Consider the following 57671-nt stretch of genomic DNA (forward strand, 5'->3'; position numbering starts at 1 on the left):
ACAAGTAATTCAAATTATTTTAAACTTTCTTTCTAAAACCTAATCTCAACACTTCGTGCTAAGTTGCTGTTTTATCAGAAGTTTTAATCTTCATCACCGCCGATGGATGTGCATTCTACAGCATTTCGCTCCCCTTGCAACACCTTTTTCAAAACTTTTATTTTGTATGGTCACTTAATAATCTTTAAAAATAATAAATACCTGTTTTATATAACTTATTTATTTTAATCATTTAAAAAATAAATATAAAACCACCCCAAAACAACCATAAATCATTGTTTTTAATAATTTTAAAAAACAAAGCAACAAAAAAAAGCAGGTTATTCCCTGCTTTTTTGTTTAGATTTAAATCAAATTAGAACTTGATACTCATTCGAGCCCAATAATTACGACCAATATTATTAAATAGATGACTGATAACATCATTACCAAGAACCAATCAACACAACCCAGGCACCATAGTATTGAAGTATTGAAGTATTGAAGTATTGAAGTATTGAAGTATTGAAGTATTGAAGTATTGAAGTATTGAAGTATTGAAGTATTGAAGTATTGAAGTATTGAAGTATTGAAGTATTGAAGTATTGAAGTAGACTCTTTTTCGAACGCTTTATATCTTGTCAAATTTCAGGCATAAAAAAACCGCTTAATGCGGTATCTTTTATTTCGACCAACTTAAAGTTGGTCGGAGCAGTAGGATTCGAACCTACGACCCCCTGGTCCCAAACCAGGTGCACTACCAGGCTGTGCTATGCTCCGAATTGGGGTGAATGAAGGGGCTCGAACCCTCGACAACCGGAATCACAATCCGGGGCTCTACCAACTGAGCTACAATCACCATTACAACAAGCTTTCAGATTCTACAATCAAACGAACCAAATGGCGCGCCTGACAGGATTCGAACCTGTGACCATCCGCTTAGAAGGCGGATGCTCTATCCAACTGAGCTACAGGCGCATTACCGCTGATATAAAATATCAAGCTTCTTTGCCTTGAAGAATTGGTCGGAGCAGTAGGATTCGAACCTACGACCCCCTGGTCCCAAACCAGGTGCACTACCAGGCTGTGCTATGCTCCGATTCATCTCAGCTTGTATCGAACATGTCGTTCGGTACGGTGTGCATTCTAGGCGTGACGCTCTGCAACGTCAACACCTATATTTAAAAAAATTCAAAAAAATGCTTCAACCGTTTATTTATCAAGCATTTTAGATATTTTTCAATCAATTTTGAGCTTTTAATGCTGCACTAAAGCTCAACATTCGATCTAAAGGTAGTTTTGCACGTATTGCTAAAGCAGAATCAACAAAGATTTCTTGATGCTTTTTTTGTAATACTTCTAAAATTCCATCTAATTCATTCATTGCCATCCATGGACAATGTGCACAAGAGCGACAAGTTGCCCCCTCTCCTGCTGTTGGCGCTTCAATAAGTATCTTATTTGGAACTGCTTGTTGCATTTTGTAGAAAATCCCACGGTCAGTTGCAACAATCAATCTTTCATGCGGCAGTGTCTCTGCTGCCTTAATAAGCTGAGATGTACTTCCTACAGCATCTGCTATATCAATAACAGACTCAGGCGACTCAGGGTGCACCAAAACAGCAGCATCTGGGTACAAAGCTTTCATCTGTTCGATACCACGTGCTCGAAATTCTTCATGTACAATGCATGAACCATCCCACAGCAACATATCAGCGCCTGTTTTCTTTTGAATATATCGTCCTAAATGCTGATCTGGCGCCCAAATAATCTTTTCACCCAAACTATCTAAATGTTCAATAATCTCTACCGCACAACTTGATGTAACAACCCAATCGGCTCGCGCTTTTACAGCAGCAGAAGTATTCGCATATACCACAACCGTATAATCAGGGTGTTCATCGCAAAATTTAGTGAACTCATCTACTGGACAGCCCAAATCTAGAGAGCATGTTGCTTCAAGTGTTGGCATAAGTACTGTTTTTTCAGGAGATAAAATTTTAGATGTCTCTCCCATAAATTTAACCCCTGCAACTACTAATGTTTTTGCAGGATGATCTCGACCAAAACGTGCCATTTCCAATGAGTCTGAAACACACCCCCCTGTAAGCTCTGCTAATTCTTGTACTTCAGGATCACAGTAATAATGCGCAACCAATACCGCATTTTGCTTTTCTAACTCTGCTTTTATTTGGGCAAATTTTTCTTGTTTAACATCATCTGTTAAATAAGAATCTTTAGATTCACCTAAGCGATCTAAATGCGCCTGCACAATAGATTTAGCATCATTGGCAATTAAGTTGGTCGCATTATTCATAACAACGTCTTCTCTATCCTTATGGCTTACACGAAGTAAGCGATCCTAACATCTAGTCAATTTTTATTTTTTGACCAGTAAGTAAAAAGTAATGCTTATAAAAAAGCCTCACAACGGAGGCTTTTTAAAATTAAGTTTTATGAACGATAATCCGCATTAATTTTGACATAGTCATAAGATAAGTCACAGGTATATACCGTATCTTTCTCTTGCCCCCGACCTAAGTCAACTCGAATCGTCATTTCTGTCTGAGACATAACACGTGCACCCGCCTCTTCCGTATAGTCTTCAGCAGCCCCGCCATCTTTACAGATTTGTACATCATCTAACCAAACTTGAATTTTTTCAACATTTAAATTTGGTACACCAGCATAACCAATTGCAGCTAAAATACGCCCCCAGTTTGGATCTGATGCGAAAATTGCAGTTTTAACAAGTGGTGAATGAGCAATGCTATATGCAATATCACAACATTCTTGGGTATTTTCACCACCTTCAACGGCAACAGTAATAAATTTAGTTGCACCCTCGCCATCACGTACAATCAGCTGTGCTAAACGCTTCATGACACGTGTAAGTACTTCAAGAACTATTGCATAACGAGTATCTGTAGCTGATGTAATTTCCGCACCACCTGCTTGACCTGTTGCAACAAAAATACATGAGTCATTTGTTGAGGTATCGCCATCTACAGTAATACGGTTGAAAGAAACATTAACTGTTTCATTTAAAAGTTGCTGTACCAATTCACGACTAATAGGTGCATCTGTTGCGACATAGCTCAACATAGTTGCCATATTCGGGCGAATCATACCCGCACCTTTTGAAATACCTGTCATGGTATAAGTCACACCATCAAGCTCAAACTGCTCAGATGCGCCTTTAGGTGTTGTATCTGTAGTCATAATGCCTGTTGCAGCATCTAACCAAGAATTTTCATTCAAACTATCTAGAGCAGGTTGCAAACCATTTACCAATCGATCGATTGGAAGCTGCTCACCAATAACACCAGTAGAAAATGGCAGTACTTCAGATGCAGACACACCTGTAAGTTCTGCTAACTTAGCACACGTTTTTTCAGCATTCGCCATACCTGTTTTACCTGTACCCGCATTGGCATTTCCTGTATTAATAACAAGGTAACGAGGGTTGGTAATTTTAAGATGCGCTTTAGAAATATGAACAGGTGCTGCACAAAATGCATTTTGTGTAAAAACACCTGCAATATTTGAACCTTCTGCAAATTCAAAAATAACAAGGTCACGTCGGTTCTGGTAACGCACATATGCTTCAGCCGAACCAATTTTTACACCTTTCACCGCATGCATTTGCGGCATAGATACGTCACCTACAGCCATTTTAAAACTTCCAATTTAGTTTTATATAGAAAACCACAGCTTAGTAGAAATTTATCGAAAAATCGAGCAAAAGTACCTGTAGAATGTAACTTTATTCTGTTTTCTATCAATAAAAAAAACCAGCACAAAAGCTGGTTTTAAATTTTTAGTATTTGGAATTATTGCGCAGCCAATAAAGCCTTTTTCGCATTTTTTTGACTTTCTTCAGATAAAGCAGGATTTGACGCCACAATTCGATCTACGGTTGCAAATGTTGCAGGTGCAATAGCTTCTGTTTGAATTAATACAGGTCGTTCATTTGGATTATCTACACTATATTGAATTCCAGTACGGGGACTCACCACCATCACTTTTCCATTTACAACTTGCGCTTGTGTTATCTGTTGTGTCGTATTTGCAAATGAAAGTGCTGGAGCTGCTAATAAAGCAATCATTAATGTTTTTAATACTTTTTTCACTGGACACCCAATATCTAAATTTAATCTGCCATTAAATATCACTTAATGAGCAGAACATCAATTACTAATCGAGATTACTCATTTAATTTCATGTGATACATAAGAAAAAAAGCAGAACAATTTGTTCTGCTTTTTTTCACTTAGGCTGAATAAAAACTAAATTTTACCGTGACACTGCTTGTACTTCATGCCTGAACCACATGGGCATGGGGCATTACGACTTGCAGGCGCAACTACCTCTTGACTTTCAACAGGAGCTGTTTCAGTTTCTAATGCCGTGAAATCAAACTCAGCCACATCAGAATGAGAAAGGTTTAATTTCATTGCTTCAGCTTGCGCTTGTTGCTGTGCTTCCAAAGCTGCTAACTCCTCAGCTGTTGGCACATGAACTCTAGACAAGTCCATTACAACATCAGATTTAATAATACCCAACATATTTACAAATAAGTTAAATGCTTCTTTTTTGTATTCTTGTTCAGGATTTTTTTGCGCATATCCACGTAAGTGAATACCTTGACGTAAATAATCCATTGCAGCCAAATGATCTTTCCAATGACGATCTAATGAACCCAACATAAAGTGGCGTTCAAGCATTGCAGCAGATTCATCACCCATTTGCTCACGACGGCTACGGTAGCGTTGTAAAATTTCATCGTAAATACGTTCAACTAAAGCTTCTTCATCTAAACGACGATCTTCTTCAAGCCAACGAGAAACTTCCAATTCAACACCAAAATCTTCACGTAATGCAACTTCCAAACCTGGAATATCCCACTGATCATGAATAGACTCAGGTGGAATATAGTTTGCAATTAAACCTTTCACAACTTCTTGATGCATTTCTTCAACATATTCTTGAAGTGTGCTTTCAGCTAAAATTTCATCACGCTGTGAGTAAATAATTTTACGTTGCTCATTATTTACATCATCGTATTTCAATAAGTTTTTACGAATATCGAAGTTACGTGCCTCTACTTTGCGTTGAGCATTTTCAATAGAACGAGAAACCATTTTATGTTCAATTGCTTCATCTTCTTTAAGACCCATTGCACGCATCATGCCGACAATACGGTCACCTGCGAAAATACGCATCAAGTCATCTTCAAGAGATAAATAGAATCGAGAAACACCTGGGTCACCTTGACGACCTGCACGACCACGCAATTGGTTATCAATACGACGAGATTCATGGCGTTCTGAACCAATAATATGTAAACCACCCGATGCAAGTACAGCATCATGGCTTTTTTCCCATTCTGCTTTTAAACGAGCTTCATCTTCAGCTGTCGGATTTTCAATTTTGGCAAGTAGTGCTTTCCAATTACCGCCCAAAAGAATATCCGTACCACGACCTGCCATATTTGTTGCAATTGTTACTGCACGCGGAGCACCTGCTTGCGCAATAATATCTGCTTCACGCTCATGTTGTTTTGCATTAAGTACTTCGTGTGCAACACCTGCTTCGCGCAACTTATCAGATAAAATTTCAGATGCTTCAATAGTTGCTGTACCAATCAAAATTGGTGCAACGCCCGCTTCGTGAACACGTTGAATCTCTTGAATAATTGCAGAATATTTACCATTACGGTTTAAATAAATTAAATCGTTTTCATCCTTACGAACCATTGGACGATGCGTAGGAATAAGCACAACATCTAAACCATAAATTTCTTTCATTTCCGCAGCTTCTGTATCTGCTGTACCTGTCATACCAGATAATTTTTTATATAAACGGAAATAGTTTTGGAATGTTGTTGTTGCTAAAGTTTGGTTTTCAGGTTGAATTTCCAAACTTTCTTTCGCTTCTACTGCTTGGTGTAAACCTTCAGACCAACGACGGCCCGGCATAGTACGACCTGTATTTTCATCAACAATAATAACTTCACCATCATTAATAATATAGTGAACATTACGTTGATATAAATAATGTGCGCGAATTGCAGCAGTGACATGGTGTACAAGATTTAAGTTTGCAGAAGAATACAAGCTCTCGCCTTCTGCCAACAAGCCCATTGCAATAAGTTCACTTTCTACTGTTTCAAAACCAATTTCAGTCATTTCAACTGAACGTTGTTTTTCATCAATCCAGAAATGACCACCATCTGCAACTTTTTCTTCTTTTTGTGCATGTAACTTAGGTGGAATCGCATTAATAGCCGCATAAAGCTGTGAAGAGTCTTCACTTTGACCCGAAATGATCAGAGGAGTACGCGCTTCATCAATTAAGATTGAGTCAACTTCATCGATAATTGCATAAATTAAACCACGCTGTTTCTTTTCACCTAAAGAAAACACCATGTTGTCACGTAGGTAATCGAAACCAAATTCGTTATTTGTCCCGTAGGTAATATCTGCTTTATATGCTTCAGATTTTTCCATTGGATCTTGCATTGAGTAAATTACACCAATGCTTAAACCCAAGAATTCAAATAATGGACGGTTTAACTCAGCATCACGTTGTGCCAAGTAATCATTCACAGTAATTACATGAACACCTTGACCACTAATTGCATTTAAATAGCAGGCAAGCGTCCCCATAAGTGTTTTACCTTCACCGGTACGCATTTCTGCAATTTTACCTTCATGAAGTGTAATACCACCTACAATCTGAACATCATAATGACGCATCCCCATAATACGTTTTGCCGCTTCACGGCAAACTGCAAATGCTTCTGGTAAAAGCTTATCTAAACTTTCACCTTTATTATAACGTTGTTTAAATTCTTCGGTTTTTGCAGATAAGTCCGCATCACTTAAAGCTGATATCGTCGGCTCGAGCGCATTAACTTTTTCAACAATTTTGCGCATGCGTTTAAGTTCGCGCTCATTTTTAGTACCGAAGATTCCTCCGATTAGACTTGCCAACATGAATAGACTCTCTAAATCTTGCTTATCAAAATAAGTTTTTCTTAGTCGTTATTATGGTGCTAGAAATTTGAAGTACAAGGGTTTTGCACAAAACCAATATAAAAATAATCTTCTCTTTGCTAAACACTGAAACCTAAGGGGAAATAATGTATCAAATTTTAATCTTTCTATATATAGATAAGTCTTGATTTTATCGGTTGTTTTTTATTTATAGATGGACTTATATATTCAATAAAAAGATAAACAACACACAAAAATATATTTTATTTTGCTAAAGAATTCATCCATATTATTTTTCAACGAATAAAACATTAAATATACCGAGGACAAAATGAGTTTACGTTTAGGCGATATCGCACCGAATTTCACACAAGATTCTAGCTTAGGGCAAATTAACTTTTATGACTTTTTAGGCGATAGTTGGGGGATTTTATTCTCTCATCCTGCCGATTACACACCCGTTTGCACAACAGAGCTTGGTTTTACAGCAAAACTCAAAGATGAGTTTTCAAAACGTGATGTAAAAGCCATTGCTTTATCAGTAGATTCTGTTGAATCACATTATGGTTGGATTCAAGATATTAATGAAACTCAGAATACCACTGTAAACTTTCCAATTATTGCCGACCAAGACCGCAAGGTTTCTACGCTTTATGATTTCATTCATCCTAATGCAAGTGAAACACTAACAGTACGCTCTTTAGTCATTATTGATCCAAATAAGAAAGTACGTTTAATTATTACTTACCCTGCTTCAACGGGTCGTAATTTTAATGAAATCTTACGTGTGGTTGATTCTTTACAACTGACCGACTACCATAAAGTGGCAACACCCGCAAACTGGCAACAAGGTGATGATGTTGTTATTGTACCCTCATTAAAAGATGAAACTGAAATTCAACAGCGGTTTCCTAAAGGCTATACCGCAATAAAACCCTATTTACGCTTAACAGCCCAACCTGAATAATAACTAAAACTTTATCTTAGAAACTTCCTTTGACGAGCCTAGTTTCTAAGATTTTTAAAACCTGTATGATCACAGGTTTTTTTATTCCTTATTTTTCAGCTAGACTCTTTTAGTCACTTTTTAAATTATTTTTAATCCTATTCACGACTATTAATATAAATATGAAAACTACACATCTTCTTGCTTATCTCATTTTAAATGTATCACTCTCTGGATGTATTACAAGCTCAACTCTTGCTACTAGTTCACGGCCAACAACGTGGGGAATGCAAATTAATCAGGCAAATAATTTTTATCAAATTAGCAACCATATCTATAGAAGTGAGCAACCCAATACCACATTAATTACAGACCTTCAAAAACATAATATTCAGGTTATCATTAACTTAAGAACTCGAAATGAAGATGCTAAAGTATTAAAAAACCAAAATTTAACATTGGTTCAAATTCCAATAAACACATGGTCAATGAATCGTGAAGACATATTAAAAGTAATGCAAGTAATTCAAAAAGCTCAAGAAAAAGACCAAAATTTATTAATTCATTGCTATCACGGTTCAGATCGCACGGGGGCATCTATTGCAATGTATCGCATTGTTTTTGAAAACTGGACAACAAAAGAAGCCTTAAGAGAGATGAAATATGGCGGATATGGTTTTCATCCTATTTGGGTCAATATTGAAAAAATATTTAGCCCTGAAAATATAAAATGGATTCGACAACAACTATCGAACCCATCTTAATTAATGCACGCTGATGTATTGAATTAGTTACGTTTATCCAAAGGTACCCAATCAATCACCCAAGCAGACTTCATGCCTAAACTTGCATCTGCTGCAATCTTCTTACGTGTAGAGTCGGCTGTTTCACGATCTTTCGATGGCCCAACCATAATACGAATCCCTTTGGATGTTGGACTCTTTGTTACTTTATAGCCTTTTGCTCGAAGTTTTGCAGAAACCGCATCTGCATTTGCCTCATTTACAGCAAGCGCAACTTGTACCATCCATTGTTTATCACCATTTTCAAGTAAATCACGTGCTTTTTCAGCTTCAGCTTTTTTCTTAGCATCTGCCTGACGTTTTTCATCTGCCTTTTTCTTTTCTTCCGCTTTACGCTTTTCTTCGGCTTTCAGCTTTTCATTGGCTTTTTGTTTTGCTTCAGCTTCAGCTTTTTTCTTTGCTTCAGCTTCACGTGCTAATTCAATTTTTTTCTGTTTTTCAGCATCTTGCTTTTCTTGCTCAGCTTTTAACTGGGTTGCCTTCTGCTGATCTAACTTTTTTTGTGCTGCCAACTTTTCTTCAGCCAAGCGCTTTTGTTTGGCTTTTTCATCTTCAATTAGTTCTGGTGGAATATTATCAGAGCTTTGGTTTGCACCTGTACGACGTGCATTCATTGCCGCATACTCTTCTGCTGCTTTACGGGCAGCTTCTGCTTCTGCTTGTTGCTGTGTTGCTAGGAATTCAGCTGCTCGTGCTTCTTGCTCAGCCACCGTTTTTTCACGCGAACGCTTTTGTTCTTCAAGCAAGCGTTTTTCTGTTTCAACATCCACAGTTAAAGGCTGAAGTTGAACCATTTCACCTTCAGTATTTTTATCGTGTTGTTGAGCAAGCTCAATTTGTTGGGGCGCATTCACATTATTTTGATGTATTTCTTCTTTACCCTTAAGAAGCAAGGCTGCCAACAAAACACCGCCACCTAATAAAACAACACCGCCCATCCAGCGCTGTTTGTTATTCATTGACATTCTTCCAAATACTCCCATACGGCTTCTAATGTGTGAAATGAACCACACACTAAGATCAGCTGATTATTCTTTGATTCATTAATAGCTGATTGAAACGCCAACTTAACACTTTCAAAGTGTTCTACATTTTGTCCTACGAGTGCTTCATCCAGTTGATATATTTCTGCTGCACGAGGCACTATTAATGGTGCAATTTTCCACATTAATACAGTATCTTTCAACAACTGTGCAACAGAATTTATGTCTTTATCTGTCAACATTGAAAAAACACTGACAACTTCTGTAAATTGTTTATTGTAATTTAAATAGTTTTTTAATTGTTTTAATAAGAATTCAACGCCATGCGGATTGTGTCCTGCATCAAAAATCACAGTTTTTCCTGCAATTTCTCTAATTTCAAAACGCCCTTGTAACTGAGCATCTGTAATACCTTGAGCGATTGCATTTTGTGAAATTTTCAAACCACTCACTAAAATTGCAGCAACCGCTGTTGATATATTTTCTAAAGCTAAACGCCCTGTAGGTAACTGCAATGTTGTACCTGAAGATGCAAAAAACCAAGATTGTCCATTTTCAGCAAAGCGATAAAAATAATCACGATTCACTGCAGACAAATTGGCATTGCATTCATTTACTTTATCTAATATTGCCTGTGGAATGTTTTGTAAACCACCAAAAACAACTGGAATATTCGGACGAATAATTCCTGCTTTTTCAAAAGCAATTTTTTCAACGGTATCGCCTAACCAATCGGTATGATCTAAACCAATATTAGTGATAACTGCGACATTGGGGTCAACAACATTTACAACATCTAAACGCCCACCTAACCCCACTTCTAGTACCCAAGCATCACATTGTTGATCTTTAAAAATCACAAATGCGGCGAGTGTTGTAGCCTCAAAGAAAGAAAGCGAAAGATTACATTCACGACGTGCAACATCAACTTTCACAAAAGCATTAACTAAGGTTTGATCATCCACTTCTAAACCAGAAAGTTTTACACGTTCATTAAATCGATAGATATGTGGAGATTGGTATAGCCCAACATTGTAACCTTGTGCTTTTAAAATTGCCGCCAAAGTTGTTGTTGTTGAGCCTTTACCATTTGTACCTGCGACAGTAAAAACTTTTGCATTGGGGCGTGTAACACCAAGCTTTTCAGCAACAGGGATAACACGTTCTAAACCTAAATCAATCCCCGTAACGTGAACATGGCTCCAATAATCGAGCCATGTGTTTAAAGAGTCTGTTGCAAGTGGTGCTGTGTTCAAGGCAAATTCATCAATTTCGTCACAATGCGATATACAGTATCACGTAATGCATGACGATGAACAATTTGATCGACTACACCATGATCAAGTAAATATTCAGCACGTTGGAATGGTTCTTCCAATTTTTCACGTACAGTTTGTTCAATAACACGTTTACCAGCAAAACCAATCATCGCTTTTGGTTCAGCAAGATGAACATCACCTAGCATTGCCAATGATGCTGTTACACCACCATATACAGGGTGTGTTAACACTACGATATATGGCAAACCTGCTTCTTTCATGCGTTGAATTGCAGCAGATGTACGCGCCATTTGCATAAGAGACAACATGCCTTCTTGCATACGCGCACCGCCTGAAGCAGCAAAGCAGATTAACGGTTGTTTTGTAGCAATTGCACGTTCAGCAGCTTGTACAAAACGATCGCCTACAACAGTACCCATTGAACCGCCCATAAAGTCGAATTCAAAAGCACATGCAATCATAGGTACATTTTTCAAAGAACCTTGCATTACAACAAGTGCTTCTGTTTCACCTGTTTTAGCTTGAGCTTCAGACATACGATCTGGATAAGGTTTACTGTCAACAAATTTCAGTGGATCTTTTGCTTTAAATTCTTGACCTAGTTCGCTATTTACTTGATCAAAGAACCACGTTAAACGTTCACGCGCTTTCATACGTAAATGTTCATCACACTGTGGACAAACATAAGCATTGAAAGACATAGCTGTACGTGTCACCAAAGCATGACATTCAGAACACTCAATGGTGGGTTCTGTAAATGTAGATTTATAGACTTGCTGTTCATCTGGAACATGAATACTTGGAACAGCACGATCTGTCCACGGCGTAGTAGGGCTAAGAATCTTCCCTGTTTTCACTTCTTGACTCATACTAACTCATCGAGCGCAGCTCGAAGCTCCTTAACTTTATTAACCGTTTCTATAGCGGCTTGTTCTGGTGTTAAGTTCGCAAACTGTTTTACAAAAGCACTTCCAACGATTACAGCATCTGCCACACCACCCATTGCTTTTGCAGAGGTAGCATCGCTAATACCAAAACCAACACCAACTGGAATATTTGTTTCAGCTTTAATTTTCTGGATACGAGCAGCTGCTTCAGAAACATCTAATGTTGCAGCACCTGTCACCCCTTTCAAAGATACATAGTAGATAAAACCACTTGCCTGTTTCACAACGTGTTTAATACGTTGATCTGTAGATGTCGGTGCTAATAAGAAAATTTGATCCATATCAAATTTTTTCAAAACAACATCTAAATCGTGTGCTTCTTCTGGCGGTAAATCCACAAGTAGAACACCATCTACACCACATTCACTGGCATAAGACACAAACTTTTCATAACCAATTACTTCAACAGGATTCAAATATCCCATTAACACAACAGGTGTTTCTGTATCTTTTTGACGAAACTCTTTTACCATATTCAAAGCATCTAAGGTATTTGTTCCACCTGCCAATGCGCGTTCTGCCGCAAGAGCAATAACGGGACCATCTGCCATAGGGTCTGAAAATGGAAGACCGAGTTCAATCACATCTACCCCTGCTTCAACCATATTATGCAATAACGGAACGGTTACTTGCGGTTGAGGGTCACCTGCCATGACATACGAAACTAAAGCCTTACGCTGTTGAGATTTAAGCTGTGCAAATCGAGTGGCTAAACGTGACATAGGGTTGTACTTTCCTTGAATTATTTAAAACTGAGGAGTTGCTTTTGTAGAAATACAAGACAATGCATTGTAACGCTATTTTTTACTCAATGAATAGCTCTCAATTCTTGCTTTTGATATTCCATTTGCAAATCTTCTTGATCAGAACAATCCGAAAGATATATTTACCAATATTTCGTTTTTTTACACAATGATCAAAGATGCCTATTTTTAGCTTTTCTAAATTTTCCAATATTTTAGATAAACTTAGATTTATTTTAAAATATTGATAAAAATAAATTGCTTAGCATTTACATTTAAAAATTACTGAAATAGCAAAACCTGCATTATACTAAACACATTCTTATTTTTTTTATCTCCTATGACCTCCCACCACTCTACAAAAGTGCATGCTCGTGCCATCGCACTACTCCCTCTTATTGTTTTTTTATCGCTATTTTTAGGCAGTGGGATTTATCACTCAATCATTGGCACAGAGCTCGCTTTTTATCAAATTAAAGCGCCTGTAGCGGCTATTCCTGCAATTATTGTGGCAGTTTTATTGTATCGAGATAAGCTTAATGTCGGCATTGAAGAATTTTTAAAAGGTGCAAGCCATCCAAATTTAATTCTCATGTTTATGGTGTTTATGCTTGCTGGTGCATTTGCAAGTACAAGTAGTGCTATTGGTAGCGTAGATGCAACTGTACAACTGGGTTTATCTATTATTCCTCCTTCATTTGTACTACCAATGCTGTTTCTAATTTCTGCATTTATTGCGACAGCAATGGGTACATCTATGGGAACTATTGCAGCCTGTGCACCTATTGCCTTTGGTTTCTCTCAAGCAACAGAGATCGCACCTGTTTTAGCTATTGGTGCAGTTGTTGGTGGTTCTATGTTTGGCGATAACTTATCAATGATTTCGGATACAACCATTGCTGCAACAAATAGCCTGAAAGTTCAACTTAGAGATAAATTCAGAGTCAATGTTTGGATTGCTGTTCCTGCTGCAATCATTACTATTTTTATTTATGTAATGTTAAGTCATAGCGCACAAGACATTCATTATAAAACTTATGATCTGTGGCTCGTTTTACCTTATATCACTGTTTTTGTTTTAGCTTTTACACGATTACATGTATTGGCAGTATTAACTATTGGGGTCATTTTATCTGGCATTATTGGCTTAGCTAATTCATCCAATTTTGACTTTTTACAGTTCAATAATGCCATTTATGGTGGCTTCGTGGGCATGTTTGAAGTCGCTTTACTTTCAATGTTTTTAGGTGGTTTATCTGCCATTATGCAAAAAGAAGGTGGTTTAGAATGGCTTATTCAACGTATTTATAAAATCACTCGACTATTTAATGTTGGTAAACAGCGTGCTGGTGAAATTGGAATTAGTCTTCTTGTTGTTTGCTCTAACTTATTTGTAGCTAACAATACTGTTGCCATTATCCTGTCTGGTAATATGACTAGAGAAATAGCTAAAGAATACAATGTAGATCCGAAACGTGCCGCAGCTTTACTTGATATTTTTTCTTGCATTACTCAAGGCTTAATTCCTTATGGAGCACAGCTTTTATTGGCTTGCTCAATTGCCCAAATTTCTCCAGTAGAACTTATAGGCAGTATTTATTACTGTTGGGTACTTGCCATCTTTGCACTCTTATCCATTATTTTACGTTTTCCAAAACTTAAACAAATATAATTGTTAGGCGGTCTTTATGACCGCTTTTTATATCTATTATTCTCATCAAAGCTTTGTAATATTGAATTAGCCATCCATTTACAACAACCTAACGAATAGTTTTTATTCAATAACTGATATTTTAAGTTTATGATATACCCCTTTAAAAGTTGAGCTTCTAGCTTAACCCACCTAATTTATATTAAAGCGTGCTGTTTATGCCTTTTAAAACAAAACTACATAGCTACGGATACTTTATTGCAATAAATGCCATTATTGCGATGTTAATTTCTTGCAGATACTTTTCAGTCATGCCAGAAATTCCTACAGATATTTTAGGCTTTAGCTTTTTAGCCTCAAGTATTATTTCCCACATGGCAACAATGACCGCTTTAGTTGGTCTAACTCTTATTCCCTTTTTACTCTTACCGAATATTCCACGTCGTTTGATCATTTCAGGAATAAGTGCATTTACGCTGATTGTCTTATTTATAGATACGATTGTTTTCTCTCAATATCGCTTTCATATCAGTATGGTGATGCTTGAATTAGTGATGTCTGGGCAGGTTGTAAGCTTCCCGTTATCGACATGGTTTATGACCATTTTTGGCATATTAGCGTTATGGGCTTTGCAATATGTTCTTATGGTTAAGCTAGAAAATAAAATCCCTCTCCCACAATGGAGGCTAGGTAAAAAGTTTGTTTGGGTCACTTTTATCACGCTATTAATTTCTCACGGTATTCACGTTTGGGCTGCTGCAAATGTCTATCAACCTGTGACCATGACCAAAAAATATTTACCACTATTCCAGCCATCTTCTTCAACGGCAACAATGCGTAAAATGGGTTGGATTGATGAAGAAGCAATCAAAAAACAACAAGAAATGACAATCAACAGTAATAGTGATTTAAATTATCCATTACAACCTATTCAAGCCCAAACTGTAAGTAAACCTATCAACATTGTTTTTATTGTTGTGGATTCTTGGCGCGCAGATACCTTCAATGCTGAAACCAGTCCAAATATGTGGGCATATGCACAGAAAGGGAAAATTTTAAACAACCATATTTCCTCTGGTAATGCGACACGTACAGGTATTTTTGGTTTGTTCTACGGTATTCCAGGTACATATTGGCAAAGTGTTTTATCAAATCGTAAAACCCCAGTATTCATGGATCGCTTACAAGCAATGGATTACCAATTAGGTATTTTTGCTGCGGCTAAACTTACCAATCCTGAGTTTGACAGAACTATTTTCGCGAAAGTTCCCAACTTACGTATTAGTTCAGTTGGAAGTTCGCCAGATGGTTTAGATGTTGGCTTAACTCAAGACTGGTTAACATGGTTCGACAATCGTAATAAAAACAAACCAACTTTCTCATTCTTATTTTACGATTCGCCACATGGATATGCTTTCCCTAAAGATTATCCTCATCAATTTAAGCCTATGCTTGAAGAAGTCAATTATCTTAAATTAAGCAATGATACAGATCGCTCACTCATGATGAATCGCTATAAAACAAGCGTACATTATGTAGATAGCTTAATTAAACAAGTACTTGATAAAATTAAAGCTTCAGGTGAAGAAGATAATACTCTTGTTATTATTACAGGTGACCATGGTCAAGAGGTAAATGACAATATGGAAAACTTCTGGGGGCATAACGGCAACTTTACAGACCCTCAAGTTAAAGTACCTTTTGCCATAATTGGTCCTAAAATCAATGACTCTGAACTCACAAAATTAGATTCAAAAATGTTTACTAGTCATCATGATGTTGTACCAACATTAATGAAAAACTATTTAGGTGTCACCAATAACATCAAAGATTATTCGACTGGTGAAGACCTCATGGGTACAGAGATAAAACGTGATTGGATTCTTTCCTCAAGTTATAGCCGCTACGCAGTCATTACTGAAAAAGACATTCTAGAGGTGGGTGCTGTTGGTCAATATGATTTCTTAAATAAGTCAAATAAACCAATCAAAGGTCAGCAGTTTAATGGTCAATATTTACAAAGTGCTTTAGAACAAATGAGTCGCTTTAATAAATAGACTCATTTAAAAATCTTATGGTAATAAAAAAGGCTTCTTAGGAAGCCTTTTTTACTCACTTAAATTTACAATGCGATCACCACTTTGCGTAATGCTGTTCGAGCAATCCATATTCACTACTCAAAACAATCTCTTGATCATCTTGTAAAATTGTTCCACTTATTTTTGCTTGCCACTGACTAAATTGGCTTCCAACTAATCTTAAATTTAAATTCTCATAACGACGCCACCCTGTTGTGACAGTCAAATTTAAAGACTCATCTAGTGATTGAATAGCCCATTGCGTATCTGAAATTTGCTGAAATAAAACATCCGACAAGGCATATAACTTACCATTTACCCATAAGCTATTTTCATTACCAAAGCTTTCATTTACACCAGAAGCTAAATTAATTCCTATACGATGATTTTGATTATCCCAAAAATTACACGACAACCAAAACCATGCCGTTTCTGGTCTTAAAAAACCACATGTATCATCTAAAGCCGCAAAAGTTCGCTCATTAAATTGAATCGTTTGACCTTTTTTATTAATAAAAAAACCTTCACAACCCAAAGTTGTCAATTTTTGTGTATATGTCCAACCATTAATTCCATTTGGACTACATAAACTTAAAGGAGTTGTACCCGCACAGAAAGTTCTCATACTCAATAATATTTCGCCATGCTTTATAACCGTAATATAACGTGCACCATTTGCATGCTGCATTTCAATTTGATACGGGCTATTTGTAAAATGGCTGTGATTAAATAAGGGTTGCTCATCAACTCGAGTATTTCGAGCAAATGGTGTAATTGCATTCCACTCTAGAACATCATCTAATACATGATCATAAATATAAAAAAAACCATGCCCTGCCCAGCCAATATCTACTACAGCAACACCAAGACTATAATGTTCATGCTGAATGGAGCAAAATTTAAATTTTTTATACTTTAAATGCTTTCTCCACCCAGTTAAGGACTTTCCGTAAGGCGTTTTATAATCATATTTACTCACATCTATGCTTGATGGTAGTTCTAAAAAGCGACCATATCGAGGCTGTCCATTCGATTGAATCAAATCCATTTTTTATAATTCCTACCATGTGCATGCTTTGTTATTTATAAGCAGAAATTTACAATAACAAAGGATAAGCTAAGATTCAAAATCTTATGTACAACTTGAAATATTTTCTAATATTTTTTACCTATCAGAGTGATTCAGAATTCACCATTAAATAATCATTTTGCCAAATATTTGCGTTAAAAGCCCCTTCCACAAGCTGAATATAGCGCCCATGAACATGATCAATGGCAATACAATCATCTACATCTAAAATACGGTCTGTATGTTTTTTCTGCCAATGCTGTGCAAAGTGAGATTTCCCCCTTTGCTTTGCCTCTCCTGCATTTTTCGCCACAACTAAAACATAACGATGAAGCTCACCAAACTCTTTTTCATCGTATCCACCTAAGTTAATTAACCATAATTTTGGATCGGTTAGTTTTGGATGTGCTTGGCTAAATTGAATTTTGTAAGATTTTCCTAAATGCTCTACACCATTTATTTTTGCCCATGCATCAATATGTAAGCCATTTTGTTCACCAAACCATGCATCACGTAATTGATCATAAGTTTCTTCCAATGTTTCACCTACCGTTAAAACAACATCATGAACCTCAATATTTGCACGTACATGACGACCACCGAGCATGGTAATAAATAGGCTTGGCATAAAAAATCCGTTGGCTTTAGGCTAGGTACTTCATCATACGCCAATGTGAGTTTGCTCACTATTGAAAATATTGAGTAACTCTTATTGTTCTTTGTTATAGATTATTAAAACCCATTTAAACAATAATCCTCTCCAATCCCTCCTTTAAAAACAGAGGGGAACTTTTATGGCATATTAAAAAATCGCATCCAATTGCTTGAATGCGATTTCTAATCCTACCAACCCTCCACTTCTAAGGAGGGCTATTCACTCTTTACTAAAGAGGGTTAGGGAGATTCTTTACATCTCAACCATTTCCACACCATCAATACGTGCAACAGTCATCAAGTCTTTATCACCACGACCTGAAACAGTCGCAATAATAATTTGATCTTTAGACATAGTTGGAGCAAGTTTTGTCACGTATGCCATAGCATGAGAACTTTCTAATGCAGGAATAATCCCTTCAATTTTCGTTAAATCACGGAAACCTTGAAGTGCTTCTTGATCATTAATTGGCACATATTCCACACGATTCATATCTTTTAAGAAACTGTGCTCTGGTCCAACACCTGGATAATCCAAACCTGCTGAAATTGAATGTGTTTCAATAATTTGACCTTGTTCATCAGACATCAAATACGTACGATTGCCATGAAGCACACCCACATGACCTGCGTTTAGCGGTGCAGAGTGTTTACCTGTTTCAATGCCGTAGCCTGCCGCTTCAACACCATACATTTTTACATCTTGATCATTCAAGAAAGGATAGAACAAGCCCATTGCATTTGAACCACCACCTACACATGCTACTAATGCATCTGGTAAACGACCTGCTTGTTCTTGAATTTGACGACGTGCTTCACGACCAATAATCGATTGGAAATCACGAACCAATTGCGGATATGGATGTGGCCCTGCCACGGTACCAATCACATAATAAGTTGAATCTACATTTGTAACCCAATCACGCATTGCTTCGTTCATGGCATCTTTCAATGTTTTAGAGCCACTTTCTACAGGTATAACAGTCGCACCAAGCAAACGCATACGATATACGTTCATTGCTTGACGTTTTACATCTTCTGCACCCATAAATACAACGCATTCAAGACCTAAACGGGCTGCAATTGTTGCTGTTGCAACACCATGCTGACCTGCGCCTGTCTCAGCAATAATACGTTTTTTTCCTGAAAGTTTTGCAAGAAGTGCCTGACCAATCGTGTTATTTACTTTGTGAGAACCTGTATGGTTTAGATCTTCACGTTTCAAATAAATTTGTGCACCACCTAACTCTTTCGACCATCGCTCTGCATGATATAAAGGACTAGGACGCCCTACATAAAATGCTAAATCGCGGTCGAATTCTGCCAAAAACTGCTCGTCATTTTTCATGCGGAAATAGAGTTTTTCTAAATCTTCTAATGCCGCCATAAGCGTTTCTGACACAAAACGTCCGCCATGGATACCAAAATGCCCACGTTCATCTGGGTATTGGGTATAGTCAATCACTGGGTTGTTGTGATTAGTACTTTGCTGATCCACGATGGACTCCTTGCATAAATCGTTCAATGAGTTGTTGGTCTTTTATACCTTTTGCGGATTCAACGCCTCCGCTGACATCTACGGCGTATGCCTTGGTCGTCTTTATAGCGTCTTCAATATTTTCAGGCTTTAAACCGCCTGCCAATATAAGGGGTATATCGAGTTGTGGAAATTGAGACCAATCGAAAGAATGTCCCGTTCCACCTTTTAATTCTGGATGCCAAGCATCTAAAAGCATTGCACTTGCACCTGCTTTTTGAAATTGCAGGATACTCGTGACAACATCAGTATCAGGTTTAACTTGAATGGCTTTGTACCAGCGTCTACCTGTAACTTGAGCAATGCATTGGCATTGTTCTGGTGTTTCATCTCCATGAAACTGTATAACATCTAACGATACGCTTTGCAGTGTTTTTAATATTTCTTCTTCAGATGCATTTACAAATAATCCAACTGTTTGCACATAAGCAGGTACATGTTTAACAAGTTGTTCTGCTTGTTCAATGCTGACATGTCTTGGACTTGGTGGAAAAAATACAAAACCAATAGCGTCTGCACCTGACTTTACTACAGATGTAACATCTTCAGCGCGAGTAATTCCACAAATTTTTACACGGGTACGCATTTTTATTGCTCTCGCTGCGCCACATTTATAGCCCATCTATAAATATAAAGGCGAATCATTGTAATGCAATTTTTCTACCTTGCGTAAAGTTCATACGCAATATTATTGACGAAGATTGTTTATTTCACATGCTAACTTTATACTTTGCACAAATGCAATAAGTCTTAGCCATCGCTATAGGGAAGTTGGTGCAAATCCAACACTGCCCCCGCAACGGTAAAATGAAAAGCTTATCTTTATAAATTGAAAAATTTACGCCACTGCAATTTTTTGTGGGAAGGTGGGTAAGTAGATCGAATTTTCGATCACGTTTAAGTCCGGATACCTGCTTATTGCGCCCTTAACTCAATCATTCACGGGGGGTGAATGTATGGAGCTCAAAAAGCATGTCTACCTTTTTTCAACCTACTGCCCTTGTAGGTGCTATCGCTATTGCGATGGGTTTTTCAACTTCTGTTTCTGCAACAACTGAAACTCAATCTTCTGCAAAATCTACTTTAGATACAATTGTTATTACTGCATCCCGTTCTGAAGAAAATATTGAAAATGTACCTGCAAGTATTGATATCATTAAACCTCAAATTGTTGATCAATCTCCTATTGCATCGTTACCACATTTATTAACAAATGATGCCGCGATCAATGTTGTTCAAACAGGTGGTTATGGACAACAGGCATCTATATTTCTACGTGGAACAAATTCAAACCATACCTTATTCATGAGAGATGGTGTTCGTTTAAATACACCATCACAAGGTCAAGCCTCAATTCAATTTATTGATACAACAGATATTAAACAAATTGAAATATTGAAAGGTCCCGCATCTGTTTTATACGGTACAGATGCAATTGGTGGCGTTATTCAACTTGTATCCAAAACTCCTGAAAAAACAGGTGCATTTATTTCAGGTGAAATTGGTGAAAATAAGACCTATAAATCACTGATTGGCGCTGACTTTATAGAAAATGGCTTTTATGCACAAATACGTGGTCAACGCTTAGAATCTGACGGCACTGAAATTTTAAGTAACAATAAGCAAAAATATGCATATGATCAAAAAGGATACAGTGCAAAATTTGGCGTAGATAAAGAATCTTTTTCTACCTCTTTAGATTACAGCCAAAATGAAGGAAATGGTGCTTACAACTCAAACGGCAATTTAGTTTCACAAGATTTTAAAAATGAAGTCATTAACCTAAAAGGTAAAGTTAAAATCACCTCAGATATTGAATTAAATGCCCGTCTATCTCAATTCAAAGATGATTTAGACCAAATGGACAAACCAGACTTTGTCCATAATACCTCTAAAGAAGCTGAAATTTATGGAAAATGGCAGTTCACACCATCTCAAAATGTTCTGATTGGTGTAACTCATAAAAATACTGAAGCAGATGTCTTTGCATCAGGTAGTTGGGGAACTCGTTATGAAGAATCAAAAAATTCCACGGGTTACTTCACTCAACACCAGTTCAAAACAGAGAACATCGATACGCAAATTGGCGTGCGCTTAGAAGACGATGAACGCTTTGGCTCACATACAGTTGGTCAAGGTGCTGTAAGATATCACTTTAGCCCATCTACAAGTATCTATACCAATATTGGCAGCTCATTTAGAGCACCAAGCATGAATGACTTATATGCAAAAGCTTGGGGTGGTAACCCAAATCTAAAACCTGAAGAAGGATTTTCATATGAAGTTGGTTTAGATCAGAAAATCACGCAAAACTCTGCAATTTCTTTATCTGTATATCGTAATGAAGTCGACAATTTAATTACTTCAGAAAAAGGCACCTTAGTTAATGTAAACAAGTCTAAATTTACAGGTGGTGAAGTTTCCTATAAATGGAATGCAGATGATTTATTCTTAAATGCTTCATATGCTTATGTACAAGCAAAAAATGCAGAAACAAATGAAAATCTACAAAGACGTCCACGCCAATCTCTAACTTTATCCGCTGGTGTTCAAAATGACGTATATGGCTTAAGTACATCAATTATTGCGAAATCAAAAGCAAAAGACTTTGCCGATAATGAAAATGATCCTTTAACAAATGTACCTGGTTACACCACAATTGATTTCAATGCTTACTGGAATGTGAACCCAAACATCAAACTATTCACCAACATAGAAAATATGGGCGATGTTAAGTATAAGACTGCTTACAATGGAAATGGTGTTTATTACATCAACGGTGGTCGCCTAGCCTCTGTAGGTGTAACTTTCAAATACTAATTTCATCAACCTATAACTAAATACTTTTGAGGATAATGTCACAGCTGTGGCATTATCCTTTTTAACTAGAGATATCTGAATATTAAGGAAATAACATGGGACACCGTTTAAGTAAAATTTATACCCGCACAGGTGATTCAGGAACAACAGGACTTGGCGATGGTTCACGCGTTTCCAAAGATGATCTACGTATTGAAGCACTTGGCGATGTAGACGAGCTCAACTCAAGTATTGGGGTTTTACGCTCACAAATTGCAATAAGCGCAATTGAAGATAAAGCCACTTGGGATAAATCATTAAGCCTTATTCAACATTGGCTTTTTGACTTAGGTGGAGAAGTTTGTATTCCAAACTTCAACTTAGTTCAGCCTATTGCAATTGAATATTTAGAAAATGAAATTGACCGTTTAAATGAAGACTTACCCATGTTAAAAGACTTCATATTGCCTTCAGGTTCATTAGCTTGTAGTTTTGCACACCAAGCACGCGCTGTTTGCCGTCGTGCAGAGCGCAGATTAATGTCAGTTCATGCACGTGATCAAAATATTCAAGCACCCTCTTTACAACTATTGAACCGTTTATCAGATTGGTTATTTGTAGCATCTCGTGCTTTACAGCGTGCAGAAGGTGGCTCCGAAGTGCTCTGGCAAAAAAATATTAACGAAACAATTTAAGCGTATAATTCACTTAAAGGCTTTAAGAAGAAACCCTATGCGAATTATTGGACATCGTGGTGCACGTGGTGAGGCACCAGAAAACACACTTGGTGGATTTCAATATATTCAAGACTTAGGTATTCGTGCTGTCGAATTCGATGTTCGACAACTTAAAGATGATGCTCTCATCATCATGCATGATGACCAAATGATTCGTACAACGGGGCAAGACAAATTACTCTATGAATGTACATCGAGTGATTTGTGCAACTATGATCAATCTCACACGTGGGATGCTTGGGGAAATTTTGAAATTACACCTCTACTCGATCATACTCTAAAAATTATTCATAACTTTGATCATATTGAAGTTGAAGTAAAAGCCGTTAGTTCAGCTTACGATGCAAACAAGCTTGTAGAAACATTACAAAAACACTTAAATGGTTATGAAAATTCTGCCGTTATTACGAGCTTCGATACTAAAATTCATCAAGCACTCAACCAACAAAACTCTTCTTTTCGACATGGTTTATTGATTGAAAATGACATTCAACATCGTGCAATTGATCAAGCATTAGCACTTGGATGTTGCCAAATTGGATGGATGAATGAACTTGCTACAGATGAAATAATTACTGCGACACAAGCTGCCAATTTAGCGATTAGCGTATGGACAGTAAATGATGTAAAACGCGCTCAAGAATTACGTCACTTAGGTATTAATGGGTTGATCACTGATTTTCCTAAAGAAATGCAAAAAGCTCTACGCTCTACAACTTAATTATTTTCACTATCTCCTTTATTTCCAAGTATTTCCATTGGTTTTTAAAATCAAATTATTCCGTTAAGATAGGTTTTTAAGCTTCTGTAAAAGCTATTATTGGGGTGATTTGTTTTGTATCAATTTAACACAATACAACTGTACAATAATGATAGTGCATCTTTTAAAAAGCATGCTAAGATGCTAGGAATTACAGCTTAATTTTATACAAGCTAAAGCTACATTTTATAACCTGCAAAGGTTCTAGGAGTACTGTTGGAGATGAATGCTCCCCTACCAAAAGCCCCAATCAACTGGATTGCAGTTTTTGCATTGGTGTTTTTACCTATTGTTGCGATAATCGCTATTCCACTTTACGCATATCATCATGATTTCAGCGTAAGTGCGTGGGTAAGTATGTTTGTTTTACTAGGTGTCAGTAGTCTTGGTATTACTGCAGGCTATCACCGTCTATGGGCACATCGTGCTTATGAAGCAACATTGCCGTTAAAAATCATTTTAATGTTAATGGGTACTTTTGCTGTTCAAAACAGTATTTTGTTTTGGGCATCGGGTCACCGCACACATCATCGTCATGTAGATGATATCAACCAAGACCCATACTCAATTAATAATGGTTTTTGGTATGCACATATTGGTTGGATGCTTCGTAACTATCCAGCAGCTGAAGCTAACTATAAAAATGCTCCCGACTTATTAAAAGATAAAGTCGTAATGTTCCAAGACAAATACTATATTCCATTAGTTATTACTGTTCATGCCGCTATTTTAATACCAATTGGTTTAGCAACTGGCGATATGTGGGGTGTATTGTTATTGGGCGGTTTAATGCGTCTAATCTTAAGCCATCATGTGACTTTCTTTATTAACTCTTTATGCCACATGTGGGGTTCACGTCCTTATACAGACGAAAATACTGCACGTGACAACTTCTGGTTAGCTATTGCAACTTGGGGTGAAGGCTATCATAACTACCATCACATCTTCCAATACGACTATCGTAATGGCGTGAAATGGTGGCAATATGACCCAACTAAATGGTTAATTTGGACTTGCTCTAAACTCGGTTTAGCTAAAAACTTACGTCGTATTCCTAGCTTTAATATTAAGAAAGCAGAGTTGGCAATGAAGTTTAAATATGCCGAACAAGACATTGCTATTTATGGCCTGAATGTCAGCGATGATATTGAATCTGTAAAAGCTAAAGTTGCTCAAGAATATGATGCTTTCACTCATACTTTAAATGATTGGGCAAAGTTAAAAGAGCAAGAAATCCAAGCGAAAAAAGCTGCTGTTGCGGAAAAAATTCACCAAATGGATGACAAACTTAAAGTCGAATTCCAATTGGTAGAACAGCGTCTTTCTCATCATCGTGCAACACTGAACTTACTTGTGCGTAATTTGAAAAAGAACCCAGCATCAAACTAATTCAATCAATGTTTAAAAGCCCCATAAATGGGGCTTTTTTTATAACCTGATAAAATAACCATCGCTAATTTTAACTGTTTATAACAAGAACGTTTCTAAGCTGACAGGTTTTATATTTCAATAAATCATAATATGAATCTAAAAGCTTTTTTATAAATGAAGATGAAGTTTGCTATATTAAAACAAGAAACTTTATAGATATTTGCCCCTATGCAATTTAGCTCACAATACCCATCTCTTAGCCCGAAACTTTATCATCAACAACAACCTGCTCCTTTAAAAGGTGCTAAAGCAGGACATTTTAATGAAAGTTTAGCCAATGAATTAAACTGGTCTGAAGATGATAAAAAATACTGGGTAGAAATTTGTAGTGGGCAAAAAACCTTTGCAGAATTTGAACCACTTGCCATGGTATATGCAGGTCACCAATTTGGACAATGGGCAGGTCAATTGGGAGATGGCCGTGGTTTACTGATTGCACAAATCGTAAATCAGAATAACCAAACCATAGACTTACATTTAAAAGGTGCAGGTTCTACGCCCTACTCTCGTATGGGAGATGGACGTGCTGTTTTACGTTCGGTAATACGTGAATATTTAGCAGGTCATGCGTTAAATGCTTTAGGAATTCCCTCAAGTAATGCTGTAGGTTTTACGTCATCTGCTCAAGGTGTGCAACGTGAGAAACTAGAACTTGGGGCGATGATGCTCCGTACATCTGACAGCCATATTCGCCTTGGACATTTTGAATGGATTAATCAATATCAAGCAGATCTACTGCCTGAATTTACGCAAAAATGTATTGAATGGCATTATCCTGAATGTCTTGAGGCAGACCAACCGATTTTAGCCTTTGCCACAAAAGTCATTCAACGTACTGCAGTAATGATTTCACATTGGCAATTGGTGGGTTTTGCCCATGGTGTAATGAACACAGATAATCTAAACATTACAGGCTCAACTTTAGATTTTGGTCCTTATGGGTTTATGGAGCGTTTTCGTCCAAATTGGATTAACAATCATAGCGATTACAAAGCACGTTATACCTATCAGCAACAACCAAGTATTGGTCATTGGAACTTATGGACATGGCTTAATAATTTAGTTCCACTTTGTCCACAAAATATTGATAAAGAACAATGGAAAAATGAGCTTGCTAAATGCTTAGAACACTTCGAGCCAACTTTCTTAGATCATTACAAACATGGTTTAAGTCAAAAAATGGGCTTGCCAAGTTTTCATAAAGATAGCTTTGATTGTGCAATGGCTTTCTTGCGAATTTTGCAGAGTGAACAACTTGATTACACACAAAGTTTTATTCGTCTACAAAACAAAGAATTTGAAGCTTTAAAAGATGATTGTTTGGATAGATTTGCTTTTGAAAACTTTTTAATGCAATACGAAGCTATTCGAGATGGACAAGATTTAGATGAACTTGATACCCAAATGAGAAAAGCTAATCCACGTTATATTTTACGCAATCACATGGCTCAAAAAGCGATTGAATATGCTGAACGTAATGATTTTTCTGAAGTAGATCGTTTATTTAATTTATTAAGTCAGCCATTTACTCAGCAAACTGACCTAGAAAAACCTGAAGATTTAGTCCCACTTCCAAGTGACGTACCTGAAGTTATGGTGAGCTGTTCGTCTTAATTCATATTGACTCACAAATAGCTTGTGGATAATTTAATCATTATCCACAAGCGTACTTAAAATAAATCACTATTTTTCAATCAAACAAACCTTATTTTCACTATTATTTTAATTTTTCAAAGTGGGCTTATTCTCGTGCTTATTGTGCATCAACCATACGGCTCGTTTATATCTAGCAATTCCAATATAAATTCTACTCTTAAAACATTCCTTCAAGATAAAGTTCTTAATATCCCCCTTATTTCAAACATGCGATTTTATACAAATAACGACTATCTGATTTTTAGAATTCAATGATCATACTAGATAAACCACACTCTTAATTATTCTCATTAAGTTTTGAGTTAGACCATATAAAAAAGGACTCTTATGAGTCCTTTTTTTATTCAGAAATTTTAGGTTTTAAAAACTTAAATACCCCAAACAATACTAATATCCATACAGGCAACATCAGAACAGACAACATAAACCCTTGTGTCCACATAATGTATAAAATCATTAGCATAAAAGCTAAAACAATATAGTTAGTGAATGGTGCAAATAAAGCAGGAAACTTAGTTTGAATGCCTTCTTTTTTCATAACTTGTCTGAATTTTAAATGAATCAAACTAATCATCATCCAATTCAACACAGCTGCCGCAACCACAATATAAATAAGGTAGCTTAATGCTTTTTCAGGCACAAAATAGTTCAGTAAAACACAACCAAAAATTAAGAATGCTGAGAATAAAACAGCAGGTACTGGAATACCTTGTTTGTTCACTTTGTTAAATAATTTCGGAGCATTATCCTGTTCTGCTAAGCCTAACAACATGCGACTATTGGCATACATACCACTATTACATACTGAAAGTGATGCCGTTAAAATAATAAAATTCAGTAAATGGGCTGCCCAATGAATACCCATTTGATTAAAAATAATGACAAAGGGACTTTTATCTAAACCGCCTAATTCAAGCTGATTCCATGGCACTAATGACAGCAAAATAGCCAATGAACAAATATAGAATAGAAAAACTCGAATCACCGTTTGATTAATCGCTTTTGGAATATTTTTATCAGGGTTTTCTGTTTCTGCTGCTGCCATGCTAATGAGCTCAACACCACCAAAAGCAAACATCATGAATGCAAGCATATAAAATAAGCCATCAAAACCATGTGGGAAAAATCCCCCATGAATCCATAGGTTTTGAATAGATGCTGTAGAAGATCCATCTGCGCTAAATAGTAAATACACACCAAATAAAATCATCGCGACAATAGCGAAAACTTTAATAATCGCAAGCCAAAATTCAGATTCCCCATAAATCTTCACATTGGCTAAATTCATGATGGTTACAAGCGAAAAGAAAAATAATACTGTGAGCCATGTTGGAATTTCAGGCCACCAATAATTTACATATTTACCTATAGCGGTTAACTCTGTCATTGCGACTAGAATATATAAAACCCAATAGTTCCAACCAGTTAAGAAACCTGAAAAGCGTCCCCAATATTTAAATGCAAAATAACTAAATGAACCTGTTACAGGCTCATGTACAATCATTTCGCCCAATTGGCGCATAATTAAAAATGCAATTAAACCACCAATCAAATAACCCAAAATAATAGATGGACCTGCGGATTCAATAATATGTGCAGAACCTAAAAATAAGCCTGTACCAATTGCACCGCCCATGGCGATAAGTTGAATATGACGATTCTTTAGACGTCGCTGAAGTGTTGGCGTGTTGCTCTTCAAAACACACTCTCATTGTGAATAGAAGCTTAATTATAATCTTTTAAGCTTTCAGAAAATCACTCTATAATCAAAATAGCCAATTTTAAATAAGATAACCTAAATAAAATATTTAAAAAAAATAAAAAGAATAATGACTTAGAGTGCAAGAAAGAATAAAGAAAAAAATAAATCTTATAAATTTATAGAATGGTGTTTCATTAGAGCTATGAAGGCGTATATTTATTCTGCATAATTATCTTACGAACTTTTATACATTAACCAATTACTGAAAGAATATCGAACTTGAAAGACTTCAATAAAATATTGCTATCTAATCAAAATAGCATCCTAAAAATGCTGAATGTACTTATTATTATTGCTTCTGTCATTTTAATTTTAAGTACTTCACTCGAAATATTTAAGCCTTTTTCATTTTTAGAAAATTCTTTTTATTTTGAAATCCAATTTTGGATCTGTATTTTTTTTAGCTTTAGTTTTTTCATCTTTCTATTTTTTGCAGAAAATAAATTAAGTTTTTTAGTCAAATATTCATTTCTTCTTTTACTCTCTATTCCTTATTTGAGTATTTTAGATTACACCTCCATTCAACTCACAACAAAACAAAGCTATCTGATTAGTTTCATTCCTATTATTAGAGGAAGTGTTGCTTTAGTAATTTTATTATTCCTTCTTGTTCAAAGACATACAACAGCTCTTTTAATTTCTTATTTGGTTTTATTGACTGCAATTATCTATTTCTTGAGCTTAATTTTCTTTATTTTTGAACGCAATGTTAATGTTCTCGTCAGCACCTATCCTGATGCCCTATGGTGGGCAGGAATGACTGTAACAACCGTAGGTTCTGACATTACGCCAGTCACGTCCGTTGGTAAAATTTCGACCATAATATTAGCAGCAACAGGTATGACAAGCTTTCCTATTTTCACAGTCTATTTCACAGCAGTCATGAACCGTGTTATTCATGCGGAAAAAGACTTCGTCAATCATGCACATAAGAAAAAATAATATTCTATCTAGAACGTAAAAAAGCGAGCAATAAATGCTCGCTTTTTTTGTTTAATCTTCTGGATATTCGAAACGATAACCTACGCCATATACGGCTTGAATCCATTCATGTCGATTTCCAGTTTCGGCAGCTTCTGAAATTTTACGGCGTAAATTCTTAATATGACTATCAATCACGCGGTCAGCTACATCAAAACTGTCTGGATTAATGTGGTCTAGTAATTGTGCGCGTGAATATACATGTCCAACATGTTCTAAAAACAATTCAAGCAAACGAAATTCTGTAGGTGTTAAGCTTAAAGACTTCTGTTGGTACCAAATACGTTGCTGTGCTTTATCCATACGGAACAAATCATTACTTTCAGGTTCTACTTTACGCTCTAAACGGCGTAAAACAGCTTGAACACGTGCAACCAATTCTTTAGGACTAAATGGCTTACATACGTAATCATCTGCTCCCATATTCAAACCAAGTACACGGTCAATTTCTTCAGTACGAGCTGTAACCATAATAATTGGAATATCGGATTGTTCACGTACTTTACGGCAAATGGTTAAACCATCCATACGAGGTACCATTAAATCCAAAATCATTAAGCTTGGCTTACGCTGTTTAAAGCTATCATACGCTTCCTGACCATCGTGAAACATGCTGACTTCAAAGCCTGCTGCTTCTAAATAATCACGTACCAACTGTGCAAGCTCAATTTCATCTTCCACTAACATGATATGTTTCATGCATGCTTTCCTTTTATTGTTTCATTTGTTTCGGGAAGGTTAATTTGCAACGCAAACCACCTAATGGCGAATGATCAAAACTTAACTCACCACCCAATGCTTGTGCAATTTTAGCGGATAAAGCTAAGCCTAAACCTGTCCCACCCGTTGAACGAGTGCGTGAATCATCTACACGGTAAAACCGTTGACCTAAATTAGACAATTGCTCATCACTTAAACCTAATGGGCTATCATCTACATATACTGTCCATTGAGTTGCAGATTGCTCTGTATGTATATGAACGCTGCCGCCCTCTTCTGTATAGCGAATACTATTACCTAACAAGTTGACCATAATTTGCTTAAAGCGATCTACATCTAATTGTAAATCTGCACCTTCACCCGTGGCAGTAATGGTTAAATTCGCTTGTTCAAACTTAGGTTTAAAGTTCTCGACTTCTTGTTCAATAACACCCCATGGATTTACTGTAGCCAAATAACATTTAAGCTGCATAGCTTCTGCTTGAGCTAAATCTGCCAAATCTTGAGTCAGTTTCTTCAAACTACTCACTTGATTCAACATAGACTGAAAATGCTCAGGCGTTGGCTTACGAATTCCATCTTGCATTGCCTCAATTTGCGCTTGAAGCACAGCTAAAGGTGTTTTCAACTCATGAGATGTATCTGCAACCCATTGACGTCGTGATGTTTCATGATGATCAAGAATAGTTGCCAAATGATTTAACTTAGTAGATAAATCCCCTAATTCATCATTACGGTTTACTTTAACTTGATACTGATAATTACCTTTCGTTAGCTCTCTTGTACCATTCAATAAGCGTTGAATTGGCTTTTTAAAGTATGTTGCAAGCAGTAATGATGCAATTAAACTTAAAAAAATAGTGAATCCATAAACCAATAATAAATAACGCTTTTGGTTACTAAAAAAATTAATACTTGAAGCATCATCTTGATCTAAAACAGGTTTCAAACCTAAGTAACCAACAACTTTTGAATTAACAATAATTGGACGAAAAGACACTTGGTCATCAGATTGTTCACCAACAATAAACTGTTGCTGTGCATCGTATAAAGACAACCGTGAACTTAACCCTAAACGATCTGGCATTGAAATAAATTGCTTTTTACTGGTTGTATTTTCTAATGCTTGGCTTTCTTTACCATCTTTATTATTTTGTGCAATTCTAGCCAAATTTTGGTTTGAACTTAATGGGAACCTTAACCCTTCAAAAGGTTGAAATTCTGAAGGTAAATTTAATTTAAGAATATTAAGTTCTTCTTGGCTTAAAGCAGGCTTATTTTGAACAATTTTTGCGATATTTGAAGAATTAATCATTTCATGTTCTTCAAAATAGCGCTGTTGCAAAGCAATATCGTATTGACGTCTTAGCCACCAATGCGACAACTTATCGTAATCATCAGGTGCTGCATCGCCTTCAATTTGCAACATTTGTGCCTGAATAGCATTACCCCAGTCATGATATTCACCATATACATCGGCTAAGTTATGAATCAAATGATCTAACTTTTGCATTTCAACATCTGCTACATATTTAGCAAAGTTTTTCTGCATGGTCCAATGTAAAACTCCCAAACTTACAGTCGTAATCACTACTGTGGTTAAAAGCACAGTTAAGAACAAACGTAAGGCGATGGGAAATCGGCGAATTTTCAAGAGTCTATCTCTATTATTTCTTCTATATTCGACATTGTAACTAACACTGACTAAAAAAACTCTCCATTGTTTCTTCATCATTATTATTTAATCTTTAAGCATTGAATTTACATCTTCTTTTTAGAGAGAATAACTATGAATAACATGACAAAAATTGCTTTAGTTGGTGCAAGTGTTTTAAGTATTGGAGCATTAACTGCATGCCAATCTACAACAAATACACAAGATAAAGACCATCCTCGTATGATGAAAGAGCACCAAGGCAAATCTGATCGTAAAATGTCACCGGAACAACGTGAAGCATTTGCCAAATCACGTGCAGAACACCGTGAAGTTATGCAAAAAATTCACAAAGCTTGTGATAATAAAGCAGTAGGCAGTACTGTCCAAATTACAGCTGGTGATAAAACAATTGATGGTACATGTGTAACTCACTTCAAACCTGAAATTAAGAAAGCTGACAAACAACAACGTCAAGACCACCGTCCAATGCGTGGTGATGTACGTCAAGGCGAACTTAAACGTGGCGAGCCATTAACTGATGCACAACGTGCAGAAATGATAAAAGCCTTTGATCAACGCTTAGCTGAAAAACAAGCACGCCAACAAGCAGTTGCAAAAGCATGCCAAGGTCAAAAAGATGGTCAAGCAGTACAAATTAAAGTAGGAACACAAACTTTAGATGGTAAATGTGAAGTTCGCTTTCAACCATCAACACCATTAAAAGCAGAAACTCCAAAAAAATCATAATGTTAACGTTGTGATATTCAAGGCGCATTATTGCGCCTTTTTTGCGCGACATAAGTTCTTACGTTTATTGACTTTTTATGTCACACAAAATTCAACAAAAATGTATAGACTCTAGATACTTACGAAAATTCATAATTTTTTTTTTGACTTAACAGTCACTATGATTCTTCAAAGAAATACTTGTACCTTAATCTAAGATGTTGCAGGATTAAGCTATTCAAACACGTGTCACTGAAGACTCGTTTAAAATGTTATCTGGATTATAACGCTGGTTTAAACCAGTATTGAGGAAACCGATATGCCACAATACAAAGCGCCCCTACGTGATATGCAATTTGTTTTGCATGAGTTATTAAACGCTGAACAACACTATGCAACTCTTCCTGCATTCCAAGAAAGTGTTAGCCGCGAATTGGTTGATCAATACTTAGAAGCCGCTGCAGATTTCTGTGAAAATGAACTTTCCCCTTTAAACCAAGTAGGTGACCGTGAAGGTTGTACGTGGAATGACGGTGTTGTAACAACACCAACAGGCTTTAAAGAAGCGTACCAAAAATATGTAGAACTTGGCTTCCCTTCTCTTGCAGCTGAAGAACAATACGGCGGTCAAGCATTACCAAACTCTTTAGGTATCATCATTTCTGAAATGGTGGGTACATCTAACTGGGCTTGGGGTATGTACCCGGGTCTATCTCATGGTGCTGTTCGTACTTTAGAACATCATGGTTCTACAGAACAAAAAGATACTTACCTTCCTAAACTTGTTTCAGGTGAATGGACTGGCACAATGTGCTTAACAGAATCTCAAGCAGGTTCTGACTTAGGTATTATCCGCACAAAAGCAGAACCACAAGCTGATGGTAGTTATGCAATTTCTGGCGAGAAAATCTTTATCTCTGCTGGTGAACATGACATGGCCGATAATATTGTTCATATTGTTCTTGCTCGTTTACCTGGTGCACCTAAAGGTACAAAAGGTATTTCATTATTCATCGTACCTAAATTCCATGTAAATGCAGATGGTTCTGTGGGCGAGCGTAATGCTGTACGTTGTGGTTCAATTGAACACAAAATGGGGATTCACGGTAATGCAACGTGCGTAATCAACTTTGATAATGCAAAAGGTTTCCTCATTGGACCTGAAAACCGTGGCTTAAACTGCATGTTCACATTTATGAACACAGCACGTATTGGTACAGCTGTACAAGGCTTATCTGCATCTGAATCTGCGTTCCAAGGTGCTTTAACTTATGCAAAAGACCGCTTAGCAATGCGCTCACTTTCTGGTCCTAAAGCACCAGAAAAAGAAGCAGACCCAATTATTGTTCATCCTGCTGTTCGTAATATGCTTTTAACACAAAAAGCATTTGCTGAAGGTTCTCGCGCATTAGTTTATAACTTAGCGTTATATGCTGATGTTGCTGAAAAAGGTGCAACTGAAGAAGAACGTAAAGCTGCAGATAACCTATTATCTTTACTCACTCCAATTGCAAAAGCATTCCTAACTGAAATTGGTTCAGAGTCTGCTAAACATGGCGTTCAAGTATTTGGTGGTCATGGCTTTATTTCTGAACACGGCATGGAACAAATTGTACGTGATACACGTATTGCTTGTTTATATGAAGGTACAACAGAAATCCAAGCACTCGATTTGTTAGGTCGTAAAGTATTGGGTACTCAAGGTGCTATGTTGAAAGACTTCACCAAGATTATTCATAAATTTGCTGAAGCAAACAAAGACAATGCTGCAATGAAAGAATTTGTTGAACCACTTGCTGCTCTTAATAAAGAGTGGGGTGAATTAACAATGCAAATTGGCGCTAAAGCAATGCAAAACCCTGAAGAAGTTGGTGCTGCTGCAGTAGATTACTTATACTTCTCTGGTTATGTAACACTTGCATACTTATGGGCACGTATGGCACTTGTTGCTCAAGAGCAACTTGCAGCAGGTACAACAGAAGTAGATTTCTACAATGCAAAAGTAACGACTGCTCGCTTCTACTTCAAAAAAGTACTTCCACGTGTACGTTCACATATAGAAGTCATTGCTGGTGGCTTGGAACCTTTAATGTCTTTAGATGCTGAACATTTTGCATTCTAAAATAATGACATTTTAAAGCAACTTAAGAGAAAGGACAGTCATTGTATTGGCAGTCCTTTTTCTTTATAAAAGATATGAAAAATTAATCCTTTAGTCGTCTAACAATATATAAACTCATGGATTAGACTGATTAAAATACTGAAAAACAGACAAAAATGGGTGACCTCAATGCCAATTTATAATGCACCTCTTACAGACATGAAATTCATCTTAAATGATGTATTTAAAGCAGAAGAATTCTGGCAAGCCAATGAAAATCTTGCACATGTAGATGCTGCAACAGCTGAAGCTATTCTTGAAGAAATGGCAAAGTTTGCACAAAATGTAACTTTACCGCTGAACCGTACTGGCGATGAAGAAGGTGCAACTTATAGCAATGGCAATGTAACAACTCCTGCTGGCTTTAAAGAAGCGTTCAAACAATATGCAGATGGTGGTTGGATCGGTTTAGCTGCTGACGCTGAATGGGGCGGTCAGGAAATGCCTAAAATGCTGACTGTACTTGCAGATGAAATGCTTTTCGCAACAAATCCATCTTTCATGCTCTACCCGCTTCTTTCAGTGGGTGCTGGTATGGCGTTAAGCAGCTATGCATCTCAAGAGCAAAAAGAAACCTATTTACCAAAAATTTATTCTGGTGAATGGTCAGGCACAATGTGCTTAACAGAACCTCATTCAGGTACAGATTTAGGTATTATTAAAACCAAAGCTGAACGCAATGAAGATGGCACCTACAACATCACAGGTACAAAAATCTTTATTACTGGTGGTGATCATGACCTTGCCGAAAATATCATTCACTTAGTTCTTGCGAAAACTCCAGATGCACCTGCAGGTTCACGTGGTATTTCATTATTCATTGTTCCTAAATTCCTAGTGAATGCGGATGGTTCACTCGGTGAGCGCAATGCCGCAGGTCCAGGTTCAATTGAACATAAAATGGGAATTAAAGCATCTGCAACATGTGTAATGAACTTTGACGGTGCAAAAGGTTATCTTGTAGGTAAAGAAAACGAAGGCTTAGCAGCAATGTTCGTGATGATGAACTACGAACGTTTATCTATGGGCATTCAAGGTTTAGGTGCTTCTGAGTTTGCTTACCAAAATGCTGCTCAATATGCGACTGACCGCTTACAAGGTCGTAGCGCTTCAGGAGTTCAATCTCCAAACAAACCTGCCGATAGCATTTTAGTTCATGGCGATGTACGTCGTATGTTACTCAATGCACGTGCAAATAATGAAGCTTCTCGTGCATTTGCAGTATATGTAGGTCAGCAACTCGACATTACAAAATTCTCAACAGATCCTGAAGCTGTTAAAGCAGCAAACGAACGTGTTGCTTTACTTACACCAATTGCCAAAGCATATTTAACAGACACAGCATTTAATGCAACTTTAGATGCTCAAATGTGCTTTGGTGGTCATGGCTATATCCGTGAATGGGGTATGGAGCAATGTATTCGCGACTTACGTATTGCACAAATTTATGAAGGTACAAATGGCGTTCAATCACAAGATTTAATTGGTCGTAAAACCATTAAATGTAATGGTGAATTCATTTCTACATATATTCAAGAAATTCGTGACTTTACGAACAATCTAGATGCAGATCTTAACTTTATTAAAGATGCTACTTTAGATGCAGCAGCAGAATTAGAAGCCGTAACACAATACATTATTGAAGCAACACGTGAAAATATTGAGTTCCCTAACTCAGCGGCTGTAGATTACCTACATGCTGTCGGCTTACTCAGCTTCTCATATATGTTTGCACGTATTGCCAATGCAGCAAAAGACAAAGATGGTGCGTTCTATCAAAACAAACTTTCACTTGCACTTTATTTCGTACAACGTGTTTTACCAGAACTTTCGGTTCGTATTGCTAAAATCAAAGCAGGTTCAGATGTCATTATGAACTTCAGCGAAGACTACTTTACAAATCAATCTTAATTTTAATTAAGATAAAAAAAACGCCTGCATAAAGCAGGCGTTTTTTTTAAAACAAATTAAATTTTTTCAATAATAATTGCTGATGGCTGAGCATTCACAATCTTAATAATGCCTGCTGATTGCAAGCTTTCACACAAACTTAATATATTAGGGAATTCTTCTGCACGAATCCCCGCCCCTAAAATTAATTTCTTACCTGTACCTAAGCTGTCAATTTTTGTTTGAATCTTATCTAACATTTCTTTCTCCTTATCAATATTTTAGTCATACCATACATTACAGTAAAATAGATTAAAAAAAATACATTTTTATTATTTTAAAGTCAGAAGATTTCACATTATTTGCATGAAACTTGCTTATCTTTTTATAGCAAGCACATTAACCAATATCAGGAGGCATTATGACTCATCACGACCCCAAAATTGAAAAAATTGAAACCCTCCTCGATCGCTTTGGCAATCTTGCTGTAGAAGGCTTTCACTATCTTGCTCTATTTGTCATTGGCTGTATGGTGATTTGGTCTGCAGGAAATACCGTTTATGAAATTTTAGCCATTAAACAATTTGCAACGATTGACGACATACTTTTACTTTTTATCTATTTAGAACTCGGTGCAATGGTCGGAATTTATTTTAAAACCAACCACATGCCCGTACGGTTTTTAATTTACATTGCAATTACTGCTTTAACACGCTTACTCATTGCTGATATTCAGCACGACCATAAAGCAGATATGGGACTAGTCATTACAACAGGCTCTATTCTTATTCTCTCATTTGCTATTTTAATTGTGCGTTATGCTTCTTGGACATACCCATCTGTAATGCGTGAGAAGCATCCTAAAAAAACATCAAATGTAGAAACACCACCACGCCCACAAGATGATGAACTTTCATAAACAAGAATCCCGCCTAATGTGCGGGATTTTTATATATTTTAGTTCGATTCTAAAACATAGCGACCATCTTCATAAATCCAATGCATACCATTTGGTGGTGCTGGTAAACCTAATTCACGCCAATTTGCGATAACAATTTGGTTCGAACTTTTAATTTGTGCAACATTCGGATCGCCATTGACCCATGTATATGTTTGATGATTTACCGTTGTATAACTAGGTGCTTGATAGGTCAGACTAACACCAGCATTAGGATAAACATTGGGAGGCGGTGGTAATGGACGATTTGGTGGGTAATGAGGATATCCATTTTGAGGTGGATAACCCTGATTAGGATAATTTGGAGGTCTTTGTGGATAATTCGAGCTATTTGATGACCCAACATTAACACCAATAGAGGCATTCCACTTTGTACTATTTGCTTGTGCTAAAGAAGGCATCCATAAAAGTAAAACCGTGCTAAATGTAGCCATGACTATGCTTTTCATCTCAGCCTCCTGTTATAAATAGTTATTTCATTATAAATATTAGTTTAATTTAAAAAATGAAGAAAAAACCAACTATTACATATTTTTTGTAATTCACCATCTACTTAACTTTTATACCAACCTTCAACCATAGAACGAAATAAGTTATGTTAAAATTATTTTATTTCTACTGGATCAAATCTCTGTGTCCGATTTAAGTTTTGACCGTTTATATGAATTCTTCTGCAAAGTACCAAGTGTTCAAAAAGCTTTCATCGACTCTTATGGCTCCGATGGAAAGCACAGTTGGTGGTTTAAATTCCAAATTAACATTGAGCACAAACTTGCCTGGCAAACTGTACAAGAACTGGGTCATGTGCTGAATTATATTTCTAAAAATGAACGTCTTCCAACGCAGTTTTTACCAGTATCTCCACCACCATATATGAATGGTGATGCCAAACAATTTCTATGTTGGGTGATTCAATGTAATCATCCCGATTTTAGCCCAGATATTGTTTGTGATTGGTTAGAAGCTCGTTTACCCAAACCAATTGAAGATGAAGCTCAATGGAAAATTAAAACAGATCTTCACGAACTAGATAAAATGACCGATAAAGATTTGGATACAATTATACCGCCAAATCCTGAGTCTAAATAATAAGATCAATCTCCCTAAGTCCCTCTTTAAAAAGAGGGACTTCCTCCCTTTAAAAAGGGAGGTCAGATGGGATTACATCATTTTAGAACGTAGACCAACCACTCCATTCCATAAAGCGATAAACGCCATATTTAAATTTAGATTCATCGGCATATTTTTCATATTCGACACTCATATTACGACCATCTAAATTTGACCATGCTGTATTAAAATAAGCCTGGGCATCTTTAAAAACGGGAGTTTGTGTTGAACCAATAACACGTAAATCGGTTTCTAAATTATAATTTTTCAAATTACGTGCTGTGAAATTTGCAGAACCTAAAATCAATTCTGTTTGTTGAGCATTCGATTTAATTAACATTTTACTGTGACACTGCTCACCTTGCGTATTACACCAACGTACATTGACACCTGCATTATTCAGCTCCGATGCCACTTGTCGATTTGGTATGCCATTTTTTTCATGACCAAAAGCATCTTTATTCGGATCTAATAATACTCGAACTGCGACCCCTCGCTCTTTTGCCGAAATTAAGGCTTTTATAATTTGACGCTCCGACAAATAGAACATCGCCAAATCAATATTGTCATTTTTTTTCGCAGATTCAATTGTCTTTAAAGCTGCATCCAAAATCGCTTTCTCTGTGAGAACTTGAACCTGTGGCAAGTTACGATCACTATCAAAGTCACCAACGACAAGCCCTGAAACATCGCCTTTAGACATCGTAATAACGACCTGCTCAGTCTTCAATATATCTGTTGCTGTATTTCCATCAACCAACAATGCAACATTGGAATGTCGAGAACTGCCATCATGTGGATTCATGGATGCAACTAATGTTTTCCAACCATCTTTCGTATCCACTGTAATAGTTTTACGATGATTCGCTTTAAAGTTAAGTAAGTTTAAATAACTTCTTAGTGTAATTTTTTCATCACCAAATGGATTGGGTAACCAACCTTTTTCAGCATTGTTTCCTAATCCTTGACAACAGATATACCATAAACCCGACCATGCAGGATTTGATGCACGTAAAGGGGCTAAATCTGTTTCAATAACATCTACTCCGCCTTGGCGTAATTGTCGATAATGATTAGGCAATGTTCCACCATAAACAGAGTTGATTGGATCTGTAATAAATTTAATTTCAATATTTGGATTAAACAGCTTTTTATTAATAAGCGCATTTGTTAATTGTTGAGTTAAATCCTGATGCTTTTCTTGAGAAGCTCCCACATCTTGATTAAACAAAAACATATCAATCACAATTGTTGTTTGCGCATCATCAATTAATTTTAAAATTTCTTTAAATATTTTTTGATCTTGCTGTTGTTTACCTTGCTCATCAATATACGTTTGGTCAGCTAAAAATTGAACATTGGCATGACGTAATTTACCTGTAAAGTTTAAACCTTCAGGTAAAGGTTTGTAGGTATGATAAATTGCCGAACTTAAATATGTTAAAGCCAATAAACCAACGACAAGCCCAACATATTGTTTGATAGACCAGTTTAATTTTTGATGAATTTTTTTAAAGATACGCATAAGAAAAAACCTAACCCAATATGCTCAGGCTAGGTTTTATTCTTTGTTTTTTCAAGCAGTTTTATGTTTTATCGCAATTTACTCTCTTAAATTTTGATAAAAAATATCCTTTCTTAAAAACTGAAGTCCAAACCAATCGTAAAGTTACGACCTACTTGCGGAATATTCGATAAAAATGATGCGTGTTGATATACATCTTCATCTAATAAATTATTCGCTTTAAAGTAAACTCGGTAGTCTGTATCTTGTGCATATTTTCCTGCATAAGATACGCCTAGATTCACCATGTTGTAACCACTCGTGTCTTGCTCAAATGCTGCAATACGGTCTTGTTTAAACACATGCGAATATTCTGCTAAACCTGACCAACCGTCTGCAAAATCTACATCAACTTTTGTTCCGACACGACCCGCAGGAACACGTGGCGCATTTTTACCATCAATTTTTCCACGAACAGTATCACCAAATAAGCTCACTTTATACGTGTCGTTAATTGCATAGCCCACTTGCGCTTCTGCACCATAAAAACGTGCTTTATCTTGCGTATAATCTACTAAACGGAAGTTCTCGAAACGATCAGTCGTTGCTGCATAAATGTAGTTGTCATACCAGTTGTGATAAACATTTACACGATAATCCAAAGGACCATTTTCATAACGCAAACCAAGCTCTAAGTTATTTGATTTTTCAACACTTAAATTTTCATTACCACGTTCATAAGTGTTGGTTGCAAGATGTTTTCCATCTGCATATAACTCTTGAGCAAGCGGTAAACGCTGCTGATGTGAACCTACTAAAGAGAATGTATAGTTTGGAGCAAAATTCCAATTTACAGCAGCAGAGCCAGAATAGGCTTGATCGTTATAATTCTTTTTATTTGAATCAATATCAATCGTTTGATGATCTACACGTGCACCTAATTCAAAATGAAAGTCATTGACTTGTTTATGTTCTAAAGCAAATAGACTCCATTTCTGAGTTTTAGTTGGTGCTAAAATTGATTCCTCACCCGTAATATCGAGTTTTTGTTGATTGTACTGTGTACCGAATACACCTTCCCAACCTGCAACTGGGTTATGAACCAATTCTAAACGAGCATCATAGCCTTTACTTTTGAAGGTTGTTGCGATTTCATTTCCTTCAATTTCATTATGTTTATAATCTGTATAACTTGCATGCGCGCGTAATTTTGAGAACCCTGCAAATGGATTTTCTAATTCTGAACGAAAATCATAACGCTCAGTTTTTAAGTCTACCCAAGGACCTGCTTCATGCTCGTCATGATCATGCCCACCACCATGACCATGATTATGACCAGGCACATTATTATGTCCCGCATTGTTATTACCATCACAATGTAAATGATCATCATGAGGATGACATGATTCATATTCATGGCTATGACCTGGTAAACCATATTGGTCTTGGCGATTACTATATGAAATACCTGTAAATCCACGATCATGAATCCAAGATAAACCCACGTTTACCGTTTCACCATTTGTAAAAGTATTGTTTACACGACGTTCTTTTTCTAATTCACCATCATGGTCATGATAATAATTTGGTGCAATATACGAGTTTGCATCACGCTTTAAACCTTCAACACGTAATGCAATTTGGTCTGTTAAACCAACAGTTACACCACCACTTGCAAGCTTTTCGTCACTGCCTGAGTTGTAACGTAAACCTACCTGCCCTTCATAGCCATTTTCAGGCATTTGCGTTGGAATTTTGCCATCTGTAACATTAACCAAACCACCAACAGCACCTGCCGAATAAAGCAATGTGGAAGGTCCACGAATTACTTCAACTTGTTTTGCCAGAATAGGATCTACCGTTACCGCATGATCGGGTGATAAAGTTGAAACATCTGCTGTTTCAGAAGCATGTTGTAAAACTTTTACACGCGGGCCATCTTGACCACGAATTACAGGCCGACTTGAACCTGAACCATATTGATTTGAATAAACACCAAGTTGTCCTTCTAAGGCATCACCTATTGTTGGTGCGCCTGTTGATAGTGCTTTTTGCCCAATAACATTATCTGCTGCAGCAAAATCTACCGCAGACTGAGTTAACGGATGTGCTGTAGATTTAATCGTTTCTAATTGTTCTGTTTTTTTAGCTTCTTCTGCAAAAGCTACAGGAGTTAACGCCGTTAAAATTGATAGCGTCAATAAATTTTTATGAAATGACATGTCTAAAACTCAGGTTAGTTCATTTTTGATTTTGTTATATTATAACATTACTTATTTTATGCAAGATATTTGTGCATTTCTTACAATTCAATTAGTCTTCTCCACATCCTGTATCTTTTTGCAATATGAATTATGCCTTTTACGCTTGCTCATACAGTAATTGCATCACCTATTTCAAAACTCACAAAAAATAAACTTCCTATTGCTGCACTTGCTATTGGTAGCATGGCACCAGATTTATTTCGTCTTTTTTCCAATTCAAATGGCTTGGAATCGCATACTTGGACAGCACTTTTTTATCCAAACTTATTTTTAGGTTTAGCATTTTGTGGTCTTTGGTATAGCTTGTTTCGACCAACGATATATTCATGTTTAGCACTAAAAAATGACCTAAATATTTCAAGCTTTTTGAGTTTTTTGAAATTTGTGACTGCAATTTGTATTGCCCTCATTCTTGGCAATACAACACATATTTTATGGGATGGGTTTACACATTTAGATTCAAGGACTTTAATTTCTTTTCCAATTTTTGAATCTTCAATCTCTATATTTAATCAACAATATTCTTATGCTTTTATATTCCAAATATTATCTTCAATTTTACCTTTACCCTTTATTGTATGGATGATGAGTCAATATTATAAGAAGCACCATCTTTCTCATTTAAAAAGAAAAAATCATCTTCATTTTTTATATCTTTGCTTTTTTATTTCTTTTTGCATTGGCATGATTGGACTATTTTTTTATGCCCTAAATATTCAACATGAAAGTTGGATAAATCATCAATATTATTTTGTAGGCAGAATGCTGAATAAGTTTAGCCTGAACTTTCTGCTTTCGTTTAGTTTTTGTTGTGTTATTTATCGATACATTTTTTCTAAGAAGATGGATTAATTTCTAATTTTTAACAGCAATATTCAACATTTCGAAGCAAAGCGACAGACTTTTGCTATGAGTTGTTGTGACAAAATGTCCAAAAAGAGGCATAATTCAATATTCGAAAGCGGTGCGCTGTTTACGCATTCGCTCGCCTTAAACCATATAGTTGGATTGTTTACGCTATGATGCGAACTCATTACTGCGGTTCTTTAACCGAAGCTCAAATTGACCAAACCGTTACATTATGCGGTTGGGTACATCGTCGCCGTGACCACGGTGGTGTGATTTTCCTAGATATGCGTGACCGTGATGGTGTTGTGCAAGTGGTTATCGATCCAGATACCCCAGAAGCTTTTGCAACTGCTGATAAGGCTCGTTCAGAATTCGTATTAAAAATTACAGGCCGCGTACGTCGTCGTTACGAAGGCACTGAAAATGCAAATATCGTAAGTGGTCAAATTGAAGTATTAGGCAAAGACATTGAAGTTCTTGCTGCTTCTGAAACTCCGCCATTCCCTTTGAATGACGAAAATACAAATATTTCTGAAGAAGTACGTTTGAAATATCGTTTCCTTGATATTCGTCGTCCTGAAATGTTAGATCGTTTACGTTTCCGTTCTAAGCTTACAAACCTTATTCGTAACTATTTCGAAGACAATGGTTTCTTAGATGTTGAAACTCCGATCTTAACTCGTGCGACTCCTGAAGGCGCGCGTGACTATTTAGTTCCAAGTCGTGTTTCTAACGGCAGCTTCTACGCGCTTCCACAATCTCCACAGCTTTTCAAACAGTTGTTGATGGTTGGTGGTATTGATCGTTACTACCAAATTGCTAAATGTTTCCGTGATGAAGACTTACGTGCTGACCGTCAGCCTGAATTCACACAAATCGACGTTGAAACATCGTTCATGAGTGACGATGACATCATGGATTTAATGGAAACTTTAACAGTTAAGATGTTCAAAGAACTTCTAAATGTTGAATTCGACAAATTCCCACGTATGACGTATGCAGATGCAATGCGTGACTATGCGTCTGACAAACCAGATATGCGTATTCCTTTGAAACTTGTTGACGTTGCAGACATGATGCAAGACGTTGAGTTCAAAGTATTTGCAGGCCCTGCTAAAGATCCTAAAGGTCGTATCGTTGCTTTACGTGTTCCAGGTGCTGGTGCGCTTCCACGTAGCCAAATCGATGAATATACTAAATTCGTTGGTATCTACGGTGCAAAAGGCTTGGCTTACATCAAAGTTAATGAACTTGAAAAAGGCATTGAAGGTCTTCAATCCCCAATCGTTAAATTCATCGAGCCAATCGTGCTTGATTTGTTAAAACGTGTTGGCGCTGAAAATGGCGATATCGTATTCTTTGGTGCGGACAAAGCGAAAGTTGTAAACGATGCAATGGGCGCTTTACGTATTAAAGTTGGTCACGACATGAACATGGCAACATGTGAGTGGGCACCACTTTGGGTTGTTGACTTCCCAATGTTCGAAGAAACTGATGATGGCAAATGGACTTCTGTTCACCATCCATTCACGCTTCCTAAATCCACTGTTGAAGAAGTGAAGAATAACCCAGGTGCAGCATTGTCTGTTGCTTACGATATGGTATTAAACGGTACTGAAATCGGTGGTGGTTCTCTCCGTATCTTTAACCTAGAAATGCAAAAAGCGATCTTTGAAGCATTAGGTATTGGTGAAGAAGAAGCAGAAGAGAAATTCAGCTTCTTGTTAAATGCATTGAAATTCGGTGCGCCTCCTCACGGTGGTTTGGCATTCGGTCTTGACCGTTTAGTGATGTTGATGACAGGTGCATCTTCAATCCGTGACGTGATTGCATTCCCGAAAACCAAGACTGCGGAATGCCCTTTAACTCAAGCGCCTGCGCCAGTTGAAACAAACCAATTACGTGACTTAGGTATTCGTTTACGCGAAAAACCAAAAGCTGAAGAAGCTAAATAATTTATTTATAAAGTAAAAAAAGCCCTGCAATTGCAGGGCTTTTTTTGTTGCATTGAGTCCACGTAATAACAGTGGCATAATAGACACCACTTTCCACTTAGTTGTGAATATCTCCTATGGCTATGCGTCCTGAAGTTCGTCGTCGTGCAATTGTTTTAATTATTTTTGCTGTTGTACAGTGGCTATTCATGCGTTATATCGTAGATAACCAACTATTCAATTTAACAACATATGACCGTATTGTATTTTTCTCTTTAAGTAGTATTGGCGGCGCATTTGTTATTTTTGTTGGGCTTATTTATATGGTTTTGAAAGGGAATTCAGAGAAGGAGTAAGCGCCCTCATCCTCGCTTACTCTCTTAAAAATTTTTTCTTTATCATACTGTAATACGTATTCTGATCCTGAATATTAACATATGTCATTTTATGAATATTCACCTGATTTAAAATATCTTGATAATCTCTTTCATTGAATTGTTCACTCAATTTCAATTGCAGTAAATGTGGTAAAGTATCATCCATAATAATAAATTTACTCAATGGTAAATAATTATCTTTTAAAACATCAAACATAATCTGAAAGAAAAAATAATGTGGAATATTATTTTGAGTTTTCCAAAAATTTAACATAATACTTAGACAAGTATTCGTAACTAAATTATTCCTTTTCGAAATAATGAAACTATTTAATACATTTACTTTATGCCTATCACTCCAACCAAAATAATTCGAATTAAAATCTATCCATTTTTTTTTATTAAGTGTTGAATCACTTCGATAGAACATAAAAAAATCTTGCTCTAATAACTCAGGATTTATTTCTGATGTTAACAATATAGTTGCATCCACCCAAACTCCACCATAAGCATTTAATAAAGCTAATCGCAATAAATCTGCAAAAAATGCATGTTTAAATTCAGGATTTTTTCTTTTTTCCCAAACAAAATCAGGGAGCTCTACATATTCATGTAAATTGTGATCATCCAATCGGATTACTGTATATTCCCCCTTGTATAAATCAATAGATGAAAAACAAATTTTCACAACTTCTGGCAGATTATTATCGATACCTTGCCCCCAATATTGCCAAATAATTTTTTCACAATTAAGGTGTTTCTTGGGTAAAATTTCAATTTTCTCAAATTCACTATTAAAGTAACTATTTAAAAATATATTCCATTTTTCATATACTTGTGATTTAACTAGAAGATTTTCTTCAAAATCATGCCTTTTTCTAATACTTCTAGGTACAAATATTTTCCTCATAGCTCTTAACACACGATTTTGTTTCTGCTGAATGGGGAAAAAATCATGATAAATACACGGTGTATTAGAGCTCATTAATATCTACCTATAAGTTTTTTTAATACATCTACTAAAGAAAGTTTTACACTTAAGTCATATTTTTTAAATACATCAAACCATTTATTTTTACCTAAATAATTTAATTTAAATAAACCTGTATCATTTAATATGCATAACAAGTAAACACCTTGATCATCATCAATAATTAGATCGTCCATCAACTTTCTTTGAGTTAAATAAACTAAACTAGAAAACTCCAACCATTTTTGATCTCTTGCTATAATTACTCCGCCAATAATATAAGGTTCGTTATTTAAAATAGCGTTATAAACATTTTTTTTACTTAAATTAAACTTTCTTTTTATGGTAAAAAAATGTACTTTTTCTTTATCTAAATTCACATTAAATCGCAAAAGTCCATTTAAAACTTTTTCATCTCTACAATAACCAAAATCTACCCAAGCAATATATTCATTTTCTAAGTTAAGATCCTCAATGGCTTTTTTTACAAAATATGATTTTAGATTATTCACAAGTACATAATCTGCAGACCAATATTCAGGATTTTTTAATTGATCTGGATTAATTTTATTTCGAAAATCTTCATTATCTAAAATATTTTGAATTTTAGCTCTGCAAACTTGAAACTTTTCTTGAAAATCCACCTCGATAATCTGTGTTTTTTTTCCAACTCTGATCTGTCGAATTTTTTCAACATTATCCGCAGACGTGTATACAATAATTGGATTATCTAATTGAGCTAAGTTTTCAAAATACTTAAAATATTTATCATTAGTTCTTTGTAAATAACCAGGATGACCATCTTCTTGTTTCCAATTTCCCCGCCCTATATCAAAGAAAGCTGTAACAATCGTTACATTCGTATTCACCATATAAAAACCACAAAATTTTAAAACCTACTTTGGCTCTATTGTAATTCAAAAACTATCGTTTGCTAAAAGCAAGATACACTTTTTCAGGTAAAAGTGAAAAAACATAATGAATCAATTGATGACGATGATAAAAACCTAATAACAAAGACTTTCGTGCTAATTTTACATACAGCTCATAATCACTACCTGTCTTTAAACATGTTTTCGCATGTTGCAACATAACCATTGCATATAGTTTTTTATATTTTTTTTGCTGCTCTATTTTCTTTTCATTCGATAAAATATTTTCATAAGCCCTCATAACGCCCAATAAAACAATTGGATTTACCTTTTTTTCAATATAACTGACACCAACGTTAACTCTATATACCCCTAGCTCTTCCTCTATATGATAAATTTTACCTTGTTTAGCCTGTGCTATATGTATTTCTATATCAAGTGCTTGAGGATGTAGCTCATTTAAATATTCTAATTTAAAATCATTTCTAAACATTTTTGAAGAATGTGCAAAAAAAGGTAAGTTTTCATATAAGTAATCTAATGAAAATTTACCTTCTGGATGAGACCATGTTTTTACATACTCACCATTTTTATCCACAAATTGCATTGAGTGTGAACAAATACTACAGTCTGGATTTTCTTCCAATACCTCGAATTGCTTTTTTAACTTATTCGGTAACATATAATCATCACCATCTAAATGACAAATATATTTTCCACGTGCTTTCTTATAAATATCTTTTAAGTTTTCAACAGCTCCTTTATTTTCATTTTGAAAAATAGGAATAATTAACTCAGGATATTGCTTCACAAGTTTATTTAAAATATGACGGGTATTATCTGTCGATTTATCCTCACCAACTATTATTTCAATTTTTAAGACAGAGGCTTGCATTAAAATACTACTTATACACTCATGTATAAAATCTTCATGATTATAAGCTACAATACAAATACTAATATCTAATTTATCTTGAGAATACACAATTAATTTCCCCAATAATTTGTATTCTCTATATGTCTATTATATTGTTCATGAGTAATACCAACAATAGTTTGATCATGACGTTCGCCATTACGATAAAACCACCCTTCCTTTTTCCCTTCAATAATCCAACCACACTTTTTAGTATAAAAATCAATCGATCGGGTGTTGTAGGAGATCATACTTGCATCTAAACGATACAGATCTAACTCTTTAAATGCATAGCGCATTATTGCCATAACTGCATCTAATGCATATCCCTTACCATAAGTGTTTATATTACCTAACATAATTCCATTTACTGCCGTTCTATTTTTCCAATCAATATCTACCAAATTCGTTGTACCAATTAAACCGTGCTCTTCAGTTTCTATAGCAAAATTTTGATAGTGCATATTATTATTATTAATATTTTTAATATAATTTTCTGTACTTGATTTAGAATATGGAAAATGCCAACCAACTACCATTTCCCAAATTTCAGGTTCATTTGACCATTTAGACAATAAATCCAAATCAGTTGTCTCAATTGCTCTTAAAGTAACTACCTTGCCTTTTATATTCACAATAAAAACTCCTTAACCAATTCTAACTGTATATTCATATCTTCAATATTATATCTATGATCACATATAAAATATGTCACATTATTAACCAATCTGTATTCAAAACTATTTTTATCAATTCGTTGCAAACAGTCTTTCCAATAAATTGGACTGTAAATATTATTTTCAATTAATATCAGTGTAAATTGCTCATCAAATAAAAATGGATATGTTAATGGAGACTCTATACTTTCTAAATTAATGATTAATTTATTTAACTTACCTAACTTAGAATGCAAATACCTAAAATTTTCAATACGCTGATCACGCATTTTATTATAATCTAAATTTTTTAAAATGAGTTCCGTTAGAGGTGAAATTGCTTTGGGAATATTTTCATTAAATGTCTGTTCATTGAACTGATACAACCCATAGGCTGCCTTTGCACCATTCAAATAACGATTGCATAAATATTTATATTGATTTATTAAATACTCGTCAGATTGTTTATTTTCACAAGACTTAACTGGCAATTTGGAAACAAGAATTCCACCATCCGCCACAGGTAAAAACTTTCTTAGAGAATAAATTGTTGTTACATCACTAACAGGTGGAACAAAAAAAGCCTGAGCATGATCAAAAATCAACCTACCACTAGGATAAATACCTACCAACTTATATAAATTATCCGTACAAATCCCAAAATAATTTACATAATATATATATTCATTACTTTCTAGCACACTAGTTAAACGCGGAAAAAGCATCTCATCTAAGTCATAATACTTAATAGTTATGCCTAAACTTTTCAATGCTAATAATACTGTGTCACAAATAAACTTCGGCATCCAAATAACTTTAATATTTAGATATTTTGCATATTCATATAAAGCAGACCTAGCTGAATTAAATGTAGCTGCATTCTTATATGGAAATTGATCTAATAAATTTAAATCAATCTCCATATACCCGCCAATTTCCTTATGACGATGTAGTGACATGAATATCATGCTCCATATTATCAATCATTTCTAACATAGTCGGCATATTAGGATATTCAAGAATCATCATACCTAGCGTGTCATTAGAACCACTATACTGTTTTACAACATCACCTTTACTTACATATAAGGTCTGTTCTCGAACCATTGATTTAGCACGATTAGAGCAGTCTAATTTTTCAAAAACACCATCTCTAAAACTATGAATCATATAGCTTGACCAAAATCCTTTCACATCAGTTTGAATTAAATAACTGCAATCAAAACCCAAAGCAGAATCTACAGTTGCTTTAATCAAATCCACTCCAGTTGCATAACGAATAACTTCAGGTATTAAACAACCGCCATTACGAGGACCTAATTCTAAAAAGTAAAACTCACCATCTTCAGAGAACATAAAATCGAAATTTAATGCTCCCATTTTCATATTCAATAAATTAAGTAAACGCTGAGTTTCAGAATATGCTTTTTTTAATAACTCATCATCATGAGAAGTAGGGAAAGTTTGTCCTATTGGAACTAAACCATTACATAATTTATCAAAGTGTTCATCAGCCCATGACTTAAAAACTAACTTTCCATCAACAACAAAACCATCACCAGCAACTTGATATCCCTGCTTAACAATTTTTTCTTCAATCACTACTTTTTTCTCACGTGAGAATTGTAATGCATAATTAAAAGCTGCTTTTAACTGAGTGATGTCTTTAATTTCAGTCACGCCTTTACTGCCTGACGAATCAACTGGCTTAATAAATAAAGGAAATTTTATTTGACTAATCCAATGTTCAGCACTTTCTAAATCATAAAAAGATTCTGATTTTGGTACATTAAAATTATGATCTTTTAAAAACTTTCGAAATAAATCTTTACGAGCCAAAGTAAGTACCGACTCATAGGGGTTACCAGGTAATCCAAGTTTTTCTGCAACATAAGCTGCTGTAGGTGCTGCTGGGTCTGAAGCATATGCAACTATACCGTCAATTTCTAATTCTTTTGCTAGAATTAAAACAGCTTCTTTATCTGTTGTAGAAACATTATGATACTCATCCGCTAGCTGATGCCCAGGATTACTTGGTAAATAATCACATGTAATTACATAGAAGCCTTGCGATTTTGCATATTCAATAGGTGGGATTTGTGACGGTGCACCGCCTAAAAACAATATTCGCTTAGTCATTAATCACAATTCCTTATTCTTTAATACAGTTACTATTAATGCCACTTCATCTAAAGATAAACTAGGATACATAGGCAAACACAATACATGTTCCGATAACCATTTCGCTTTAGGTGTATCACCAACATACTGCTTATAAATATCCAACTCATTCATAATAGGATAAAAATATTTACGCACATAAATATTATTTTCTTTAAATTTTTCAAACAACTCATCTCGAGTCAATGAAAATGACTCATCAACAATAATTGGAAAATATGAATAATTATCAACATCTGATGCTGTGCGTTGCAAACACCTTATCCCTTTAACCTCATTTAATAGCGTTCGATATAGCTCATCAATCAACTTTCTAGAATTTAAATATCCATCTATATCCTTAAGCTGCAATAACCCCAATGCAGAATGAATTTCGCTTAATTTACCATTTAGTGAAACCTCTGAAATTGTATGTTCATCAACAATTCCAAAATTTCTTAACCGGTCTATTTTCTTTTTCATTTCCTCAGTATGGGATACAACAGCCCCGCCCTCAAAAGTATTAAACACTTTTGTTGCATGAAAGCTAATGACACTTAGATCACCATAATTAAGTAAACTTTGACCATTATGATGCACCCCAAAAGCATGTGCAGCATCATAAATTAGCTTTACGCTATGTTTATCCGCAATTCTTTTTAATGCTTCAACATCACAAGGAATGCCGTAACAATGCACAGGCATAATTGCTACTGTTTTATCTGTGATCGCACCTTCAACTTTTTGAGGATCAATATTTGAAGTTTCATTATTAATATCAACAAATACTGGAATAAAATTATTCCAAACAATCGAATGTGCTGTAGCAACAAATGTATATGGCGTAGTTATCACTTCACCCTTTTCTAAGCCCAAAGCTTGAAGAGCTGTAATAAGCGCAATAGTTCCATTATTGAATAATGAAATATATTTAACACCTAAATACTCACATAACTCCTGTTCTAGCTGCTGATGCAACGGTCCACAGTTTGTTAAAATTTTATTTTCCCAAATTTGTTCAATATAAGGTATAAAATCTTTCAGTTCTGGTAAGGCCGGTTGTGTAACATAAATTGGCTTAGTCATGTGCTTCATTTACCAATGATATTAAATATTGACCATAATCATTTTTACTCATACTTTGCCCAATTTTTAAAACTTTGTCTTGATCTAACCAGCCATTATTTAAGGCAATTTCTTCCAAACAAGCAACTTTATAACCTTGACGTTTTTCAATAGTTTCTACAAATTGTGCTGCTTCAAGTAAACTTGAATGAGTTCCGGTATCCAACCATGCAAATCCACGTCCAAGCAGTTCTACATTTAAATCACCACGTTCTAAATACATTTGATTTACAGTGGTAATTTCCAACTCACCACGAGCTGAAGGTTTAACTTGTTTAGCTATATCAACAACATCATTGTCATAAAAGTAGAGTCCTGTAACAGCATAATTAGACTTTGGCTTTTCGGGTTTTTCTTCTAGTGATATCGCTCGTTTCTGCTCATCGAACTCAACAACACCAAAACGCTCTGGGTCTTTTACTTGATAACCAAATACCGTTGCCCCTTTTTGTCGTGCTACTGCTTGGTGAAGCATTGGAGTAAAGCCTTGACCATAAAAAATATTATCACCAAGGACTAAACAAACATTACTATCCCCAATAAATTTTTCACCAATAATAAAAGCTTGTGCTAGACCATCTGGACTAGGTTGAATTGCATACTCTAAATGTATACCAAATTGTGAACCATCCCCTAAAAGGCGTTTAAAACCTTCAATATCCTCAGGTGTACTAATAAGTAATACATTTCTAATTCCAGCTAACATCAAGACTGAAAGTGGATAATAAACCATTGGTTTATCGTAGATAGGAAGCAATTGCTTAGATACACCTTTTGTTATTGGATATAATCTTGTTCCTGAGCCACCAGCAAGAATAATCCCCTTCGTATTCATGCCTAATTTCATCTTTTCACCTCTTGATAGCTACCATCTAGTATATGTTGGCACCACTCTTTATTATCCAAATACCATTGCACAGTTTTACGTAGCCCAGTTTCAAATGATTCCTCTGGAGTCCAACCTAGTTCATATTGAATCTTGCTTGCATCAATAGCATAGCGAACATCATGACCTGGTCTATCTTTTACATAAGTAATCAAATCTTTATATTGATTTACACCTTCAGGCTTATTCGGTGCTAGCTCTTCTAGTAACTCACAGATCCCATGTACAACATCTAAATTTGCTTTCTCATTATGACCACCAATATTGTAGGTTTCACCCACTGTACCTTCGCTCACAACTTTAAATAAAGCTCGTGCATGATCCTCTACAAATAACCAATCACGAATTTGCTGTCCATTGCCATACACAGGCAATGCTTTGCCTTGCAAAGCATTTAAAATCATTAACGGAATGAGCTTTTCTGGAAAGTGATAAGGTCCATAATTGTTCGAGCAGTTTGTCACTAAAATCGGTAAACTATAAGTACGATTCCAAGCACGCACCAAATGATCAGAGCTTGCTTTTGATGCTGAATATGGTGAACTTGGTGAGTAAGAGGTCGATTCAGTGAATAAATCTGTTGTACCCTCTAAATCACCATATACCTCATCTGTTGAAATATGGTGGAAACGAAATTCCTGTTTTTTAGTTTCATCCAGAGAATTCCAATACTGGCGACTTGCCTCTAAAAGCTGATAAGTCCCAATAATATTTGTTTCAATAAATGCAAAAGGACCCGTAATAGAGCGATCAACATGTGACTCTGCAGCCAAATGCATTACGACATCAGGTTGATAATCTACAAATAACTGATCCAAAGCAGATCGATCACAAATATCGGTCTGACTAAACGTATAACGCGTATTATCTGCAACAGAAACAAGTGACTCTAAATTACCTGCATAAGTAAGCTTATCTACGTTTAACACTTCATGATTCGTATTTTTGATTATATGCCTTATAACTGCAGAACCAATAAAGCCAGCGCCACCTGTAACCATTAAACGCATTTAATGTTCCTTATACCCAATATATTTATCCCATGAATAATAACAAAAAAACTATTTAAAAAATGCATTTTCACCTATAGTTAATACTAAAAGAACAAATAATCAGTATTGTAAAATAGTATCTCTTCACAGTTTTGAGTTATCATTAACCCAAACTTACTTTTACTCAATTCATGAACATACTGTCACTTTTTAGCTACATTCCTGAAACTACAATAAAAACAATAGCAACAATGATTGCAAGGTTTGTATACACCCAGAAATCAAGTGGAATGCTATGGAAAACACGTATAAATATTTCTCTTTGTTACCCTAATTTAACTAAAGAAGAACAAGAAAATTTAGCAAAAAAAAGTGTAACTAATCAATGTTTAAACTATGCGGCATCTTTAAAATGTTGGGCAATGCCAACAGAGTGGAATATTAAGCAAATTAAACAGGTAAGTGGCCTAGATGTACTAAAAGATGCATTAGCAGATCCTAAAGGGGCTTTGATTATTACCCCACACTTAGGAAATTGGGAAATAATGAATCCATGGGTTCATCAATATGGCACACCAACCATTATGTACAAACCTATTAAAAATAAGACTATTGAAGAGTTTGTGCTAAAATCCAGAGAGCGCTTAAATACCACGATGGTTCCTACCGATGCTTCAGGCGTAAAGGCATTATTTAAGAATTTAAAACAAGGTGGATTTAGCGTTATTTTGCCTGATCACGTTCCAGACCATTCAGGGGGGATTATTGCGCCATTTTTCGGAATTAGCACACTAACAAGTACTCTAGCACCTAAGTTAGCTCAAAAAACAAAGTGTCGATTAATTTCTATGACATGTATCCATTCACCAAATGATAATGGATACCACATCCATATTAATGATGCAGGCTTACAATACCCTGAACTTTATGATCCAAATATATACATTTCAACTACTACTATGAATAAAGTGGTTGAAGAGCTAGTTAATCAATTCCCTGAACACTATATGTGGGGATATAAACGCTTCCGTGGCTCAGATGAAACAAAGAACACTTATAGATAAAATAATTTAACCTACTCTTATTAATACATATTTAATGTTATTAATTACTCGTATATTCATTAATGACATAGTAAAATTATAAAAACTCAGATTACAATACTGTTCTCAAATTATGCATAAAATTTTATTTATTGCTGACCATTTACATGGTGGTGGCGCTGAGCAAGTTATGCTTGATGTAGCTAACAACTTAGCAAGCAAACACTCTGTGACCATCGCCCTTATGAATTCTTCTAATATTAGGATGAACATTTCTCCCGAAGTAAATCAATTCGATTTAGATATTCACACAAAATTTATGACTGGTAACTTATGGAAAAGAAAAGGGCGACAGCTAACACCTAATGAAATAGGTAAAATTCAGAATTTAATTGCAACTATAAAACCAGATCTTATTATTCTTTCTCATTGGTATGCTCTCTACATACAGCCATTTATTACTGGAAATGTTTGGTCATGGATTCACGGTCAAATTTTCAACCCTATCAAAAAAGATACAACTAATCCTTTTCGCTGGTATAAAGAAAAAAGACGCTTATATTTTGAAATCACTTATTTCAAAAAACTATTTCAAGAACAAAATATTATCGTTGTAAATAACCACTTAAAAGGAATTAATCAACCATATATACCAAATGCAAGAATTAAAACAATATATAACGGCATTGATTATCAACGTCTAGTTAAAACTTTAGAAAGCAATCAAGACAAAAAATGGGATTGTATTTATGTTGGTCGCCTGAGTGCAGAAAAACAACCAAGCCATGTACTTTTAGGTTTTGCAAAAAGTAACCTAACAGGTCGTTTAGCCGTTATTGGTGATGGCCCAGAACTTAACTCCTTAATAAAACTCGCTGAACAATTAGATATTAGGGAGAGAGTCGACTTTTTAGGTTGGAAAAATGATGTCGCAAATTATATTAAAAAAAGCCATCTACTTCTTCTCACCTCTATAACAGAAGGATGCCCCTTAATTATTGCAGAATCACTTCTTTTAGATACACCTGTCATCACATACGAATGTTCTGAAGGAATTTCATATCAGTTAGGATCTGGCGAATTATCAAGAGGATTAGTTCCTCCGCAAGATATAAACTCCCTTGCATCAAAAATAACGAATATTTTTCATAATCCCTATACTATTAATGCAGCGGATAAAGAACGACTATCTATCAACCACATGATAACGAAATTTGAATCTTTACTAGTAAAATAAACTCACTATTGAGTTTATTTTACTTAAATTCATTTTTTTGCCCAAAAAATAAATCTTGCAATTGATGGATAATTCGTAATAATTCCTGCCTAACTTTAGTAAGTCCTTTTTTCTTAAGTTTTTTCATACGCTTTTTTCTTGCATTTACTAAATCACTAGGGAGTTGTAATAGCTTTTCAGGAAATAACATCATTTCCTGAATACATAATGCAGGAGATATTTGATAGACATGATTTTCTTTTAAATACATATCAAACATCAGCTCATCTAAAGGAATTAAATTATTATTTTTAATAAAGTCCATATAATTTCTAGCACCTTGCAATGATAAAATATACCCTGCGGTTCCAAGATTTTTTTGCTTTAATATTGCAAGACTTCTATTCGTTTCTAAAATCGGAATATCTTTACCAAGTAATACTTTCTTAGCAAATGCCTCCAATTTAATCACATCCACATCATTGCCTATCCACCGAGAAGAACCTAATATTTTTTTTGAATCCTTACCCAAAAATACATCATCTTCAAATATTGCCATATATGGAATATTCTCATCTAACATTTTCTTCCACAATGCTACATGACTCATAAAACAAGCCAATTCACCTTTTGTTATACAATCAATATCATATTTTAAGTTCAATTCATTTGCTAATGGTTCAGCGTCATCAGGAGTAAGAGCATCAAAAAAATTAAACCTAATTTCTTGCTTACCAAATTCACTCTGAATATGTTCACGACGCTTTAAGGCAGTTGTTAAGCTTATGACTTGAATTTGCATTTAAATCAAACTTCCATTATCTATATATTAAAAATTAACCATTAAACTTTGATGGATTAACCCGAATTTCTCTTTTTACACCTTTA

At 35.6% G+C, this 57671-nt stretch carries 50 protein-coding genes, 4 tRNA genes and 1 riboswitch (1 of these 55 running past the window's edge); of the genes, 20 read left to right on the top strand and 34 right to left on the bottom strand.

Annotated elements, in window-relative coordinates; translation table 11 throughout:
• Positions 1-682 precede the first annotated feature (682 nt).
• The 8 genes from AC5YC8_RS09965 to secA all read right to left on the bottom strand — a co-directional run bounded on the left by AC5YC8_RS09965 (position 683) and on the right by secA (position 6980).
• A tRNA-Pro gene (locus AC5YC8_RS09965) sits at positions 683-759 on the bottom strand.
• Positions 760-762: 3 nt separating this feature from the next.
• Positions 763-838, bottom strand: a tRNA-His gene (locus tag AC5YC8_RS09970).
• Positions 839-880: 42 nt separating this feature from the next.
• Positions 881-957, bottom strand: a tRNA-Arg gene (locus AC5YC8_RS09975).
• Between the two features lie 44 nt (positions 958-1001).
• Positions 1002-1078 (bottom strand) — tRNA-Pro (locus AC5YC8_RS09980).
• 144 nt (positions 1079-1222) lie between these two features.
• Positions 1223-2296 carry a quinolinate synthase NadA gene (gene nadA / locus AC5YC8_RS09985; protein WP_496164402.1) on the bottom strand — a complete coding sequence of 358 codons (1074 nt, stop codon included), beginning with the start codon at positions 2294-2296 and terminating at the stop codon, positions 1223-1225.
• 137 nt (positions 2297-2433) lie between these two features.
• Positions 2434-3654: a bifunctional glutamate N-acetyltransferase/amino-acid acetyltransferase ArgJ gene (gene argJ, locus AC5YC8_RS09990; RefSeq protein WP_496164403.1), complete on the bottom strand. Its 1221-nt coding sequence runs from the start codon at positions 3652-3654 to the stop codon at positions 2434-2436.
• A 158-nt stretch (positions 3655-3812) separates the two neighbouring features.
• Complete coding sequence (locus AC5YC8_RS09995; RefSeq protein ID WP_496164404.1) at positions 3813-4112, bottom strand: hypothetical protein; 300 nt, start codon at positions 4110-4112, stop codon at positions 3813-3815.
• 156 nt (positions 4113-4268) lie between these two features.
• Positions 4269-6980 (bottom strand): preprotein translocase subunit SecA, encoded by a 2712-nt coding sequence (gene secA, locus AC5YC8_RS10000; protein WP_496164405.1) that lies wholly within the window; start codon positions 6978-6980, stop codon positions 4269-4271.
• Positions 6981-7311: 331 nt separating this feature from the next.
• Here secA and AC5YC8_RS10005 point away from each other — a divergent pair, with 331 nt between their 5' ends.
• Both AC5YC8_RS10005 and AC5YC8_RS10010 read left to right on the top strand, forming a co-directional pair.
• Complete coding sequence (locus tag AC5YC8_RS10005; protein WP_496164406.1) at positions 7312-7947, top strand: peroxiredoxin; 636 nt, start codon at positions 7312-7314, stop codon at positions 7945-7947.
• Positions 7948-8108: 161 nt separating this feature from the next.
• Complete coding sequence (locus AC5YC8_RS10010) at positions 8109-8690, top strand: dual specificity protein phosphatase family protein (RefSeq protein WP_496164407.1); 582 nt, start codon at positions 8109-8111, stop codon at positions 8688-8690.
• Positions 8691-8713: 23 nt separating this feature from the next.
• Here the strand turns inward: AC5YC8_RS10010 and AC5YC8_RS10015 are convergent, their stop codons facing one another.
• The 4 genes from AC5YC8_RS10015 to trpA are packed head-to-tail and all read right to left on the bottom strand — an operon-like array spanning position 8714 to position 12661.
• Complete coding sequence (locus tag AC5YC8_RS10015; RefSeq protein ID WP_496164408.1) at positions 8714-9688, bottom strand: SPOR domain-containing protein; 975 nt, start codon at positions 9686-9688, stop codon at positions 8714-8716.
• Positions 9685-10968, bottom strand: a complete 1284-nt coding sequence (gene folC, locus AC5YC8_RS10020; RefSeq protein WP_496164409.1) for a bifunctional tetrahydrofolate synthase/dihydrofolate synthase — start codon at positions 10966-10968, stop codon at positions 9685-9687. Before folC ends, AC5YC8_RS10015 begins: the two co-directional genes overlap by 4 nt.
• Complete coding sequence (accD, locus tag AC5YC8_RS10025; RefSeq protein ID WP_496164410.1) at positions 10965-11861, bottom strand: acetyl-CoA carboxylase, carboxyltransferase subunit beta; 897 nt, start codon at positions 11859-11861, stop codon at positions 10965-10967. The genes folC and accD overlap by 4 nt, the downstream gene beginning before the upstream one ends.
• Positions 11858-12661: a tryptophan synthase subunit alpha gene (gene trpA, locus AC5YC8_RS10030; RefSeq protein WP_496119957.1), complete on the bottom strand. Its 804-nt coding sequence runs from the start codon at positions 12659-12661 to the stop codon at positions 11858-11860. The genes accD and trpA overlap by 4 nt, the downstream gene beginning before the upstream one ends.
• 361 nt (positions 12662-13022) lie before the next feature.
• Between trpA and AC5YC8_RS10035 the strand changes: the two genes are divergently transcribed.
• Both AC5YC8_RS10035 and AC5YC8_RS10040 read left to right on the top strand, forming a co-directional pair.
• The gene (locus tag AC5YC8_RS10035; RefSeq protein ID WP_496164411.1) at positions 13023-14354 is read left to right on the top strand and encodes a Na+/H+ antiporter NhaC family protein; all 1332 of its coding nucleotides are present in this window, start codon (positions 13023-13025) and stop codon (positions 14352-14354) included.
• Positions 14355-14551: 197 nt separating this feature from the next.
• Positions 14552-16390 carry a DUF3413 domain-containing protein gene (locus tag AC5YC8_RS10040; RefSeq protein ID WP_496164412.1) on the top strand — a complete coding sequence of 613 codons (1839 nt, stop codon included), beginning with the start codon at positions 14552-14554 and terminating at the stop codon, positions 16388-16390.
• Between the two features lie 76 nt (positions 16391-16466).
• Here AC5YC8_RS10040 and AC5YC8_RS10045 read toward each other — a convergent pair whose 3' ends face one another.
• From AC5YC8_RS10045 to AC5YC8_RS10060, 4 genes are all read right to left on the bottom strand, one after another.
• Positions 16467-17459, bottom strand: a complete 993-nt coding sequence (locus tag AC5YC8_RS10045) for a DUF2804 domain-containing protein (RefSeq protein ID WP_496164413.1) — start codon at positions 17457-17459, stop codon at positions 16467-16469.
• A 124-nt stretch (positions 17460-17583) separates the two neighbouring features.
• Positions 17584-18108 (bottom strand): DUF1543 domain-containing protein, encoded by a 525-nt coding sequence (locus tag AC5YC8_RS10050; RefSeq protein ID WP_496164414.1) that lies wholly within the window; start codon positions 18106-18108, stop codon positions 17584-17586.
• Positions 18109-18387: 279 nt separating this feature from the next.
• Positions 18388-19632 carry a tryptophan synthase subunit beta gene (gene trpB / locus AC5YC8_RS10055; protein WP_496119967.1) on the bottom strand — a complete coding sequence of 415 codons (1245 nt, stop codon included), beginning with the start codon at positions 19630-19632 and terminating at the stop codon, positions 18388-18390.
• Positions 19613-20257 (bottom strand): phosphoribosylanthranilate isomerase, encoded by a 645-nt coding sequence (locus tag AC5YC8_RS10060; protein ID WP_496164415.1) that lies wholly within the window; start codon positions 20255-20257, stop codon positions 19613-19615. Before AC5YC8_RS10060 ends, trpB begins: the two co-directional genes overlap by 20 nt.
• A 142-nt stretch (positions 20258-20399) precedes the next feature.
• Positions 20400-20604, top strand: a riboswitch (cobalamin riboswitch).
• Between the two features lie 39 nt (positions 20605-20643).
• Here AC5YC8_RS10060 and AC5YC8_RS10065 point away from each other — a divergent pair.
• The 5 genes from AC5YC8_RS10065 to AC5YC8_RS10085 all read left to right on the top strand — a co-directional run bounded on the left by AC5YC8_RS10065 (position 20644) and on the right by AC5YC8_RS10085 (position 27012).
• A complete protein-coding gene (locus AC5YC8_RS10065) occupies positions 20644-22491 on the top strand; it encodes a TonB-dependent receptor plug domain-containing protein (protein WP_496164416.1) in 1848 nt (615 codons plus the stop codon).
• 95 nt (positions 22492-22586) lie between these two features.
• Positions 22587-23165, top strand: coding sequence for a cob(I)yrinic acid a,c-diamide adenosyltransferase (locus tag AC5YC8_RS10070; RefSeq protein WP_496119973.1), 579 nt, complete (start codon positions 22587-22589; stop codon positions 23163-23165).
• 37 nt (positions 23166-23202) lie between these two features.
• Positions 23203-23928: a glycerophosphodiester phosphodiesterase gene (locus AC5YC8_RS10075; protein WP_496164417.1), complete on the top strand. Its 726-nt coding sequence runs from the start codon at positions 23203-23205 to the stop codon at positions 23926-23928.
• Between the two features lie 261 nt (positions 23929-24189).
• Positions 24190-25356, top strand: a complete 1167-nt coding sequence (locus tag AC5YC8_RS10080; protein WP_496164418.1) for an acyl-CoA desaturase — start codon at positions 24190-24192, stop codon at positions 25354-25356.
• A 210-nt stretch (positions 25357-25566) separates the two neighbouring features.
• Positions 25567-27012, top strand: coding sequence for a protein adenylyltransferase SelO (locus AC5YC8_RS10085; RefSeq protein WP_496164419.1), 1446 nt, complete (start codon positions 25567-25569; stop codon positions 27010-27012).
• Positions 27013-27394: 382 nt separating this feature from the next.
• Here the strand turns inward: AC5YC8_RS10085 and AC5YC8_RS10090 are convergent, their stop codons facing one another.
• On the bottom strand, positions 27395-28753 hold the full coding sequence (locus AC5YC8_RS10090) for an amino acid permease (protein ID WP_496164420.1): 1359 nt from the start codon (positions 28751-28753) through the stop codon (positions 27395-27397).
• Between the two features lie 558 nt (positions 28754-29311).
• On the opposite strand from AC5YC8_RS10090, the gene AC5YC8_RS10095 reads away from it, so the two are divergent.
• Positions 29312-29758, top strand: coding sequence for an ion channel (locus tag AC5YC8_RS10095; RefSeq protein ID WP_496164421.1), 447 nt, complete (start codon positions 29312-29314; stop codon positions 29756-29758).
• A 51-nt stretch (positions 29759-29809) separates the two neighbouring features.
• On the opposite strand, the gene AC5YC8_RS10100 is transcribed toward AC5YC8_RS10095, so the two are convergent.
• Both AC5YC8_RS10100 and baeS read right to left on the bottom strand, forming a co-directional pair.
• Complete coding sequence (locus tag AC5YC8_RS10100; RefSeq protein ID WP_496164422.1) at positions 29810-30496, bottom strand: response regulator; 687 nt, start codon at positions 30494-30496, stop codon at positions 29810-29812.
• 13 nt (positions 30497-30509) lie between these two features.
• Positions 30510-32171, bottom strand: coding sequence for a sensor histidine kinase efflux regulator BaeS (gene baeS / locus AC5YC8_RS10105; protein ID WP_496119884.1), 1662 nt, complete (start codon positions 32169-32171; stop codon positions 30510-30512).
• A gap of 135 nt (positions 32172-32306) precedes the next feature.
• On the opposite strand from baeS, the gene AC5YC8_RS10110 reads away from it, so the two are divergent.
• From AC5YC8_RS10110 to AC5YC8_RS10120, 3 genes are all read left to right on the top strand, one after another.
• On the top strand, positions 32307-32921 hold the full coding sequence (locus tag AC5YC8_RS10110) for a hypothetical protein (RefSeq protein WP_496164423.1): 615 nt from the start codon (positions 32307-32309) through the stop codon (positions 32919-32921).
• A 298-nt stretch (positions 32922-33219) separates the two neighbouring features.
• Positions 33220-35022 (top strand): acyl-CoA dehydrogenase C-terminal domain-containing protein, encoded by a 1803-nt coding sequence (locus AC5YC8_RS10115; protein WP_496164424.1) that lies wholly within the window; start codon positions 33220-33222, stop codon positions 35020-35022.
• A 168-nt stretch (positions 35023-35190) separates the two neighbouring features.
• Entirely contained in the window at positions 35191-36972 is a 1782-nt protein-coding gene (locus tag AC5YC8_RS10120; protein WP_496164425.1) for an acyl-CoA dehydrogenase C-terminal domain-containing protein, read from the top strand.
• A 56-nt stretch (positions 36973-37028) separates the two neighbouring features.
• Here the strand turns inward: AC5YC8_RS10120 and AC5YC8_RS10125 are convergent, their stop codons facing one another.
• A complete protein-coding gene (locus AC5YC8_RS10125; RefSeq protein ID WP_496164426.1) occupies positions 37029-37211 on the bottom strand; it encodes a hypothetical protein in 183 nt (60 codons plus the stop codon).
• A 161-nt stretch (positions 37212-37372) separates the two neighbouring features.
• On the opposite strand from AC5YC8_RS10125, the gene AC5YC8_RS10130 reads away from it, so the two are divergent.
• Positions 37373-37870, top strand: coding sequence for a phosphate-starvation-inducible protein PsiE (locus AC5YC8_RS10130; RefSeq protein WP_496119894.1), 498 nt, complete (start codon positions 37373-37375; stop codon positions 37868-37870).
• Positions 37871-37908: 38 nt separating this feature from the next.
• Here the strand turns inward: AC5YC8_RS10130 and AC5YC8_RS10135 are convergent, their stop codons facing one another.
• Positions 37909-38358: an RcnB family protein gene (locus tag AC5YC8_RS10135; RefSeq protein WP_496164427.1), complete on the bottom strand. Its 450-nt coding sequence runs from the start codon at positions 38356-38358 to the stop codon at positions 37909-37911.
• A 184-nt stretch (positions 38359-38542) separates the two neighbouring features.
• Between AC5YC8_RS10135 and AC5YC8_RS10140 the strand changes: the two genes are divergently transcribed.
• Positions 38543-38998: a hypothetical protein gene (locus tag AC5YC8_RS10140; protein ID WP_496119898.1), complete on the top strand. Its 456-nt coding sequence runs from the start codon at positions 38543-38545 to the stop codon at positions 38996-38998.
• An 82-nt stretch (positions 38999-39080) separates the two neighbouring features.
• On the opposite strand, the gene AC5YC8_RS10145 is transcribed toward AC5YC8_RS10140, so the two are convergent.
• Together AC5YC8_RS10145 and znuD are read right to left on the bottom strand one after the other, a co-directional pair.
• Positions 39081-40544: a phospholipase D family protein gene (locus AC5YC8_RS10145; RefSeq protein WP_496164428.1), complete on the bottom strand. Its 1464-nt coding sequence runs from the start codon at positions 40542-40544 to the stop codon at positions 39081-39083.
• A gap of 113 nt (positions 40545-40657) precedes the next feature.
• Complete coding sequence (gene znuD / locus AC5YC8_RS10150; RefSeq protein WP_496164429.1) at positions 40658-42745, bottom strand: zinc piracy TonB-dependent receptor ZnuD; 2088 nt, start codon at positions 42743-42745, stop codon at positions 40658-40660.
• Positions 42746-42877: 132 nt separating this feature from the next.
• Between znuD and AC5YC8_RS10155 the strand changes: the two genes are divergently transcribed.
• From AC5YC8_RS10155 to AC5YC8_RS10165, 3 genes are all read left to right on the top strand, one after another.
• Positions 42878-43639 carry a DUF4184 family protein gene (locus AC5YC8_RS10155; protein WP_496164430.1) on the top strand — a complete coding sequence of 254 codons (762 nt, stop codon included), beginning with the start codon at positions 42878-42880 and terminating at the stop codon, positions 43637-43639.
• 167 nt (positions 43640-43806) lie between these two features.
• Positions 43807-45591, top strand: a complete 1785-nt coding sequence (aspS, locus tag AC5YC8_RS10160) for an aspartate--tRNA ligase (RefSeq protein WP_496164431.1) — start codon at positions 43807-43809, stop codon at positions 45589-45591.
• A gap of 116 nt (positions 45592-45707) precedes the next feature.
• Positions 45708-45926 carry a hypothetical protein gene (locus tag AC5YC8_RS10165; RefSeq protein WP_496119908.1) on the top strand — a complete coding sequence of 73 codons (219 nt, stop codon included), beginning with the start codon at positions 45708-45710 and terminating at the stop codon, positions 45924-45926.
• Between the two features lie 16 nt (positions 45927-45942).
• On the opposite strand, the gene AC5YC8_RS10170 is transcribed toward AC5YC8_RS10165, so the two are convergent.
• Genes AC5YC8_RS10170 through rfbB form a run of 9 tightly spaced genes read right to left on the bottom strand, consistent with a single transcriptional unit; the run spans position 45943 to position 54542 of the window.
• On the bottom strand, positions 45943-46932 hold the full coding sequence (locus AC5YC8_RS10170; protein WP_496164432.1) for a capsular polysaccharide synthesis protein: 990 nt from the start codon (positions 46930-46932) through the stop codon (positions 45943-45945).
• The gene (locus tag AC5YC8_RS10175) at positions 46932-47789 is read right to left on the bottom strand and encodes a WlaTC/HtrL family glycosyltransferase (RefSeq protein WP_496164433.1); all 858 of its coding nucleotides are present in this window, start codon (positions 47787-47789) and stop codon (positions 46932-46934) included. Before AC5YC8_RS10175 ends, AC5YC8_RS10170 begins: the two co-directional genes overlap by 1 nt.
• Positions 47790-47841: 52 nt before the next feature.
• Positions 47842-48774 carry a glycosyltransferase family 2 protein gene (locus tag AC5YC8_RS10180; RefSeq protein ID WP_496164434.1) on the bottom strand — a complete coding sequence of 311 codons (933 nt, stop codon included), beginning with the start codon at positions 48772-48774 and terminating at the stop codon, positions 47842-47844.
• A 2-nt stretch (positions 48775-48776) separates the two neighbouring features.
• The gene (locus AC5YC8_RS10185) at positions 48777-49340 is read right to left on the bottom strand and encodes a GNAT family N-acetyltransferase (RefSeq protein WP_496164435.1); all 564 of its coding nucleotides are present in this window, start codon (positions 49338-49340) and stop codon (positions 48777-48779) included.
• Complete coding sequence (locus AC5YC8_RS10190; RefSeq protein WP_496164436.1) at positions 49337-50320, bottom strand: hypothetical protein; 984 nt, start codon at positions 50318-50320, stop codon at positions 49337-49339. The genes AC5YC8_RS10185 and AC5YC8_RS10190 overlap by 4 nt, the downstream gene beginning before the upstream one ends.
• Positions 50301-51500, bottom strand: coding sequence for an ATP-binding protein (locus AC5YC8_RS10195; RefSeq protein ID WP_496164437.1), 1200 nt, complete (start codon positions 51498-51500; stop codon positions 50301-50303). Before AC5YC8_RS10195 ends, AC5YC8_RS10190 begins: the two co-directional genes overlap by 20 nt.
• A 3-nt stretch (positions 51501-51503) precedes the next feature.
• Positions 51504-52607, bottom strand: coding sequence for a DegT/DnrJ/EryC1/StrS family aminotransferase (locus tag AC5YC8_RS10200; RefSeq protein WP_496164438.1), 1104 nt, complete (start codon positions 52605-52607; stop codon positions 51504-51506).
• Positions 52600-53481 carry a glucose-1-phosphate thymidylyltransferase RfbA gene (rfbA, locus tag AC5YC8_RS10205; protein ID WP_496164495.1) on the bottom strand — a complete coding sequence of 294 codons (882 nt, stop codon included), beginning with the start codon at positions 53479-53481 and terminating at the stop codon, positions 52600-52602. The genes AC5YC8_RS10200 and rfbA overlap by 8 nt, the downstream gene beginning before the upstream one ends.
• Positions 53482-53489: 8 nt before the next feature.
• A complete protein-coding gene (rfbB, locus tag AC5YC8_RS10210; RefSeq protein ID WP_496164439.1) occupies positions 53490-54542 on the bottom strand; it encodes a dTDP-glucose 4,6-dehydratase in 1053 nt (350 codons plus the stop codon).
• Positions 54543-54715: 173 nt separating this feature from the next.
• Between rfbB and AC5YC8_RS10215 the strand changes: the two genes are divergently transcribed.
• Positions 54716-55588: a lysophospholipid acyltransferase family protein gene (locus AC5YC8_RS10215; protein WP_496164440.1), complete on the top strand. Its 873-nt coding sequence runs from the start codon at positions 54716-54718 to the stop codon at positions 55586-55588.
• Between the two features lie 112 nt (positions 55589-55700).
• Positions 55701-56804, top strand: a complete 1104-nt coding sequence (locus AC5YC8_RS10220) for a glycosyltransferase (protein ID WP_496164441.1) — start codon at positions 55701-55703, stop codon at positions 56802-56804.
• Positions 56805-56823: 19 nt separating this feature from the next.
• On the opposite strand, the gene AC5YC8_RS10225 is transcribed toward AC5YC8_RS10220, so the two are convergent.
• Both AC5YC8_RS10225 and AC5YC8_RS10230 read right to left on the bottom strand, forming a co-directional pair.
• Entirely contained in the window at positions 56824-57585 is a 762-nt protein-coding gene (locus AC5YC8_RS10225; protein WP_496164442.1) for a glycosyltransferase family 25 protein, read from the bottom strand.
• Positions 57586-57619: 34 nt separating this feature from the next.
• On the bottom strand, positions 57620-57671 hold the final stretch of the coding sequence (locus tag AC5YC8_RS10230) for a glycosyltransferase family 25 protein (RefSeq protein ID WP_496164443.1). It continues 752 nt past the right edge of the window; 52 of the gene's 804 nt are visible here — the last part of the coding sequence; its start codon lies off the right edge, out of view; its stop codon occupies positions 57620-57622.

The sequence above is a fragment of the Acinetobacter sp. FY731 genome, assembly GCF_059515905.1.

Bases quoted from the DNA above. Each gene is read 5' to 3' on its own strand.
- AC5YC8_RS10070 (WP_496119973.1), top strand. From the start codon at position 22,587: ATGGGACACCGTTTAAGTAAAATTTATACCCGCACAGGTGATTCAGGA.
- AC5YC8_RS10215 (WP_496164440.1), top strand. From the start codon at position 54,716: ATGAACATACTGTCACTTTTTAGCTACATTCCTGAAACTACAATAAAA.
- AC5YC8_RS10115 (WP_496164424.1), top strand. From the start codon at position 33,220: ATGCCACAATACAAAGCGCCCCTACGTGATATGCAATTTGTTTTGCAT.
- AC5YC8_RS10165 (WP_496119908.1), top strand. From the start codon at position 45,708: ATGGCTATGCGTCCTGAAGTTCGTCGTCGTGCAATTGTTTTAATTATT.
- accD (WP_496164410.1), bottom strand. From the start codon at position 11,861: ATGAGTCAAGAAGTGAAAACAGGGAAGATTCTTAGCCCTACTACGCCG.
- AC5YC8_RS10085 (WP_496164419.1), top strand. From the start codon at position 25,567: ATGCAATTTAGCTCACAATACCCATCTCTTAGCCCGAAACTTTATCAT.
- AC5YC8_RS10200 (WP_496164438.1), bottom strand. From the start codon at position 52,607: ATGACTAAGCCAATTTATGTTACACAACCGGCCTTACCAGAACTGAAA.
- AC5YC8_RS10195 (WP_496164437.1), bottom strand. From the start codon at position 51,500: ATGACTAAGCGAATATTGTTTTTAGGCGGTGCACCGTCACAAATCCCA.
- AC5YC8_RS10060 (WP_496164415.1), bottom strand. From the start codon at position 20,257: ATGCGTACCCGTGTAAAAATTTGTGGAATTACTCGCGCTGAAGATGTT.
- znuD (WP_496164429.1), bottom strand. From the start codon at position 42,745: ATGTCATTTCATAAAAATTTATTGACGCTATCAATTTTAACGGCGTTA.
- nadA (WP_496164402.1), bottom strand. From the start codon at position 2,296: ATGAATAATGCGACCAACTTAATTGCCAATGATGCTAAATCTATTGTG.
- AC5YC8_RS10135 (WP_496164427.1), bottom strand. From the start codon at position 38,358: ATGAAAAGCATAGTCATGGCTACATTTAGCACGGTTTTACTTTTATGG.
- AC5YC8_RS10010 (WP_496164407.1), top strand. From the start codon at position 8,109: ATGAAAACTACACATCTTCTTGCTTATCTCATTTTAAATGTATCACTC.
- AC5YC8_RS10130 (WP_496119894.1), top strand. From the start codon at position 37,373: ATGACTCATCACGACCCCAAAATTGAAAAAATTGAAACCCTCCTCGAT.
- AC5YC8_RS10175 (WP_496164433.1), bottom strand. From the start codon at position 47,789: ATGGTGAATACGAATGTAACGATTGTTACAGCTTTCTTTGATATAGGG.
- AC5YC8_RS10015 (WP_496164408.1), bottom strand. From the start codon at position 9,688: ATGAATAACAAACAGCGCTGGATGGGCGGTGTTGTTTTATTAGGTGGC.
- AC5YC8_RS10145 (WP_496164428.1), bottom strand. From the start codon at position 40,544: ATGCGTATCTTTAAAAAAATTCATCAAAAATTAAACTGGTCTATCAAA.
- AC5YC8_RS10125 (WP_496164426.1), bottom strand. From the start codon at position 37,211: ATGTTAGATAAGATTCAAACAAAAATTGACAGCTTAGGTACAGGTAAG.
- AC5YC8_RS10100 (WP_496164422.1), bottom strand. From the start codon at position 30,496: ATGAAACATATCATGTTAGTGGAAGATGAAATTGAGCTTGCACAGTTG.
- AC5YC8_RS10065 (WP_496164416.1), top strand. From the start codon at position 20,644: ATGTCTACCTTTTTTCAACCTACTGCCCTTGTAGGTGCTATCGCTATT.
- AC5YC8_RS10075 (WP_496164417.1), top strand. From the start codon at position 23,203: ATGCGAATTATTGGACATCGTGGTGCACGTGGTGAGGCACCAGAAAAC.
- AC5YC8_RS10190 (WP_496164436.1), bottom strand. From the start codon at position 50,320: ATGTCACTACATCGTCATAAGGAAATTGGCGGGTATATGGAGATTGAT.
- AC5YC8_RS10225 (WP_496164442.1), bottom strand. From the start codon at position 57,585: ATGCAAATTCAAGTCATAAGCTTAACAACTGCCTTAAAGCGTCGTGAA.
- AC5YC8_RS10110 (WP_496164423.1), top strand. From the start codon at position 32,307: ATGAATAACATGACAAAAATTGCTTTAGTTGGTGCAAGTGTTTTAAGT.
- AC5YC8_RS10155 (WP_496164430.1), top strand. From the start codon at position 42,878: ATGCCTTTTACGCTTGCTCATACAGTAATTGCATCACCTATTTCAAAA.
- AC5YC8_RS10120 (WP_496164425.1), top strand. From the start codon at position 35,191: ATGCCAATTTATAATGCACCTCTTACAGACATGAAATTCATCTTAAAT.
- AC5YC8_RS10170 (WP_496164432.1), bottom strand. From the start codon at position 46,932: ATGAGCTCTAATACACCGTGTATTTATCATGATTTTTTCCCCATTCAG.
- trpA (WP_496119957.1), bottom strand. From the start codon at position 12,661: ATGTCACGTTTAGCCACTCGATTTGCACAGCTTAAATCTCAACAGCGT.
- aspS (WP_496164431.1), top strand. From the start codon at position 43,807: ATGATGCGAACTCATTACTGCGGTTCTTTAACCGAAGCTCAAATTGAC.
- AC5YC8_RS10050 (WP_496164414.1), bottom strand. From the start codon at position 18,108: ATGCCAAGCCTATTTATTACCATGCTCGGTGGTCGTCATGTACGTGCA.
- rfbA (WP_496164495.1), bottom strand. From the start codon at position 53,481: ATGAATACGAAGGGGATTATTCTTGCTGGTGGCTCAGGAACAAGATTA.
- rfbB (WP_496164439.1), bottom strand. From the start codon at position 54,542: ATGCGTTTAATGGTTACAGGTGGCGCTGGCTTTATTGGTTCTGCAGTT.
- AC5YC8_RS10220 (WP_496164441.1), top strand. From the start codon at position 55,701: ATGCATAAAATTTTATTTATTGCTGACCATTTACATGGTGGTGGCGCT.
- AC5YC8_RS10080 (WP_496164418.1), top strand. From the start codon at position 24,190: ATGAATGCTCCCCTACCAAAAGCCCCAATCAACTGGATTGCAGTTTTT.
- AC5YC8_RS10040 (WP_496164412.1), top strand. From the start codon at position 14,552: ATGCCTTTTAAAACAAAACTACATAGCTACGGATACTTTATTGCAATA.
- argJ (WP_496164403.1), bottom strand. From the start codon at position 3,654: ATGGCTGTAGGTGACGTATCTATGCCGCAAATGCATGCGGTGAAAGGT.
- AC5YC8_RS10005 (WP_496164406.1), top strand. From the start codon at position 7,312: ATGAGTTTACGTTTAGGCGATATCGCACCGAATTTCACACAAGATTCT.
- AC5YC8_RS10045 (WP_496164413.1), bottom strand. From the start codon at position 17,459: ATGGATTTGATTCAATCGAATGGACAGCCTCGATATGGTCGCTTTTTA.
- AC5YC8_RS10035 (WP_496164411.1), top strand. From the start codon at position 13,023: ATGACCTCCCACCACTCTACAAAAGTGCATGCTCGTGCCATCGCACTA.
- secA (WP_496164405.1), bottom strand. From the start codon at position 6,980: ATGTTGGCAAGTCTAATCGGAGGAATCTTCGGTACTAAAAATGAGCGC.